Annotated in this window: 53 protein-coding genes, 2 tRNA genes and 1 pseudogene (2 of these 56 cut by a window edge); 15 read left to right on the forward strand and 41 right to left on the reverse strand. The window is 62.1% G+C overall.

Features of this window, described 5'->3' with window-relative positions:
• From IB256_RS11545 to IB256_RS11560, 4 genes are all read right to left on the reverse strand, one after another.
• Positions 1-21 carry the start of an ABC transporter permease subunit gene (locus IB256_RS11545; protein ID WP_081515564.1) on the reverse strand. Its footprint begins 894 nt before the window's first position, so only the first 21 of its 915 coding nucleotides appear in the window; its start codon is at positions 19-21; its stop codon lies beyond the left edge, outside the window.
• A gap of 220 nt (positions 22-241) precedes the next feature.
• A complete protein-coding gene (locus IB256_RS11550; protein ID WP_081515563.1) occupies positions 242-1375 on the reverse strand; it encodes a branched-chain amino acid ABC transporter substrate-binding protein in 1134 nt (377 codons plus the stop codon).
• A gap of 419 nt (positions 1376-1794) precedes the next feature.
• Positions 1795-3078: an NAD(P)/FAD-dependent oxidoreductase gene (locus IB256_RS11555; RefSeq protein WP_192402618.1), complete on the reverse strand. Its 1284-nt coding sequence runs from the start codon at positions 3076-3078 to the stop codon at positions 1795-1797.
• A 113-nt stretch (positions 3079-3191) separates the two neighbouring features.
• A complete protein-coding gene (locus IB256_RS11560) occupies positions 3192-4682 on the reverse strand; it encodes an aldehyde dehydrogenase family protein (protein WP_285887129.1) in 1491 nt (496 codons plus the stop codon).
• A 120-nt stretch (positions 4683-4802) separates the two neighbouring features.
• Between IB256_RS11560 and IB256_RS11565 the strand changes: the two genes are divergently transcribed.
• Entirely contained in the window at positions 4803-5696 is an 894-nt protein-coding gene (locus IB256_RS11565; protein ID WP_081515560.1) for a LysR family transcriptional regulator, read from the forward strand.
• Positions 5697-5851: 155 nt separating this feature from the next.
• Here the strand turns inward: IB256_RS11565 and IB256_RS11570 are convergent, their stop codons facing one another.
• Positions 5852-6544 carry an NUDIX hydrolase gene (locus tag IB256_RS11570; RefSeq protein ID WP_192292926.1) on the reverse strand — a complete coding sequence of 231 codons (693 nt, stop codon included), beginning with the start codon at positions 6542-6544 and terminating at the stop codon, positions 5852-5854.
• 169 nt (positions 6545-6713) lie between these two features.
• Between IB256_RS11570 and IB256_RS11575 the strand changes: the two genes are divergently transcribed.
• From IB256_RS11575 to nadE, 3 genes are read left to right on the forward strand one after another with little or no spacing between them, the layout of a single operon-like run.
• On the forward strand, positions 6714-7361 hold the full coding sequence (locus IB256_RS11575; protein ID WP_192402620.1) for a nicotinamidase: 648 nt from the start codon (positions 6714-6716) through the stop codon (positions 7359-7361).
• A gap of 2 nt (positions 7362-7363) precedes the next feature.
• Positions 7364-8563, forward strand: a complete 1200-nt coding sequence (gene pncB / locus IB256_RS11580; protein ID WP_192402622.1) for a nicotinate phosphoribosyltransferase — start codon at positions 7364-7366, stop codon at positions 8561-8563.
• Positions 8564-8595: 32 nt separating this feature from the next.
• Positions 8596-9423, forward strand: a complete 828-nt coding sequence (gene nadE / locus IB256_RS11585; RefSeq protein ID WP_192292941.1) for an ammonia-dependent NAD(+) synthetase — start codon at positions 8596-8598, stop codon at positions 9421-9423.
• 53 nt (positions 9424-9476) lie between these two features.
• On the opposite strand, the gene trhA is transcribed toward nadE, so the two are convergent.
• Entirely contained in the window at positions 9477-10103 is a 627-nt protein-coding gene (trhA, locus tag IB256_RS11590; RefSeq protein WP_192292943.1) for a PAQR family membrane homeostasis protein TrhA, read from the reverse strand.
• 113 nt (positions 10104-10216) lie between these two features.
• Entirely contained in the window at positions 10217-10663 is a 447-nt protein-coding gene (azu, locus tag IB256_RS11595; RefSeq protein ID WP_081515554.1) for an azurin, read from the reverse strand.
• 381 nt (positions 10664-11044) lie between these two features.
• On the opposite strand from azu, the gene IB256_RS11600 reads away from it, so the two are divergent.
• The gene (locus tag IB256_RS11600; RefSeq protein ID WP_192292945.1) at positions 11045-11632 is read left to right on the forward strand and encodes a TIGR00730 family Rossman fold protein; all 588 of its coding nucleotides are present in this window, start codon (positions 11045-11047) and stop codon (positions 11630-11632) included.
• A 7-nt stretch (positions 11633-11639) separates the two neighbouring features.
• On the opposite strand, the gene IB256_RS30780 is transcribed toward IB256_RS11600, so the two are convergent.
• From IB256_RS30780 to IB256_RS11640, 8 genes are all read right to left on the reverse strand, one after another.
• Positions 11640-12041, reverse strand: a complete 402-nt coding sequence (locus tag IB256_RS30780) for a type IV pilin protein (protein ID WP_192402624.1) — start codon at positions 12039-12041, stop codon at positions 11640-11642.
• 1 nt (position 12042) lies between these two features.
• The gene (locus IB256_RS11610) at positions 12043-15246 is read right to left on the reverse strand and encodes a pilus assembly protein (protein ID WP_192402626.1); all 3204 of its coding nucleotides are present in this window, start codon (positions 15244-15246) and stop codon (positions 12043-12045) included.
• Positions 15247-15293: 47 nt separating this feature from the next.
• Positions 15294-15749 carry a PilX N-terminal domain-containing pilus assembly protein gene (locus IB256_RS11615; RefSeq protein WP_192292951.1) on the reverse strand — a complete coding sequence of 152 codons (456 nt, stop codon included), beginning with the start codon at positions 15747-15749 and terminating at the stop codon, positions 15294-15296.
• Between the two features lie 14 nt (positions 15750-15763).
• Entirely contained in the window at positions 15764-16702 is a 939-nt protein-coding gene (locus tag IB256_RS11620; protein ID WP_192402628.1) for a PilW family protein, read from the reverse strand.
• A gap of 1 nt (position 16703) precedes the next feature.
• Positions 16704-17177, reverse strand: coding sequence for a type IV pilus modification protein PilV (gene pilV / locus IB256_RS11625; RefSeq protein WP_192292955.1), 474 nt, complete (start codon positions 17175-17177; stop codon positions 16704-16706).
• A gap of 250 nt (positions 17178-17427) precedes the next feature.
• Positions 17428-18279, reverse strand: a complete 852-nt coding sequence (locus tag IB256_RS11630) for a mechanosensitive ion channel family protein (RefSeq protein ID WP_192225235.1) — start codon at positions 18277-18279, stop codon at positions 17428-17430.
• Between the two features lie 110 nt (positions 18280-18389).
• Complete coding sequence (locus IB256_RS11635; RefSeq protein ID WP_405307255.1) at positions 18390-19514, reverse strand: SO2930 family diheme c-type cytochrome; 1125 nt, start codon at positions 19512-19514, stop codon at positions 18390-18392.
• Positions 19511-20758: a parallel beta-helix domain-containing protein gene (locus IB256_RS11640; protein WP_192292957.1), complete on the reverse strand. Its 1248-nt coding sequence runs from the start codon at positions 20756-20758 to the stop codon at positions 19511-19513. The genes IB256_RS11635 and IB256_RS11640 overlap by 4 nt, the downstream gene beginning before the upstream one ends.
• Before the next feature lie 177 nt (positions 20759-20935).
• Between IB256_RS11640 and IB256_RS11645 the strand changes: the two genes are divergently transcribed.
• Positions 20936-21346: a bacteriohemerythrin gene (locus IB256_RS11645; protein WP_192292959.1), complete on the forward strand. Its 411-nt coding sequence runs from the start codon at positions 20936-20938 to the stop codon at positions 21344-21346.
• Positions 21347-21382: 36 nt separating this feature from the next.
• On the opposite strand, the gene IB256_RS11650 is transcribed toward IB256_RS11645, so the two are convergent.
• Complete coding sequence (locus IB256_RS11650) at positions 21383-23632, reverse strand: YgiQ family radical SAM protein (RefSeq protein ID WP_192292961.1); 2250 nt, start codon at positions 23630-23632, stop codon at positions 21383-21385.
• 241 nt (positions 23633-23873) lie between these two features.
• Between IB256_RS11650 and IB256_RS11655 the strand changes: the two genes are divergently transcribed.
• A complete protein-coding gene (locus IB256_RS11655; RefSeq protein WP_192402630.1) occupies positions 23874-25265 on the forward strand; it encodes a site-specific integrase in 1392 nt (463 codons plus the stop codon).
• Positions 25266-26364: 1099 nt separating this feature from the next.
• On the opposite strand, the gene IB256_RS11660 is transcribed toward IB256_RS11655, so the two are convergent.
• From IB256_RS11660 to IB256_RS11670, 3 genes are read right to left on the reverse strand one after another with little or no spacing between them, the layout of a single operon-like run.
• Complete coding sequence (locus IB256_RS11660; RefSeq protein ID WP_192402632.1) at positions 26365-26868, reverse strand: hypothetical protein; 504 nt, start codon at positions 26866-26868, stop codon at positions 26365-26367.
• Positions 26865-27137 carry a hypothetical protein gene (locus tag IB256_RS11665; RefSeq protein ID WP_192402634.1) on the reverse strand — a complete coding sequence of 91 codons (273 nt, stop codon included), beginning with the start codon at positions 27135-27137 and terminating at the stop codon, positions 26865-26867. The genes IB256_RS11660 and IB256_RS11665 overlap by 4 nt, the downstream gene beginning before the upstream one ends.
• Complete coding sequence (locus IB256_RS11670) at positions 27137-27379, reverse strand: hypothetical protein (RefSeq protein WP_192402636.1); 243 nt, start codon at positions 27377-27379, stop codon at positions 27137-27139. The genes IB256_RS11665 and IB256_RS11670 overlap by 1 nt, the downstream gene beginning before the upstream one ends.
• Before the next feature lie 105 nt (positions 27380-27484).
• Here IB256_RS11670 and IB256_RS11675 point away from each other — a divergent pair, with 105 nt between their 5' ends.
• Positions 27485-27745, forward strand: coding sequence for a helix-turn-helix transcriptional regulator (locus IB256_RS11675; RefSeq protein ID WP_318653563.1), 261 nt, complete (start codon positions 27485-27487; stop codon positions 27743-27745).
• Between the two features lie 35 nt (positions 27746-27780).
• Here the strand turns inward: IB256_RS11675 and IB256_RS11680 are convergent, their stop codons facing one another.
• Positions 27781-29562 carry a DUF262 domain-containing protein gene (locus IB256_RS11680; protein ID WP_225601722.1) on the reverse strand — a complete coding sequence of 594 codons (1782 nt, stop codon included), beginning with the start codon at positions 29560-29562 and terminating at the stop codon, positions 27781-27783.
• 447 nt (positions 29563-30009) lie between these two features.
• On the opposite strand from IB256_RS11680, the gene IB256_RS11685 reads away from it, so the two are divergent.
• The 4 genes from IB256_RS11685 (at position 30010) to IB256_RS11700 (ending at position 34339) form a co-directional block, all read left to right on the forward strand.
• On the forward strand, positions 30010-30567 hold the full coding sequence (locus IB256_RS11685) for a recombinase family protein (protein WP_192402642.1): 558 nt from the start codon (positions 30010-30012) through the stop codon (positions 30565-30567).
• Between the two features lie 414 nt (positions 30568-30981).
• The gene (locus tag IB256_RS11690; protein WP_318653564.1) at positions 30982-32499 is read left to right on the forward strand and encodes a recombinase family protein; all 1518 of its coding nucleotides are present in this window, start codon (positions 30982-30984) and stop codon (positions 32497-32499) included.
• On the forward strand, positions 32496-33398 hold the full coding sequence (locus IB256_RS11695) for a plasmid partitioning protein RepB C-terminal domain-containing protein (RefSeq protein WP_192402646.1): 903 nt from the start codon (positions 32496-32498) through the stop codon (positions 33396-33398). The genes IB256_RS11690 and IB256_RS11695 overlap by 4 nt, the downstream gene beginning before the upstream one ends.
• The gene (locus tag IB256_RS11700) at positions 33395-34339 is read left to right on the forward strand and encodes a plasmid partitioning protein RepB C-terminal domain-containing protein (protein ID WP_192402648.1); all 945 of its coding nucleotides are present in this window, start codon (positions 33395-33397) and stop codon (positions 34337-34339) included. Before IB256_RS11695 ends, IB256_RS11700 begins: the two co-directional genes overlap by 4 nt.
• Before the next feature lie 14 nt (positions 34340-34353).
• On the opposite strand, the gene IB256_RS11705 is transcribed toward IB256_RS11700, so the two are convergent.
• The 3 genes from IB256_RS11705 to IB256_RS11715 are packed head-to-tail and all read right to left on the reverse strand — an operon-like array spanning position 34354 to position 36625.
• Positions 34354-35004, reverse strand: coding sequence for an Eco29kI family restriction endonuclease (locus IB256_RS11705; protein ID WP_192402650.1), 651 nt, complete (start codon positions 35002-35004; stop codon positions 34354-34356).
• A complete protein-coding gene (locus IB256_RS11710) occupies positions 35001-36212 on the reverse strand; it encodes a DNA cytosine methyltransferase (protein ID WP_192402652.1) in 1212 nt (403 codons plus the stop codon). The genes IB256_RS11705 and IB256_RS11710 overlap by 4 nt, the downstream gene beginning before the upstream one ends.
• Complete coding sequence (locus IB256_RS11715) at positions 36209-36625, reverse strand: very short patch repair endonuclease (protein ID WP_192402654.1); 417 nt, start codon at positions 36623-36625, stop codon at positions 36209-36211. The genes IB256_RS11710 and IB256_RS11715 overlap by 4 nt, the downstream gene beginning before the upstream one ends.
• Before the next feature lie 418 nt (positions 36626-37043).
• On the opposite strand from IB256_RS11715, the gene IB256_RS11720 reads away from it, so the two are divergent.
• A complete protein-coding gene (locus tag IB256_RS11720; RefSeq protein ID WP_192402661.1) occupies positions 37044-38921 on the forward strand; it encodes a diguanylate cyclase domain-containing protein in 1878 nt (625 codons plus the stop codon).
• On the opposite strand, the gene alr is transcribed toward IB256_RS11720, so the two are convergent.
• The 8 genes from alr to rnr all read right to left on the reverse strand — a co-directional run bounded on the left by alr (position 38922) and on the right by rnr (position 47318).
• The gene (alr, locus tag IB256_RS11725; RefSeq protein WP_192292973.1) at positions 38922-39998 is read right to left on the reverse strand and encodes an alanine racemase; all 1077 of its coding nucleotides are present in this window, start codon (positions 39996-39998) and stop codon (positions 38922-38924) included.
• 68 nt (positions 39999-40066) lie between these two features.
• On the reverse strand, positions 40067-41461 hold the full coding sequence (dnaB, locus tag IB256_RS11730) for a replicative DNA helicase (RefSeq protein WP_081515541.1): 1395 nt from the start codon (positions 41459-41461) through the stop codon (positions 40067-40069).
• Between the two features lie 126 nt (positions 41462-41587).
• The gene (gene rplI, locus IB256_RS11735; protein ID WP_015479134.1) at positions 41588-42034 is read right to left on the reverse strand and encodes a 50S ribosomal protein L9; all 447 of its coding nucleotides are present in this window, start codon (positions 42032-42034) and stop codon (positions 41588-41590) included.
• A 21-nt stretch (positions 42035-42055) separates the two neighbouring features.
• Positions 42056-42925: a hypothetical protein gene (locus IB256_RS11740; RefSeq protein ID WP_151188491.1), complete on the reverse strand. Its 870-nt coding sequence runs from the start codon at positions 42923-42925 to the stop codon at positions 42056-42058.
• 34 nt (positions 42926-42959) lie between these two features.
• Complete coding sequence (rpsR, locus tag IB256_RS11745; RefSeq protein WP_003095634.1) at positions 42960-43190, reverse strand: 30S ribosomal protein S18; 231 nt, start codon at positions 43188-43190, stop codon at positions 42960-42962.
• A gap of 29 nt (positions 43191-43219) precedes the next feature.
• Positions 43220-43636: a 30S ribosomal protein S6 gene (gene rpsF / locus IB256_RS11750; protein WP_015479136.1), complete on the reverse strand. Its 417-nt coding sequence runs from the start codon at positions 43634-43636 to the stop codon at positions 43220-43222.
• 203 nt (positions 43637-43839) lie between these two features.
• Complete coding sequence (gene rlmB, locus IB256_RS11755) at positions 43840-44592, reverse strand: 23S rRNA (guanosine(2251)-2'-O)-methyltransferase RlmB (protein WP_081515539.1); 753 nt, start codon at positions 44590-44592, stop codon at positions 43840-43842.
• Positions 44589-47318: a ribonuclease R gene (gene rnr, locus IB256_RS11760; RefSeq protein WP_192292979.1), complete on the reverse strand. Its 2730-nt coding sequence runs from the start codon at positions 47316-47318 to the stop codon at positions 44589-44591. Before rnr ends, rlmB begins: the two co-directional genes overlap by 4 nt.
• 205 nt (positions 47319-47523) lie before the next feature.
• Between rnr and IB256_RS11765 the strand changes: the two genes are divergently transcribed.
• Together IB256_RS11765 and IB256_RS11770 are read left to right on the forward strand one after the other, a co-directional pair.
• Positions 47524-47610 (forward strand) — tRNA-Leu (locus IB256_RS11765).
• A gap of 146 nt (positions 47611-47756) precedes the next feature.
• Positions 47757-47843: transfer RNA gene (locus tag IB256_RS11770), tRNA-Leu, on the forward strand.
• Positions 47844-47941: 98 nt separating this feature from the next.
• On the opposite strand, the gene IB256_RS30965 is transcribed toward IB256_RS11770, so the two are convergent.
• The 10 genes and pseudogenes from IB256_RS30965 to miaA all read right to left on the reverse strand — a co-directional run.
• Entirely contained in the window at positions 47942-48826 is an 885-nt protein-coding gene (locus tag IB256_RS30965) for a methyl-accepting chemotaxis protein (RefSeq protein ID WP_412547962.1), read from the reverse strand.
• Positions 48800-49876: pseudogene (locus IB256_RS30970) on the reverse strand (HAMP domain-containing protein); the annotation flags it as partial. The pseudogene IB256_RS30970 and the gene IB256_RS30965, both read right to left, overlap by 27 nt.
• A gap of 145 nt (positions 49877-50021) precedes the next feature.
• Positions 50022-51317, reverse strand: a complete 1296-nt coding sequence (locus IB256_RS11780; RefSeq protein ID WP_138214042.1) for an adenylosuccinate synthase — start codon at positions 51315-51317, stop codon at positions 50022-50024.
• Positions 51318-51380: 63 nt separating this feature from the next.
• Positions 51381-52559, reverse strand: coding sequence for an ATP phosphoribosyltransferase regulatory subunit (locus tag IB256_RS11785; RefSeq protein ID WP_138214041.1), 1179 nt, complete (start codon positions 52557-52559; stop codon positions 51381-51383).
• Between the two features lie 33 nt (positions 52560-52592).
• The gene (locus tag IB256_RS11790; protein ID WP_037012084.1) at positions 52593-52778 is read right to left on the reverse strand and encodes a DUF2065 domain-containing protein; all 186 of its coding nucleotides are present in this window, start codon (positions 52776-52778) and stop codon (positions 52593-52595) included.
• Positions 52779-52885: 107 nt separating this feature from the next.
• On the reverse strand, positions 52886-53755 hold the full coding sequence (hflC, locus tag IB256_RS11795; RefSeq protein WP_081515534.1) for a protease modulator HflC: 870 nt from the start codon (positions 53753-53755) through the stop codon (positions 52886-52888).
• Positions 53755-54927, reverse strand: coding sequence for an FtsH protease activity modulator HflK (hflK, locus tag IB256_RS11800; RefSeq protein WP_192292983.1), 1173 nt, complete (start codon positions 54925-54927; stop codon positions 53755-53757). The genes hflC and hflK overlap by 1 nt, the downstream gene beginning before the upstream one ends.
• Before the next feature lie 95 nt (positions 54928-55022).
• Positions 55023-56324, reverse strand: coding sequence for a ribosome rescue GTPase HflX (gene hflX, locus IB256_RS11805; RefSeq protein WP_081515532.1), 1302 nt, complete (start codon positions 56322-56324; stop codon positions 55023-55025).
• A gap of 12 nt (positions 56325-56336) precedes the next feature.
• A complete protein-coding gene (hfq, locus tag IB256_RS11810; protein WP_017520393.1) occupies positions 56337-56585 on the reverse strand; it encodes an RNA chaperone Hfq in 249 nt (82 codons plus the stop codon).
• A 106-nt stretch (positions 56586-56691) separates the two neighbouring features.
• On the reverse strand, positions 56692-56738 hold the end of the coding sequence (gene miaA, locus IB256_RS11815; protein ID WP_192402665.1) for a tRNA (adenosine(37)-N6)-dimethylallyltransferase MiaA. Its footprint extends 916 nt past the window's final position; the window shows 47 of its 963 coding nt (coding positions 917-963); its start codon lies off the right edge, out of view; its stop codon occupies positions 56692-56694.

A 56738-nucleotide genomic window follows, 5' to 3' on the forward strand; every position in this document is an offset into this window, starting at 1 on the left:
CTGGAGGAAAATACCGTCCACGATTGGGTACTCACACAGACAGGGCAGGGAAGGCTGGCGGCAAGCGGGCTGAACGGCTCGTGACCGTCGCCGGGCAAGCGCCGACCTGCGGGGATACCGGCACCGCTCGTGGCGGCGCCGGCAGATCGCACGGGGTGCGCAATCGCTGCGCGGGGCACCGCTTCACCGGCCAGGCGGGCCTGGCCGGTGAAGCTCGGGAGCCTCGACAGGAGCCGGCCCCTTACTTCTGTTTCTCCAACTGGTGGTACTTGCCCTTGTCGTCCCACTGGTAGACGACATAGTCGGAGACCTTCAGGTCGCCCTTCTCATCCCACTCCTTCTTGCCCATGACGGTGTCGACCGGGTGGGTGTGCAGCCATTTGCTGGCCGCCTGGGGATCGTTCTTGCCAGCGCCGTTGAAGGCGGCGGCCAGTGCCTGAACCGAGGCGTAGGCGTACAGGGTGTAGCCTTCGGGCTCGAAGCCGCTGGCGCGGAACTTGTCCACCACGGCCTTGCCTTCGGGAATCAGGCGCGGGTCGGCGCCGAAGGTCATCAGCACACCCTTGGTGTACTGCGGGCCGCCGGCGGTGGTGACCAGTTCGTCGGTGACGATGCCGTCGTCGGAGAAGAACACGGTGGTCAGGCCCTGCTCGCGCATCTGCCGGACCAGCGGACCGGCCTCCGGGTGCAGGCCGCCGAAGAACACCACTTCCGCGCCCGAGGAACGGATCTTGGTGACCAGGGCATTGAAGTCCTTCTCACCGCGGGTCAGACCCTCGTAGAGCACTTCGGTGACGCCCAGCTTGTTCAGCTGCGCTTTGGTCGCGTCCGCAAGGCCCTGGCCATAGGTGTCCTTGTCGTGGATAACCGCGACTTTCTTGGCCTTCAGCACGTTGACGATGTAGTTGCCGGCGACCACGCCCTGCTGATCGTCGCGTCCGCACATGCGGAACATGCCGGCAAGGCCACGCTCGGTGACTTTCGGGTTGGTCGAGCCGGGGGTGATGGTGATGAGGCCGGCCTCGTCATAGACCTCGGAGGCGGGAATGGTGTTGGAGGAACAGAAGTGGCCGACGACACCCACGGCCTTGTCCTGGTCAACCAGACGGTTGGCAACGGCCACGGCCTGCTTCGGCTCACAGGCGTCGTCGGCCTTCACCAGCTTGATCTTTTCCCCATTGACGCCACCGGCGGCGTTGATTGCGTCGGCGGCCATATTGGCGCCGCGCCAGTACTGTTCACCGAACGAGGCGTTCGCCCCGGTATGCGGACCCGCGACCCCGATAACGACATCGGCCTGTACTACGGAAGACACGCCCAGTGCGGTGGTTACCGCCAGAGCCAGAAAGCCTTTTCTGAAAATCTTCTGCGACATGGAGTTTTGCTCCTGAGGGTTTTTGTAATGGCGCGTTGTATTTCTTGTTGGCGATTTCTCGTGTAGCGATTCAGCGACTTAGCGATCAATCAACAGCAAGCGGCGTGCCATTCGTTTTTGTTATTAACCAAGTCCTACAGCGAAAACAGCCCGAGCTGGCAGACATCAAGTGCTAGACACGTGCAACCCATTGAAAGCATAAGGTGCAACCCGGCAGGCAAAAGGGTGCAACCCGACTTCCCGTGAGCTGGCTTTTTCCAGCCACCACAGGCGCAACCCCAACCGTAACCATCGCTGTCACCGAACTGCACATCCGCGGTGCAGACCCGTCGGGGTAACGCACCATAAGAGGCTAGACCAAAGTGCAGCGAGCGTTGGCGGGTCAAACCGGGGCGGCCCTCGCCCCGCCTTGAGCAGCGTCAGATCACCACCCGCAGGCATTGCCCGGCGTGGTAGAGGGAGAAGCCGGCTTCGTACAGACAGCTGCGCAGGCCCACCGCGGAGATTTCCTCCATGGGCCTGAGCGGCATCGGCAAGGCGCTGGCGTCACCGTCCAGCAGGAAGTCGGCGAAGGCCTTGCCCACCACCGTGCCGGTGGTGACGCCACGGCCGTTGTAGCCGCTCATGGCGACCAGCCCCGGCGCCGGCTCGAACAGGCGCATGAGGTGGTCGGGGGTGAAGTCGATGCAGCCGGTCCAGGTGAACTCCCAGTCCACCTTGCCCAGCCTGGGGAAGTAGTGCTGCTGGATGCGGTCGGCCCAACTCTTGAGGAACCACGCCGGCTTGCCGGTGCCCTTGCCGAGGCTGCCGAGCAGCAGGCGCCCGTCTGCATCGCGGCGGATGCTGCTGAGCACCTGGCGGGTATCCCAGGAGCCCTGCCCGCCCGGCAAGATGCGCGCGGCTTCTGCGCCCTCCAGCGGGCGCGAGGCAACCTGGTAGTAGTAACCGGGGAAGAACGTGCGGCGCAGCTGCGTCCACTCGCCTTCGGTGTAGGCGCTGGAGGCGATCACCACCTTGTCGGCGGTGACCACGCCGCCAGCAGTGATCACGTTCCACGCGCTGCCCACACGCACCAGGCCGACCACCGGGGAATGGTGGTACAACTCGCCCCCCAGGCCGACCACCGCGCGGGCCAAGCCGCTGACGTAGCCCATGGGATTGAGCGTGCCGGCGCGGCGGTCCAGCAGTGCGCCAGCAATCCTGTCGGTGCCGCAAGCCTGTTCGCAGTCGGCGCCGGTGAGCAGTTCCACCGGCGCCCCGCGGCGGCCCCATTGTTCGCAGCGGCTGCGCAGGTCCGCCAGGCCACGGGCGTTGTGCGCCATGTGCAGCGTGCCTTCGCGGCGCGCCTGGCAATCGATGGCGTACTTGTCGATCAGCGAGAACACCAGCGAGGGCGCGTTGCCGAGCATGCGGTTGACCCGCTGCCCGATCTCCGCGCCCATGCCGGCTTCGATCTCGTCCGGGGGAATCCACAGGCCGGCGTTGACCAGCCCGACGTTGCGCCCCGAGCCACCATGCCCGGTGGTGTGGGCTTCCAGCACGCAGACCTTCTGGCCGCGTTCCAGCAGATGCAGCGCGGCGGACAGGCCGGTGAAGCCCGCGCCGATGACACACACGTCGACCTTGCGATCCCCTCGCAGCTCCGGGGCTTCCGGGCGGTCGGGAGTCAGGTGCTCCCACAGACACTCTTGGCGAAGCGACATCCAGCGATCCTTCTACGCGAACCTTTGTGAATGACTCTGTACTGCGTGTTTCTCGTAGGGCGGATAACCGCAAGCGGTTATTCGCCCTACGTTGAGCGAGCGGAAACTCGGCCTCAGTCGAAGACTATGCCCTGGGCCAGCGGCAGTTCCCGCGAGTAGTTCACGGTGTTGGTCTGCCGGCGCATGTAGCCCTTCCAGGCGTCGGAGCCGGACTCGCGGCCGCCGCCGGTTTCCTTCTCGCCACCGAAGGCGCCGCCGATCTCCGCGCCGCTGGGGCCGATGTTGACGTTGGCGATGCCGCAGTCGCTGCCCACCGCCGAGATGAAGGCTTCCGCCTCGCGCAGGTCCGTGGTGAAGATGCAAGACGACAGGCCCTGGGGCACGCCGTTGTTCAGCGCCACCGCATCGTTGAAGTCCTGGTAGGGCACCACGTAGAGGATCGGCGCGAAAGTCTCGCTGCGCACCACATCGCTCTGCTCGGGCATCTCGACGATGGCCGGCGACACGTAGTAGGCCCCGGGGAATTTGTCGGCCAGCTGACGCTCGCCGCCGAACACCACGCCGCCCTCACCACGCGCCTGCTCCAGCGCGCCCTGCATGGCGAGGAAGCTGCGCTCGTCGATCAGCGGGCCGACCAGGTTGCCTTCCAGCGGATGGCCGATGCGCACCTTGGCGTAGGCAGTCTTCAGGCGGCTGACGAACTCGTCCTTCACCGACTCGTGGGCAATCAGCCGGCGCAGCGTGGTGCAGCGCTGCCCGGCGGTGCCGACAGCGCTGAACAGCACGGCGCGCACGGCCATATCGAGGTCGGCGCTGGGCGCCAGGATCATCGCGTTGTTGCCACCCAGCTCGAGGATGCTGCGGCCGAAACGGGCCGCCACGCGCGGGCCGACTTCGCGGCCCATACGGGTGCTGCCCGTGGCGCTGACCAGGGCGACGCGCACGTCGTCCACCAGCGCTTCGCCGGCGCTGCGATCACCGATCACCACCTGACTCAGGTGCGCCGGGGCGTCACCGAACTTGCTCAGTGCGCGCTCGAACAGCGCCTGGCAGGCCAGCGCGGTGAGCGGGGTCTTCTCCGATGGCTTCCACACAACCGAGTTACCACAGACCAGCGCCAGCGCGGTGTTCCACGACCACACGGCGACCGGGAAGTTGAAGGCGCTGATCACCCCGACCACGCCCAGTGGATGCCAGGTCTCGCGCATGTGGTGGCCGGGGCGCTCGGAGGCGATGGTCAGGCCGTAGAGCTGGCGCGACAGGCCGACGGCGAAGTCGCAGATATCGATCATCTCCTGCACTTCGCCCAGGCCTTCCTGGGTGATCTTGCCGGCCTCCCAGGACACCAGTTCGCCCAGCGCCGCCTTGCTCGCCCGCAGTTCCTCGCCGAACAGGCGCACCAGTTCGCCACGGCGCGGCGCCGGCACCTTGCGCCAGGCGTCGAAGGCATGGGCGGCGCGGCCGATCTTCTGCTCCACCTCGGCGGCGCTTTCCAGGCGCACCGCGCCCAGGCGGCGGCCGTCGATGGGAGAGTGGATGACCTGATCGCCACCGGTGACCAGGCGGGCGTCGACGCCGAGGGATTCGAGCAGTGCGGAAATCATGCGGACTCCAGTTCTTTTCAGATGACCTGACGGAATGCCAGCAGTAATAAACGGCTTGCCGAGGCACAACAAACGACGTTTCCTATGCACATCATTCCGTAAATTCATGAACTGCCCGCCATGCTGAGCAAACGCCACCTGCCGTCCATGACCGCCCTGCAATGCTTCGAAGCGGTGGCGCGGCACCTGAGTTTCACCCGTGCCTCCGAGGAGCTGAACCTGACCCAGAGCGCGGTCAGCAAGCAGGTGGCGCAGCTGGAGGAAATGCTCCAGCACCTGCTGTTCCGCCGCGTACGCCGCCGGCTGCAACTGACCCCGGCGGGCGACCTGTACCTGGTGGAGGTGCGCAAGATCCTCACGCAGGTGGAGATGTCCACCCACTACCTGCTGTCCTACGGCGGCGAGACCGAAGTGCTGCGCGTGGCGACGCCGCCGACCTTCGGCGCACGCTGGCTGATCCCGCGGCTGAACGGCTGGCGCCATCGCCACCCGAACATCCACCTGGACCTGCGCCAGGAACTGGAGCCCGGCGACCTCCTGCAATCGCGCTGCGATATCGCGTTCTTCTTCGGCGCCGCCACTCTGCCCGGCGCCGAGTGCGTGGCGCTGTTCGGCGAGGAGATGGTGCCGGTGTGCTCACCGGCGATCCTGCCGGCGCAACCGCTGAGCGACCCGACCCAGTTGGCGGACCTGGTCCTGCTGCAGAACGCCACGCGCCAGGAAGCCTGGCACGAGTGGTTCCTCAGCCTCGGCCAGCACAGCGAGCACAGCTACCACGGACCGCGCTTCGACACCTTCTACATGTGCATCCGCGCAGCGCAAGCCGGCTGCGGCGTGGCGCTGCTGCCGAGGTTCCTGGTGGAAGAGGAGCTGAGCGAAGGCAAGCTGGTGATCGCTTGGCAGCACGGCCTGCAGAGCCGCAGCGGCTACTACCTGGCGTACCCCGAGCATGCGGCGGCGGTGCCCAAGGTCAGGGCGTTCGTGGAGTGGATCGGGGAGCGGATGGAAGGGTAAGTATCTGCGCTCGTAAGAGCCCCTCACCCCAGCCCTCTCCCATGGGGAGAGGGAGCCGCCCGTGCCGGCGGATGACGTGGAGTGATCCTGCTCCGATCAGTCCCCTCTCCCTCCGGGAGAGGGTTAGGGTGAGGGGAGGCCCCCGCGCCGGAATTTCAGACCAACAAACTCCGATCAAACACAAACGCCCCATCCCCCTGGGGCGTGAAGCGCAGGACATGCTGCGGCCGCCCCATCGGCGGCTGGTGGCGTTCGCCGGTGTCTTCCACCCAGCCCGCCGCCTTCATCCGCTCCAGTCGGCCGCGCAGGCTGGAATGCTGGACTTCCTCGCCAATGGACCATTCGAAGGCCTTCAGCGCCTCCGCCACGGTGAAGCGCTCCGGCAACAGGTGCAGCGGCAGCGCGCTGTACACCGATTTGCCCGCCAGCCGCTCGCAGGCCTGCTGCACCAGTTGGGTGTGGTCGAAGGGCAAGGCGAAGCGCTCGCCGCGCACGGCATCCAGCGGCACGAAATCCAGGTCGTCGGCGGCCAGTCCAGTATCTGGCGCCACCAGCACGAGGTAGAACACGCTCAGGGACCAGCCGCGCGGGTCACGCACCGCATTGCCCACGGTCGCCACCTGCTCCATGTACGCCGGCTTCACCCGCGCCTTCTCGCGCAGCGCACGCAAGGCGGCATCATCCAGGCCATGGTCGGCGCAGCGGCCATTGATCAGCACGCCGGGCAGCGCCCACTGCCCCTCGAACGGCGCCTGGGCGCGACGGATCAGCAGCAGCTCCAGCCCGCGCTCAGCGTTCAGGCGCAGCGCCACGATATCCACGGTGGCCAGCACTTCAGCGGTACTCATCGATGCTCCTCGAATGCTTCCTCGCCGGAAGAAGCCCTGTGACTTATTTCACCATGTACAGAAAGCATCTTCCACCTCTCATGATTTTCAATCTTTCTGCTTGACGACTTATTTCATGTCGTGAATTATGTAGCCACGACAGACCACCAACGGTCAAGCGGAGGCTTCCATGAACCTGATCGCCAGCTTCGATGTAGACGCCCAGAAGAGCTTCACCCCGCTCTGCCCTAATGAACTGCCGGTGCCCGGCGGTGACGCCATCGGCAGCGCCCTCAACCTGATGGCCGAACGCGCCAGCCTGCGCCTGGGCAGCAAGGACGCCCACAGCCCGCAAGCGCCCTGGGTGGTGAGCGAGCCGGCACAGATGCTGCAGCCGCTCGCCCTGCCCAATGCCGACCTCACCTGGGTCAGCCACTGCGTGCCGGGCACGCCGGGCTTCGAGCTGCTGGACGAGCTGCCCAGGCCGATGGACTACGACTTCTTCATCTGGAAGGGCGTGGAGCCGGACCTGCACCCCTACGGTGCGTGCTACCACGACCTGGCGGAACGGCGCAGCACCGGGGTGATCGAATACCTGCGGCAGAACGCGGTCAGCCACGTGCTGGTGGGCGGCCTGGCGCTGGACTACTGCGTGAAGACCACCGCACTGCAACTGCGCCGCGCCGGCTTCCAGGTGCTGCTGTACCTGCCGGCCTGCCGCGCCATCGCGGAGGACACCGCGAAGGCCGCCTGCGAAGAAATGCGCAGCGCCGGGGTGATCCTCTCCGCGAACGAGAACGAACTGGACGACGCCCTGTGGGGCATCAGGGAGAACTGATCATGGCCGAGAGCGTGTTTGCCGAGAGCATCGTGCAGAACCTGCTGGACACCGACTTCTACAAGCTGACGATGATGCAGGCGGTGCTGCATAACTACCCCAACGCCGAGGTGGAGTGGGAGTTCCGCTGCCGCAACGCCGAAGACCTGCGCCCGTACCTGGCGGAAATCCGCTACCAGATCGAGCGCCTGGCCGAGCTGGAAACCACGCCGGACCAGCTCGCCTTCCTCGAACGCATCCCGTTCATCAAGCCGGACTTCATCCGCTTCCTCAGCCTGTTCCGCTTCAACCTGCGCTATGTGCACACCAGCATCGAGGACGGCCAGTTGGCCATCCGCCTGCGCGGGCCGTGGCTTCACGTGATCCTCTTCGAGGTGCCGCTGCTGGCCATTGTCAGCGAAGTGCGCAACCGCTATCGCTACCGCGAAGTCGTGCTGGAACAGGTCGGCGAGCAGCTCTACCGCAAGCTCGACTGGCTCGCCGGCAACGCCAGCGCGGAGGAACTGAAGGAATTCCAGGTGGCCGACTTCGGTACCCGCCGGCGCTTCTCCTACCGCACCCAGGAAGAAGTCGTGCACATCCTCAAGCGCGACTTCCCCGGCCGCTTCGTCGGCACCAGCAACGTGCACCTGGCCCGCGAATTCGACGTCAAGCCCATCGGCACCATGGCCCACGAATGGCTGATGGCGCACCAGCAGTTGGGCCCGCGGCTGATCGACAGCCAGATCGCCGCGCTGGACTGCTGGGTGCGTGAATACCGCGGCCAGCTGGGCATCGCGCTGACCGACTGCATTACCATGGACGCCTTCCTGGGCGACTTCGACCTGTACTTCGCCAAGCTCTTCGATGGCCTGCGCCACGACTCGGGCGACCCGCTGGTCTGGGCCGAGAAGGCCATTGCCCACTACCGCCGGCTGGGAATCGACCCGATGACCAAGACCCTGGTGTTCTCCGACGGCCTCGACATGCCCAAGGCGTTGCAGCTCTTCCGTGCATTGCGTGGCAAGATTAACGTCAGTTTCGGCATCGGTACCAACCTGACCTGCGACATCCCCGGGGTGGAACCGATGAACATCGTGATCAAGATGACGGCCTGCAATGGCCACCCCGTGGCGAAGATTTCCGACACCCCGGGCAAGACCCAATGCCGCGACGAGAACTTCGTCGCCTACCTGCGCCACGTGTTCAAGGTGCCGGTGTAACCCATTTTCCGCTTTCCACAGGAGCCCTCCAGATGAAAGACAGACAGGCCGCCATCGCCAGAGAACTCAACGTGCAGCCGCCCTTCCAGTCCGACGCCGAGCTGCAGGCCGAGATCCAGCGGCGCGTGCGCTTCATCCAGGACTGCCTGCAGGGTTCGGGGATGAAGACCCTGGTGCTGGGCATCAGCGGCGGCGTCGACTCGCTCACTGCCGGCATGCTCTGCCAGCGCGCCGTGGAGGGCCTGCGCGCCGAGACCGGCAACCAGGACTACCGCTTCCTCGCCGTGCGCCTGCCATACAACGTGCAGGGCGACGAGCAGGATGCCCAGGATTCGGTGGACGTCATCTCCCCCGACGAGCGCCATACCGTGAACATCGGCCCGTCCGTGCAGGCGCTGGCCGCCGAGACCCAGGCACTGGAAGGCCTGGCACCGGCCACCCGCGACTTCGCCCTGGGCAACACCAAGGCACGCATCCGCATGGTCGCCCAGTACACCATCGCCAACGCCCGCGCTGGCCTGGTGGTCGGCACCGACCACGCCGCCGAGGCGGTGATGGGCTTCTTCACCAAGTTCGGTGACGGCGCCTGCGACCTCGCCCCGCTCACCGGTCTGGTGAAGAACCAGGTGCGCAGCATCGCCCGCAGCCTCGGCGCGCCGGAACATCTGGTGGAGAAGGTGCCGACCGCCGATCTCGAAGACCTCGCTCCCGGCAAGCCGGACGAGCACGCCCACGGCGTGACCTACAAGGAGATCGATGCCTTCCTGCACGGCCTGGATGTCGGCCAGGAGGCCTTCGACATCATCGTCCGCACCTTCGAGAAGACCCGTCACAAGCGCGCACTGCCCACCGCGCCGTAAGCGAACGGCCGCTGTTGGCGCGGGAGAAGTCCCGCGCCAACCAGTTCAAGGGTTCAGTGCTGGGGAATGACGTAGCGCCAAATGGCGATGAAGTGCAGCAGGCTGCCGGCGATCACGAACAGGTGCCAGATGCCATGCCAGTGGCGGAAGCGGCTGTCGTAGGCGAAGAAGATGATGCCGATGGTGTAGAAGGCCCCGCCGCCGACCAGCCAGGCAAAACCCGCGCCACCCAATGCGCGGTACAGCGGACCGACCGCGATCAGCACGATCCAGCCCATCACTGCGTAGATGATGATCGACAGCACCCGCGCCTCAGAGCGTGGCTTGATCTCCTGCAGCATGCCGATCACTGCCATCGACCAGACAATGCCGAACAGCGTCCAGCCCCAGGGCCCCTTCAAGGTCACCAGGCAGAACGGCGTGTAGCTCCCGGCGATCAGCAGGTAGATCGACAGGTGATCGAGCTTGCGCAGGATGACCTTCGCCCGCCCCCGCACGCTGTGGTAGAGCGTCGAGATGCTGTAGAGCAGGGTCAGCGTCGTGCCGTACACCGCCACGCTGACGATGCGCAGCGGCTCGCCCACCAGGCTGGTGGCCACCAGCAGCCAGATGCCGCCCACCAGCGCCAACACCGCGCCAATCAAGTGAGTCCAGGCGTTGAAGCGTTCACCGTGGTACATGAGTCCCTCGTTGCGATTTCAACCACGCCCACACCCTACCCTGCTTGTGTGAAATAAAAAGCCCGACCATGGGTCGGGCTTTCCGGATCACACGCTTTCGAGCGAAAGCGGGATCACTTCACCGCCAGGGTGCCCTTCATCATGGCCGAGTGGCCCGGGAAAGAGCAGAAGAAGGCGTATTCATCGCCAGCCTTCAGCTTGGAGACGTCGAAGGTCACCGAGTCCTTCTCACCGGAGCCGATAATCTTGGTGTGGGCGATCACGCGGGTGTCGCCGTCCTTGACGTAGTTCTTGTCCAGACCGGCGGCCATGCCGTCGGTCACTACGCCCTGCATGTCGGCGGCGGTGGTCAGGACCCAGTTATGGCCCATCACGTTCTTCGGCAGGCTGCCCGGGTGGGACAGGTTCACGGTGAAGGTCTTGCAGCTCTTGTCGACGCTGATGGCGTTGGTGCTGAACTGCATCTGGTCGTTGCCCTGGATGTCCACGGAGCATTCGGCGGCCAGCAGCGGGGCACTGAACAGGCCAAGCAGGGATACAGCGGCGAGTTTACGGAACATGACATGCCTCCTAGGCAGGTTGGGCGGAGAATCCTGAAGGGGAAGACTGCCCGAACGCTATCGGGGTTCCCCTGATCTGCATCAATGGCCATCGGCCACGAGCCAAGCTTCGAACTGTCTATCAGGTCGATCAGCAGGATCAACGAGGCAGATCAGCGCACCCCGCCTAGCATAGACGCCATCCCCCGGCACCACAGGAGTTCGCGCCATGCACCGTCTCGCGTTGTTACAAAGCCCGCTGCTACAGCAGCTGCTCGCCTGCTACGCACTCGGCGCATCCGCCGGCGGCTGCCAGGACAACTGAATTCGGCTTGGTCGCTTTCCTCGCAGTCGGTAACCTGACGGCCTGCAAGACCAGGCCAGCAAAACGAGGACAGCTCCATGACCTTGCGTTCCATCTGCGTATTCTGCGGCGCCAGCCCCGGCGCCACCCCGATCTACCAGGAAGCCGCCGAAACCCTCGGCCGACACCTCGCTGAAAACGGTATCCAGTTGGTCTATGGCGGCGGCGCCGTGGGCCTGATGGGCATGGTCGCCAATGCCGCGCTGGCCGCGGGCGGCGAAGTCATCGGCATCATCCCGCAGAGCCTGAAGGACGCCGAAGTCGGACACAGCGGCCTGACCCGTCTGGAAGTGGTAGACGGCATGCACGCACGCAAGGCCCGCATGGCCGAGCTGAGCGACGCCTTCATCGCCCTGCCGGGCGGCCTGGGTACCCTGGAAGAGCTGTTCGAGGTCTGGACCTGGGGCCAGTTGGGCTATCACGCCAAGCCGCTGGGCCTGCTGGAAGTGAACGGCTTCTTCGACCCGCTGCTGACCTTCCTCGACCATCTGGTGCAGGAGCGCTTCGTGCGCCAGCCGCACCGCGACATGCTGCAACGCGCCGCCTCGCCTGCCGAACTGGTCAGCGCCCTGGCCGCCTGGAAGCCCCTGGCCGCGCCCAAGTGGGTCGACCGTACGCCGACCTGACACACGCCTACCAGCAGCGCTCCGTGGCCGCGCCACGGAGCCCGCTGCTGGCCAGCGTCAGTACCCCGCAGGCATCCCTCGCCATCGCCCCGACCGGCTCGGCCTGCAGGACATAGCCCGACTCGTCCGGGCCACTGGCGAACCCGAGGCGGTAGAAGGCCTTCCCTGCATCACGTGGCGACTGGTCGAATGGCAGCGTTGCGCCAACGTAGGTGCCATGGCTGGTATAAAAGCGCTCCAGCGATTGCGCCAACTCCACCAGCGATTTCTGCGCGTCCACCCGACGCACCCGCTGGATGTACTCCTGGTACGCCGGCAGGGCGATACCCAACAGGATGCCGATCAGTGTCAGGCAGACCAGTAACTCTACCAGCGTGAAACCGCCGGCACGTTCGTTCGGCGATGTCATTTCAACGCGACTCCCACCAGGCCTTGCGCCCGGAATCGCGAGGCAGATCGACCGCCTGCTCCTGCGGACGGCCATCGCGATCCACCCCCAGGATGCGCAGAGCACCGGCCGGGTCGGATTGCAGCAGCGCGCCGCTGGACTGCTGCACTGCGTCGCTGCCTGCCATCACAGCGCTCGGCAGACCTCCCGCCAGCCGCTCGCCGCTGCCGGTATCCAGCACGACCCAAGCGTGAGCCAGCGGATCGCTGCAGGGGTCCTCTCCCGGTGCGATCAGGTTGAACAACACCAGCCTGCCGTCACGAACCTGCGGCTGCTCCACCACGCGCCAGCCATCGGCCGACAGGTCGAGATACCAGCCACGACCACCGTCCCCTCCGGGTACCGGCAGAAGTTCTGACCGCCCAACCAAGGCCCGCCCGTCGTCGAGCACGCCATAGAGGCTTTCAGTCCTCGCCGTGGGCTCGTCGTCACCCACACGGTAGAAGCGCCCGGTGCCGAACAACACTCGCACCTGCCCACTGCGGTCCAGGGCTGCCGCCACCGGCGCAGTGATTGCCTGCGAATTCCCGTCCGGCGCCCGCGTCCGGAACAACGGTTTGCCGGCCAGCGACGGTGGAATCGCCGAGTCGCCACCCGCATCGCCCGCCAGATCCACACGCCAGAGATTCCCGAGGCTGTCGCCCACATAGAGGCGATTGGCGGTTACATCGCCCATGCTGCTGATCGCCGTGACCGGCCCCAGGTCGCCGGCCTCGGGCAAATGGATGCGCTTGAGTACACGACCATCCTCCGCATCGAGTAGCCAGATGTCCCCGCCACGGTTTTCCGGGTCCCTGGCGCCGGAGGAAACCGCCACGACGAACCTTCCCGCCCCGAGGGCCATGAGGGCTGGCCGCCCCAGCGTGTAGCCGAGGTCGGGGTGGCTGAACTCCCAGAGCACGCTGCTCGACTGGACGTGTTCTGGGTCGGTCACGTCCAGCGCGAACAGGCTGTTGCCCCCCGCTCCGGTGCTGCCCACCAACAGGGTTCGCCACTCTCCGCCGACCCAGGCATTCCCCACCACGGGCGACCCATCGACGTAAAAGCGATGGACATAGCCGGGGTCGGCCAACTCACGAAGCTGGCCCAGCACCGCCGCCGGCACATAGGCGAACAACTCGCGCCCATCGCGCGCATCGAACCCATGCAGCATGCCGTCATTGGCGCCCACCGCTACCAGCGGCGCACGCTGCTGGTATTGCTCGCTGGCAAGGAACTCCCGGTAGCCAGTACCCGCCGGCCTGGGCAGCTCGCCGTACGGCTGCGGGTCGTGCCAGGAATAGACCGGGCGCGAGCCAACGATATCGCCCAGCCGGCTGTCACGCAGGCGGAACGGCAACGCACTGCCGGGCTCACGCCGCTCCTGCAGGCGCGATCCGCGCAGGTAGTCAACCAGCGACTCACCCTGCTCGGGTCCCAACCTGCGGCGCTGTTCGTCATCCAGGGCACTCCAGGCGAAGGGCGTGCCTGTGCGCGCGATCAGCGATCCGTCTGCCTCAGCCCCGGCGGGCCGTACAGTGAGAATGTTCCGTCCGGCCACTTGCGCTTCGCTCTGCTCGTCCAGCTTCCGGGCGGCCGACCACTGCGGCAGCCACTCGCCTTCGCGCCATAGCTGCAGGTCGCCGCTCCAGCGCCGCCCGGCCAGCAGCGTACTGAACCACTCGCCGGGGTTCGGGCCGGCGCTGAAATTGCCGGTGCTCCTCGGCTCATCGTCGGCTGCCTGGGCGAACGCCTGTTTCAGTTCATCGCGCAGCGGGTCAGGGTCGGCGAGTTTCAGCAGGTTGAGCGGCCAGCCATCCATGCCCTGCCACGCGCTTGCCGGCAGCGGTGATGCGCGCACAAAGGAATAGCCGCGCGGGATGGCAAAGCCGCCGTACTGGGTCGCCAACCACAGGGCGTTGCCCGGCCCGTCCACCTCACGGGAAGACGCCAGCCAGTAGGTGGCGGCGCTCTGCCGGCCGGGCAGGTCCGGGCGCAAATCGCGCACATGGGCGTCATAGGCCAGGCCTGCCAGTGCAAGCGAAGCGGCGGAGTCTGCGCCGCCCTGTATGGCCGTCACCTGCTGCGTCGCCTGAACGGCCGCTGGATCACCAAGACGCAGCAAACTCACGCCGGCCTCGCCCTCACCCGCGCCGCCAATCCCGAGCAGGACGTTGCGCTGGCAGGCGTAGGTAAGCGGGTCCGCATGATCTCGCTGATGGCGCAGGTAGCCGGTGGCGGCATGGAGCAGCTCGCCCAGGTCATCGAATGGCAGGAACGACGAGGACTCGTCGAAACGGTTGAGAGCGGCGATCACTCCAGCCGGCCGGTCGATGAAGACTCCGGACTGCGCCGACCACTCTTTCAGCGGGTTATCCCGTCCATCATCCAGCCACGGCCCGACGAATTTCTGCGGCGCGCGCAGCACCACTCCCGTTTCGCGATCAGACCGGCCGAAGAGGCTGAAGCGCAGGCGACCGGCATATTCCTGCAGTACGCCCTCGGGCTTGGAGTGTTCGCCATAACGCTGGCAATTACGCTCCAACTGGCCGGCAACGCAGACCTGTACGCGCACCGCGATCCGGTAGGTCGTCGCAGGCAATAGCGGCTCTGCGGGCGGCAGCTCCTGCGGCTCGCCGGGAAAGTCCGGGCTACGACTCAGCAAAAGGTCGCGCTCCTCTCCCGCAACACGCAAGTACAGCGTTACGCCAGAGAATGGCGTGGCACCCGCCACGGTGCCGAAAGGCAGCAGGCGATCCGGGAAGGCGCTGCCCCGTTGCAGATTCCGCCCCTTCTGCAGCACCGTCAGTGCGGCACCGTCGATAAAACGGTCGCCGCCGGTCAGCACGGCGCGATACACATCGATGGCCTGTGCCGTAGCCCAGTTGAGGAAGTTGCCGCTCCAGGCCTGCCGGCAGACATGGGCCAGCGCCGGGCCGACGGGCTGGAAATAGCGCTCCGTCTCGGCTTCGTCAGCACGGTAGGCGTAGCACTTGTCCGGGTCGAAGTAACCGAAGTACTGCTCGCCGGTGACGTAGACCGGGCTCGGATTGGCTGCCGCCGCCGTCGCCCCGTGGGCCGAAGATGGCAACAACAGGATATTGCCCGGTGCACCGCTGGCAACCTGCAGCGGCACCTGGCTGACCGGAGCGGCCGACAGCGCGCCCGCCAGCATGACGCCCAGCATCAGGGAACAGAGTCTTCCGAGCCTCACTAGCACCTCCTTGCTGCGCGCTAACGGATGAAAAAGATGCTGTTCAGCCGGACGCTGGAAACCGGCGCCCCCGAAGGCTGGCGACGCGCACCAAAGCCTTCGGCGCACACCTCGATGGCTACACCACTGGCCGCGCCGCCCTTGCCGACTTCCAGCCCCTCGCTGGCCAGCCAGCGCAGGAAGCGCAGCCGATAAACCGGCTGCACCGCACTGCCGGAAAAACCGCCAGCCACTCCTTCGGCAGCATCGACAGAGGCTATGGGGCCGTCGTGCCGATAACGCTCCAGTGCAGCCGCTTCGCCTGCGCGCAGCGCCGCTTCTGCTGCCTGGAAGGCCATCTGCCGGTCACGCAGGTTGCCGGCCATGCGTTCTTCCAGCTGCACCATGCGCATGCTCGCCAGGCCGATAAGGGTGAGCAGCAACAACATGACCAGCGAGACCAGCAGCACCGCCCCGCGCTCGAACTCATGGCGCATCGACGAGCCCCCTTTCATGGCGAGGGATTGCGTAGCGCGATGGTGCTGCTCATCACCAGCCGCAGCCTTCGCTCCGCGTTCGGCGGGAGGGTGCGGCCGTCGAACTGCAGCGCCGTCGGCGCCTGGTCGACCTCGCGAGTCTGGCTCTGCAGCAACAGGCTGACGCGCACCGTGCGCACCCGACGCCAGTCACTGGCGGTCATGTCCCGCGCTGCCTTGTAGGCCGCCACCGCCTCACTGCCCGCCCCTGCTATGCCATAGCGCAGGCTTATGCCAGCAACGCCATTCACCAGCTCTTCGGTGTTCGGCTTGAAGGAGGTCTGGCTGTTGTCCGTCACGAAAAGCCCCGGCGTTCCGTCGACACCACGACCGATCCAGTAAATCGCGTAGCGGTACGGGTAAACCCGCGTCGCGGCAGCCAGGAAGTACTCCAGCGAACGCCCCGTCAGCAGGCTCACCGCGCTCCCGGCATTGCGCAGCAGCAGGCAGGACTGCTGATCACTGAGCAGATAGAAGGCCCCGGCAACCGCACTCGATGAGGTGAGCAGCACTCGGTTTGCGCTGATCGAACGTGCCTCGAGAGCGGGGTCGGACGCAAAGCGCAGCAGCACGGCGTCGGTGTTCGCCAGACGCCCGGAAGGCACCCAGGCGGACGCCGACATGCCCGAGCCATACCCTTCGATGGGCGAGCGCTCCAGGGCGTACTGCGCGTCATTGATGCCACTGGCATTGACCATTCCACGGGTACAGGCGCCTGTGAACCCGGCGTTTCGCAGGTCCCGAGCCATGGCCTCCAGCGCGAAGCGACCGCTCTCCTGCAACTCGGCCAGCGCGACGCTGTTCTGATAGCTGCGTTTGCTGCCGAGAACGACCTGAATGACACCCGTCAGCAGGAGCAAGCCGAGAGCCATGGCCACCAGCAACTCGACCAGCGAAAGACCGCGCTGGTGCATATCAGAGGCCCGCCCGGTAGGTGAAGGTTTCCCAGGCATTGCCGACCTCCCCCAGGCGCTCGCGAGCCCGTCGATCACTCCAGCGCACGACAATCAGCGCGCTGTACTGGCCGCCACTGTGGGCCACCTGCACCAAGCCGCTCCCCGTTCCACCGAGCGTCTCGCAGACATCAGCCTGCCACTGGCCGAGATCGAGTTGCGCCCGCGTCGAGCCAGCGCTTTTCGGGCATCCGGCGGCCACGTCGAGGAAGTTCGTGTCGTAGGCGCCAGCGCGGGCCGCATCGGGATTCGCGCGCAGCAGGTCAGCCATCTCGCTGGCCAGCCAGGACGCCTGGGAGCGCTGCAGCGCGCTGTAGCCGGCGCTGATACCGACGTTCTGCAGTCCGGCCAACCCCAGCAGGCCAACGCCGAGGATCAGCACCGAGACCAGTACTTCCACCAGGGTGAATCCTTCGCTGAGCTTGCCACCAGCCATGTTGATCGCCTTGCCGCTGAAGAATGAGCTTCAAGGGTGCAAGGCGCAGCGCGGGGCGGTCAGCCAGACATTTGCTGGGAGATCGAAGGGAAAAGTCCGCCAGCCGGAGAGGATCAGGCGTGCAGCTAGGAAGGCGTCCGAAGTACCGCGCCACTCATCCGCGCCGGGGCACCATCGGTCCCGGCGAGGCTGTTCGCGCTCGGAAAAAGAAAAGGCCACCTTGCGGTGGCCCTTGCTGGAGCGGGAGCCGTCAGCTGTTCGCCGACTGCTGGACGATCACCGTCTGTGCCGGCATCGGTGCCGGGAAGTCGGTGCCCAGGGCCTCCTTGATGGTGCGATTGGTGTCGAAGTAGACCTGCCAGTAGTTGTCGTTGTGGCAGTACGGACGCACTGCCAGCACCGGGCCGACGAGGTTGAACTCGAGGATTTCCACATCCACCGGCGGGTCGGTCAGCACATTGGGGATCGCCGCGATGCGCTGTTTGAGCACCGCGACAGCAGCTGCATAGTCGGCGGCGCCGGAGAGCTGCGTCTTGAGTTCCACGCGGCGGAAGGTGTTATGGCTGAAGTTCTGGATGGTGTCGCTGAAGATCTTGTTGTTGCCCACCAGGGTCAGGACGTTGTCCGGGGTGTTGATGGCGGTGGCGAACAGGCCGATCTCCTTCACGGTGCCGGTCACGCCGCCGGCGGAGACGAAGTCGCCGACCTTGAACGGCCGCAGCACAATGATGAAGCCACCGGCCGCGAGGTTCGCCAGCAGGCCCGACCAGGCCATGCCGATGGCCAGGCCGATCGCGGCGATCAGTGCGGCGAGGCTGGTGGTCTGCACGCCGAAGTAGCCAAGGATGCCGACGACCAGGAGGATGTTCAGGGTGACGGTGATGAAGGAGCCGACGTAGCGCAGCACCGTCGGATCGACGCTCTGCCTGGCCAGGGCCTTCTCCACCAACCCGACGGCGAAGCCGATCAGCCAGCGGCCGAGTACCCAGAAGAGGATGGCGACGATGATCTTCACACCGAATGCGAGCGCGTACTGCGAAACCGTCGCCCACAGTGCGTTGATCTTCTCCGTACCCACATTGATGATGTTCGTATCTTCCATGGAAGCGCACCTGCGAGAGAAAGGGACCAGATGAACGCTAGCACGGCCCCAGCCGTTTGCTCGTCGCAGCGCGCAGCCCAGAGCCCTGGCGGGCTCCGGGCGCTATTGCACTAGCAGTCGCCAGGCAGCGAGGCGATCCAGCGATTGAGCATTTCCAGCCCCTCGCGGTGCACCAGGGTACGACCCAGCTCGGGCATCATGTCGCCCGGCTTGTCGCTGCCGACCCGGTAGCTGAGCACGGACTTCTCCGGGCTGCCGGGGTGGATGTCCTCCAGCCTCCCGCCGGTGCCGCCGCCCGCTGCCACCGGCGGTTTGCAGATGCCGTAGGCGATGGAGACCGGCGTGTGTGGGTCGAGATAGAGGCCCGACGTGCGCGCCGCGCCCTTGGGGTTATGGCAGTGCGAGCAGTTGGCGTCGAGGTAGCTGCGGGCCTGTTTCTCTAGGTCTTCGCCGGGACGCGGATGCCCCCACAGCGCGTTCTGCGGCACCTGTGCCAGCGCCGGCAGTCCCTTGAGGAAGCCGCGCGCCTGCCAGTGCTGCAACTGGTTGTCGCTACCTTCGGCGTAGCCGAAGTCCTTGTTCAGGTGCCGCGCCTTGGGCCCCAGCGGCGCGATGCCGCCGCCCTTCTGCTCGGCGTGGCATTCGGAGCACTGGTTGGCGTCCGGCACCATGTAGGTGAAGGCGGTCTTCTTGCCGTCCTCGCCGGTCAGCTCCAGCGCCGGGCTGTCACCAGCAACCTCCAGGGTCGCTTCGCTCTGGTCGGCATTCCACACATAGGGCAGCGCCGCCCAGCCGTCCTTCTGCCGCACCAGCACGCGGGTTTCCACCAGATGAACCCTGGCCATGTCGAGTCCGGCCTTCGGATCACGGTCATCCTGGCTGTTCTGCAGCAGGTTGCCCTGTGCGTCCTTCGGGTAATAGAAGGTCTTGGTCAGGACCGTGCCGACGGGGTAGTCGAAGCGGTCCTCGGCGTACTGCGCCGACTCTCCTTCAGGCATCCATACGGTGCGCAGTTTGTGTGCGTAGTCGGTGAACAGCGAGGTGTTCAGGTCATAGGGCAGCACCTCGGCGGCCGGCGCCAGGTGGCCGTCCGCCAGGTGCAGCATGCCCCAGCCACTGAGCTTTTCCGGATAGTCGTCACCCTCTGGCTGATAACGCGGCTTGCTCTCCTGCCCGCACCCGGCCACCAAGGTGACCAGGGCGAGCGACAACAGGAACGAAGCGGGTTTCATCATGCCTTGTTGCCCTTTTCACCCAGACCGGCCTGCTCGATCTTCGGCAGCGGCTTGAGCTTGCACTGGTGCGAGCTGATGTCGGTGCTGATGTTCTTGTAGCCATTGGGGCCGTCGACGTTGACGATGCCGGCGCTGCCGTTGTCGATGCAGATGGCCAGGGCTTCAGGCAGCTTGCCGTCGACCAGTTTCTTCTCGTTGAAGTAGCCGTCCCAGAGGATGTCCGGCAGGCGCCCGGTGAGGCCGAACTTGGCGACCTTGAGTGCTTTCAGCTCCAGGTGGTCGGGGCTGTCGCCACCGGGGCCGAAGGTGTTGCCGTGGATGAAGATGCCTTCGGGATAGGGGTCGAAGTTGGGCTGCGTGGCCTTCTCCGAATAGTTGGTGCTGAAGTAGCTGCTGATGATGACGTTGGCGGTTTTGTGGTTGCCGATCTTGTTGTTGAAGATCTCCACATCGTCGTTGGAGTTCACCACCACGCCCGAGCCCGCCGGCACGCTGGCCACCGGCGTGCCCTTGTGGCCGAAGTTCTCGTGGTTGTTGCCCTGCACGTCGTTGTCGAAGACGCGGGTGCCGCGCCCCGGTTGCTGCAGGTTGGGCATGTTGAAGACGAGGATGCCGCCGGTGTTGTCGGTGGCGACGTTGTTGTAGACGTCGGCGCCGATGGTGTTCTCGATCTCGATGCCGGCGACGTTGCGCTCGGCGCGGTTGTTGCGCACCACCACGTTGCGCGACTGGCCGACGTAGATGCCCGAGTCAGAGGCGCCGATGGCGACGTTGCCTTCGAGCAGAGTGTTCTCGGTCTGCACCGGGTAGATGCCGTAGCCGCCGTTCTCGGTGGAGGCGCCGTTGGTCCACTCGGTGCGGATGTTGCGGATGACGATGTTCTTGCCGCCGATGACCTTCAGGCCGTCGCCCTTGGTGTCCTCGATGGCGAGGTTCTCCAGGGTGAAGTCGGAGGCGTCGACGAACAGCCCTTCGGCGCCGGCCTTCTGGTTCTTGAAGTTGAGGATAGTCTTGTCCATCCCGGCGCCGCGGATGGTCACGCCGTCCACCTTGAGGCTGAGGCTGCGGTCCAGGTGGTAGGTGCCGGCGGGAATGTCGATGACATCGCCGGCCTTGGCCTTGATCAGGCGGGCCTGCAGGTCCTTCTGGAAGTCGCTGCTGACGGCGGCGGTGGGCTTGTCGCCTTCGCCGCAGGCGGCCAGGGCAATGGAAAATGCGAGAAGGGAAAGGGTGGCGAGACGCATGGCGGGCTCCGGTCTTGTTCTTATGATATGGAACTATCGTACCAACTAAAGCCGAGAATACTCCTACATCCCGCGCCACGCCAGCCCTTCGGACACATCGCACTTTGATTGATTGGCGTCACTGCTTCGCGATGGCGGATCGGGATGATCTGCGCGTCCACCCCAAGGAGTACACGGATGAGCTTCATGCCCTGGAACGAAGAGTTCGTGATCGGAATCGAGCGGATCGATGAACAGCACCGTTGGCTGGTCGACCTCACCAACGCGCTGTACGACAGCCTCAATGGCCCGGATGGCGAGGGCCAGCCCATCGGCGACCTGCTGGAGCAACTGGTGGAGTACACGATGAATCACTTCATCGTCGAGGAGGTGTTGTTCCAGCGCCTGGGCTACCCCGAGGAGGAAGCGCACCGCGCCGAGCACGACCGCTTCAACCGGCAGATCATCGACCTGCTGTACCGCCATGAGGATGGCGAGGTGGTCTCGGTCGAGGCGCTGGAGCTGCTCAAGGCCTGGCTGATCCACCATATCCTGAAGGTGGACAAGGCTTACGTGAGCTTCTTCATGCAAAAAGGCGTGACCGCATAGCGGGCACGCCTTTTTTTCACAGCACGGGCAGACGGATCAGCGCGGGATATTCGGCTGCCGCTTGGTGGTGCGTTTCTTGCCCTTGGCGTAGCCGGTGGCCTTGCCTTCCTCGGCCTTGTTCCACGGCTTGGAGCCATTGCTGGCGCGCGGCGGCAGGCCGGTGTGCTGGGTCAGCAGCGGCTGGCCGGCCTTCTTGCTGCCGGCCGGGGTGGAGTTCTTGCGGCGCGCACTCTGGTACTCGTCGGTCTGCGGCTGGTAGGTCGGGATCAGGTGGTGCTTGCCGTTACCGATCAGGTCCGCGCGGCCCATGCGCTCCAGCGCTTCGCGCAGCATCGGCCAGCCCTTCGGGTCGTGGTAGCGCAGGAAGGCCTTGTGCAGGCGGCGCTGCTGGTCGCTCTTGACGATGGTCACGCTGTCGCTCTTGTAGGTGACCTTGCGCAGCGGGTTCTTACCCGAGTGGTACATTGCGGTCGCGCTGGCCATGGGTGAGGGATAGAACGCCTGCACCTGGTCCGCGCGGAAGCCGTTGCGCTTGAGCCACAGGGCGAGGTTCATCATGTCCTCGTCGGTGGTGCCCGGATGCGCCGCGATGAAGTAAGGGATCAGGTACTGCTCCTTGCCCGCCTCCTTGGAGAACTTCTCGAACATGCGCTTGAAGGTGTCGTAGGTGCCGATGCCCGGCTTCATCATCTTCGACAGCGGGCCTTCCTCGGTGTGCTCCGGGGCGATCTTCAGGTAGCCGCCGACGTGGTGCGTCACCAGTTCCTTGACGTACTCGGGCGACTGCACGGCGAGGTCGTAGCGCAGGCCGGAGGCGATCAGGATCTTCTTCACGCCCGGCAGGGCGCGGGCCTTGCGGTACAGCTCGATGAGCGAGGAGTGGTCGGTGTTGAGGTTCTCGCAGATGCCCGGCCACACGCAGGACGGCTTGCGGCAGTGACGCTCGATCTCCGGGTCCTTGCAGGCGATGCGGTACATGTTGGCGGTCGGGCCGCCGAGGTCGGAGACCACACCGGTGAAGCCCGGCACCTTACGCATCTCCTCGATCTCGGCGAGGATCGACTCGTGGGAACGGTTCTGGATGATCCGCCCCTCGTGCTCGGTGATCGAGCAGAAGGTGCAGCCACCGAAGCAGCCACGCATGATGTTCACCGAGAAACGGATCATCTCGTAGGCAGGGATCTTCTCCTTGCCGTACAGCGGGTGCGGCACGCGCGCGTAGGGCATGCCGAACACGTAGTCCATTTCCTCGGTGCTCATCGGAATGGGCGGCGGGTTGAACCACACGTCCACCTCGCCATGCTTCTGCACCAGGGCGCGGGCGTTGCCCGGGTTGGTCTCCAGGTGCAGCACGCGGTTGGCGTGGGCGTAGAGCACCGCGTCGCTGCGCACCTTCTCGAACGACGGCAGGCGGATCACCGTGCGATCGCGCTCCAGGCGCGGGTGTGCTAGCAACTGCACGACCTTGGCTTCGTTCGGGTCTTCCTGCTCGCCCTTTTCCTGCTCGATGGCGCAGGCGGCGGTGTCCTGGGTGTTCACGTACGGGTTGATGATCTTGTCGACCTTGCCCGGACGATCGATGCGGGTGGAGTCCACCTCGAACCAGCCTTCGGGAGTGTCGCGACGCACGAAGGCGGTGCCGCGCACGTCGGTGATCTGCTCGACCAGTTGGCCGGCAGCCAGGCGCTGGGCGATCTCCACCACGGCGCGTTCGGCGTTGCCGTACAGCAGGATGTCGGCGGTAGCGTCCATCAGGATGGAGCGGCGTACCTTGTCCTGCCAGTAGTCGTAGTGGGCGATGCGGCGCAGCGAAGCCTCGATGCCGCCGAGGATCACCGGGGTCTGGCTGTAAGCTTCCTTGCAGCGCTGGCTGTAGACCAGGCTGGCGCGATCCGGGCGCTTGCCGGCCAGGCCGCCCGGCGTATAGGCGTCATCGCTGCGGATCTTCTTGTCCGCGGTGTAGCGGTTGATCATCGAGTCCATGTTGCCCGCCGCCACGCCGAAGAACAGGTTCGGCTGGCCGAGCTTCATGAAGTCGTCTTTCGAGCGCCAGTCCGGCTGGGCAATGATGCCCACGCGGAAGCCCTGGGCTTCCAGCAGGCGGCCGATGATGGCCATGCCGAACGACGGATGGTCAACGTAGGCATCCCCGGTGACGATGATGATGTCGCAGGAATCCCAACCCAGCTGATCCATCTCTTCCTTGCTCATGGGCAGGAACGGCGCCGGGCCGAAACACTCGGCCCAGAACTTGGGATAGTCGAACAGCGGCTTGGCGGCTTGCATCACGGGCACCGGGGTATCTCGAAGTAGGTATCGCGGAAAAGCGGGGCGCGGAATATAGCACAAAAAGTGTACAAATCCGACTGGGATGCTGGGAATACTGGGTTTTCGGGAGTCCCGACCATTCCAATGCGGACCAGAAGGGCTTGAGCTGTTGTGGTCACGCCACCCCACGTTTCACACGAAACCTACCGACAAACGGACCTCGTTCCCTACCAACTGATACAGAAGGTAGGTCAAGAACGTGTCTCTCATCGCCCAACCCTGGAGGCATCCCGTCAGTGGGGTGTACTACATTCGCCGGTTCGTACCCTTCGCACTGCGCCCGATCATCGGAAAGGTGGAAATCCGCCGGTCACTTAGGACCAGCGATTTCCGGCAAGCCAAAGCGCTCTTTGCCGAAGCCTATGCAGCGACTGAACGGCTGTTTGCCGAAGCTCGCGGCAGCGGCTCGGTCAATACGCCCAGCGTCAAAAACCTTGCAGTTGAAGCCCTACAGGAACTGTATAGAAGGCCAATGGCATCCGAAGCGGTGCTCACCTACCCTCTGCCCCAAAACACGCAGCAAACGCTTTCCCAGGCCCTTCAAGGGTATGCGGCATCGCTGACGCTGGTAGCAAAACCCGATCACGTCAAAGCCAACCACGAAGCCCAGCTACGCAAGGTCGTGGAGCGCTTCATTGAAACGTTCGGTGACCTATTGGTTAGCAACATCACCTCGGCCATGATTCAGACGTTCGCAGTAGAGTTGGCGGCGGTCCCAGTCATCGGCGGCAGAAAGGCCAAAAGCGCCACGATCCAAGAACTGAAAAAGCTGGCAAAGCCGGACACCCCTACCCTATCGACGGCAACCATCAGGCTGTCCATTGCACGCCTGTCATCACTGCTGTCCTTCGTCGTCGAGTCAGGGGCAATTCCCTTCAATCCAGTTATCAGATCACGTGTGCTTCGGCGGTTAGATGCGGCAAAACCCAAGAAAAGGTTGGACGACGACAGGGGCTACACATGGGACGAAATGATCTGGATGTTCAGCCGGCCCGAATTTGCTGCAATCCGCAATGCCGAGGGACGCCCCGGAAATGCATTGTTCTGGTTACCGATCTTGGCAGCCTACACAGGGGCGAGGCGCGAGGAACTGGCTCAACTCTACGTCGGCGATATCCGCCAAGGTTCAGGGGATCAGTGGCTCATACGTATACACGACAACCGGCCAGACCAATCGGTGAAGACCAACGGTAGTCGTCGAGACATACCAATCCTCGACGACCTCATCGAACTGGGGTTACTGACATTGGTTGCCGGGAGATCACCAGATGCGTTGATCTTCCCGCAGTTGACCAAGGTATCCGGAAGATACTCAGGAATCGTGGCCAAGCATTGGCTGGTATTGGTACGCAGTTGGGGAACATATCGACCGGGGCGTCATCCCCTTCATGCCTTCCGACATACCTTCAAAACCCTCGCCAGGGAGCACGGCATCCCCAAGGAAGTCAGCGATTGGATCACCGGACACGCATCCGGCAGCGTCGGTGATAGCTATGGGATCAATCCGCTTTCCCGGATGGCCGCTGAAATGAAGAAATTGCCCAGCATTGCGAGGGCTGCGGGATTACTTCCACAAGTCGAAAGACGATAAATATTTTGAAGAACTGTTTAAAACAGCGTGCTAGCAACCGTATAATAGAAATTAATTAATTTAAATTTTCTCTTATTTTTCAAATCCCTTGCAGCCTGCTAACACCTAGGCGTCGCGAGGGATTTTAATTTCCTATATTTCACAAAATCTCTCATCGACGTGATGGTATTTTTTTCTGATCATGCAGGACAGCTATTAATTAAATTAATAGCCACGCAGACTTCCATCAATAAATTTCATACATAAAATCCTGAAAAATCTCTGAAATCCAAAACTTCCGATCATAAATACAATTAGGGCAGATGCATTCTTCCCTTTCAACTGCCAGCTACCTAGGCGGGCACACTACGAAGAGCTGATTGATACTTCGCATGTGTATTCTTATCAATTAACCGGAATCGAAACCGGTTACAATCCCTCGACAGATTCCAAGAAGCGACCATAATGCGCTGGGTGTGGAAGATCGGACAATAATGCTGCCCCAAACTGGGCTCATCGGTAAGTTGAAGACGATGCGCATCAGCAGCCTCTATTGTGGGAGCCCTTAGTAAATTCGAATTCTTCGACAGGATGTGGTTCTGTGAAAAAGATACAACCACAGCACAACCGAAATTCGCCACAATGAACTCGGTTATTGCTCCGTAGCTATACCAGATGACTGACTATAATCGCCGATCGGGTTACCCCGGCGAACGTTACCGTAGAAACATTGGTACGTTGTCAATTGTGGGCTCGATCCGGGACGGTCTTCAAACTACCCTTCGAGTTTATCCGGGAAGGATAAACTCGTCCAAACATTCTTCAACAGATTAAATAATTAAAAATAAAATAATTAAAAATATTAAATTATTCAAAAATGCAGCCTCCCAAACAAGAAAAAATAACTATCGCCGTCAGAGTCCACGAAGTGGACGACAAGGCGAGCCCGAAGGGCAAAGCAAAACATTTAAAATATCAAAGAACTTCAAGATTTAAAATGCAATCAATCTCACTTCCAACAATAATTTATTGCACATCGGCTGGAATGTACATTTTTCTAGCATGCAGATTTTTTGGAATCATATGAAAAACCCCGTATTCACGGGGTTTTATAATTCCACTATTTTTCAACTGGCATCGCCAAACAATCTGTCAGCAGCACCGGCAACGCCTGTTTGCAATGCATAATAAATTTCTGACCAGCATCGAACTGAGCGGCGAACTCCATCGTTGTTACCCCACCTGTAGGGGCCGTTATTCCATCCTTGTTTCGCACCCAAGGACCCAATTGGTATGGGAACAATATTGCCGTGATCTCCTTGCCACCCCCGACATCAAACACCAGGTCAGCGTCAGAGTCGTTCCGTAAAGCAACTCGTTTCAACTTTCCCGAGTAATAGTGTGGCTTATCGTATTTGACCTTCGCGCGGGCTTGGTTGGCCTGCCATTCACCTGGAATCATCTTGATATCGATGGTTTCATCCGAGGTTTCAGAGCTGCGGGCTTCATCGACACGCGCCTTCAGGTCTCCCATTTCGCCTGGACCGATGGCAAACACCCCGGTTGCCATCGCGGCCAAAACAGCACCACACATCCAGCTATGCAGTTTCGGCCCCCAGATCATTTGAACAGCCCCGCCACGCTGAAGCTCGCGATCACAACGACAGCGGCGATTGCTGACCACTTCAACGCAAGCATGAAATCCGAGCCGCTGGCATCACCAATTCGGAAGCCCCAAAACCAAAGACGCCAGCGATTTCCAGCGTATGCGAGCGCGATCAGCGAAGCCATCACAGCAATCATCAATGCTGTGTCATAGCTGCTGTTCTGCTGCTTGGTTGCAGCAAACGCGGTGGGTACGCCCCCACAAACCACGGGCAGGATGCGTTTCATCATCGATCTTTACCCCATGCATCACCGTTCGGCGCCGGTTCCAGGGTCTCAGCCTTCGATACCAGTCCGGTCATAAATACAAATAGCCCTAGACCTAACAGGCTGGCAGTCGTCTTGACGGCGATCTGGATTGCTCCGGGCCAGCCGGTGCCCAGCACGTACTGAAACGCCAAAGCCCCAGTGATAAAACCTACAGGCAGCGACGACGCTGCTAAGAACAGGCCCGCAAACAATTTCTTCATGATCATTTCCTTGTGGTGACTGATGGAACGCCATCGTGCAGCCAGTATGGTGCCCGGCCTTTCCAAAATTCACAATATACTGTGAAGACCTGCGCGCGTAGCTTCGTGACAGTTCCCCTGTGGCCTAGGGGAAAAAATTTGAATACCGGTGAAGCGTTCGGAAAGGTCCTGCGGAAAAGGCGGAAGGAATTGGGGTTAACCCAAGAGCAACTCGCTCATGAAGCAGATATCCAGCGAAATTATGTAAGTCTGATTGAGCGCGGAATAAATCAGCCGACAATTACCATGCTATTTAAGTTAGCCGCAGCTTTGAATTGTTCAGCAGCGACATTGGTCAAAAGCGTCGAGATTGAACTTGAAAAGTAGCGGATGGCAAGGGCCATCCGCTGCCGAGCCATGTATCAGTTTCCAGAAATAAAGCGCTTGAAAAGTTCGCCGTACCCCGATGCCGGGATTTCCGTTAGTTTATTTCCATGCCGCACAAAGAATGCGCCATTGAAGTTGGACGGTTCATCTTGTGCTTGGGCCTCGAAGACAAATATCGTTTTATCGTAATAGCGAACTGACTTCGCGTTTCGTGCCACATAGTCCTTGAGGGGTTCAGACATGGCCGATGATTTGATTCGTGTCATCAACTCCATGAACATGTCATCTAGAGATTTGCCAAGCGCTGCAGCTTCATGTTCTACGCCAGTAATTTGGAACCGTTCAAAGGCGTGCGGCGTAATTCCATATAGTTCATGAATCCTGGCTGCATCTGCCGGGGTGTCTACAACACCAACCAGAACATATCCGCGCACACCCTTTCGAATGTTGGCGATGCCAACCAATGTTTTCAGTATTTTATCAAAGCTATCTTCATCAAATTTATGATTTCCATCTAGCCTGATAAATCCTTGCTTGAAGTCGTAAGCAGCCTGCTCGGTAAACGACTGTGTAAGTATATTCTCCATCTGCGTTATCCAGCGAACTCGGGCTGGGTCGTATGTCTGTGCAGGTCCGAATGCATCGCTATACACTCCCGCAGCCGCGTTTATCAGTCCAGCTCTATCCGCAGAGCCCCAGCGCCCCCCTTCCGGAACTTGAAGATTTTTGCCACTATTTTCAATTAAAGTGATGAGCTTCTTTTGATCAACAACCTCCATATTCTGCTCGACAATCAGTTTGTGAAGCGCCAGGAAGACAACCTGAAAGTAACGCGGAGCTCTTGGCGGCTGCTCGCCGAATAGAAGTTGGCCTAAGGTCCTGCCAGATAACTCCAATGTATACTTTAGTTGGTCTAGAACTCTTTGAAAGTCTGCAGCTACGACTTCAGCAGTGACTTTTTGTGTAGCCAATTCAATTTGCTCATAACGAGCCTGCTGTGCCTCTCCATCACTGTAGCCGAAGAAATCATCTAGAAACTCACTGCGGGAGGATGGCTTGGGATCAAGCAATATATATGCAAGGACATCTGCAATTACCTCTTCATCTCGCGATTCTCGGACTTGTTCCTTCGTTAAAACACCCTGCCTGATCCAAAATAGCTCATCTACATTTATACCGTAGTCTAGGTCACGACTGGTGATTGAGATTTTTTTCATTTCATTCAGGGGCAGTTCATCAGATGCCGACACATCACCTCTGACCTTGGCGGAAATATGACGTACTGCTTGGGCGAAGTGTCCAGTAGAACCTGCGATTCTAAGCTCCTGCCTGGACAGTTTTCGTCCGCCTGAATTGATTCGTCGAAATACCTCATCCACTTCGCCATCACCAGAGAACTCATAAATTGACAGCGGCACAGTGTACGATGCGATTTGAACACAGGCTTCGCGCGGCAGTAACGGTTCACGCTGTTGAAGCTCTTTCGAATCAAGCAGAGCTTTCGATTCGGCCATGGTATTTAAATCAAAATAATGCCCATTGACCGCATATTCATTTTCGATGAATCCGAGAACGGCATTCAATCGTTGCATTCCATCGATTATTTCAAAATTTCCTGCGCCGATACCGTTTCTTCGTTCGGCAAGCAAAACTATTGGAACTGGATAGCCGTTAATTATTGAATCGATAAAGCGACATTTCTCATCAAGCGTCCATACAAGCTTTCGCTGGTATCGGCGGTTAACCATATAGCGCCAAGACCTGTAGTTTCCGTAGATTCTTTCAATCGACTCACCCTTCACAGTGAGGTCTTGCATAACCTTCTGTGGTTCCGCCATATCCGTCACGCCTCCAATACCCAGACTATCGCTTACTATATCCGTTGGGATCTATTACTTGAAATTTCAGTTACTGGCCTCATGAAAACTGGTTCAGCGCCGAGTTATAGTCACGCCAAAATTTTACGCTGAACCCCAAGGCACAGCGAAATTGACTTGGATACCGATAGGGTGTCAGGCACGTCAGTGCCTGCTCCACAGACTTACGTGCCCCCCTACGACAATGCAATCCTACCGGAAGCTGCTCAACATAGATGCCCATTCGGATTTGCTCTCAACATCGAAGACATTCGGTCGAAAAGCCAAAAACGTCCGTTTTTGACCCCAACGCAAGAACTGGGTCGGAACGGTGTCAAAAATATGGGGTTGCATTTTTGAACCCGTCACACATAATGACACTACCTTTCTGAGCCAGGGTTTTCAGCCATGAGCCGCGTTTTCCTTTATGCCCGCGTATCGACAGCAGATCAGACCACCGCAAACCAGTTGCATGAGGTGAAGGGAGCAGGGTTCGATATCAAACCTGCCAGGGTTGTCGAGGAACAGATCAGTGGCAGCGTACCGACCTCCGACAGGAAAGGGTTTCAAAGTCTGTTGGCAAAAATGGAAGACGATGACGTATTGGTCGTCACCAAGCTTGACCGTCTAGGCAGAAACGCAATGGATGTACGTGCCACGGTCGAGATGCTGCATTCCAGGGGCATCAAGGTTCATTGCCTTGCATTGGGGGGCGTCGACCTGACATCAGCAGCGGGGAAAATGACGATGCAGGTTCTGGGGGCGGTGGCAGAATTCGAACGCGACCTGCTGATCGAACGGACCCAGGCCGGACTGCAACGGGCCAAAGCCACCGGCACAAAGCTCGGTCGCCCCAAGGCGGCATCATCGGAAGCAGTACAGAAATTGAAGGCGGAGGGGAATTCCCAGTCAGCAGTAGCGGGCCAACTGGGTGTCAGCCTTTCCACCGTGAAAAGACTGTGGTGATGCAACCTGTGTAATGACGAAGCGGCCAGGCTCTAACAAGGGCAGCATAAAACGATTGACGATATAGCCACCGAGACATATCGCGACGGGAAGCTAGTGCGGAACTACGTCCAAACCCATCGCATTGCCATTTCGACAGTACATAGAACCATGGAAGGCCCCTACCTAGGGGGATAGACGATTTGGGATGGTACCGAATCGGCAACTAGTAGGAAGGAAACCTCGGCGAGAATTCTTTCAATCAGCCCCCTCACCGGCCTTTCCCTTGAGATAACCTTCCGTCTGGCTGCAACAAGATCATCCGAATGCCCCTGTAATCTGCGTTGACTTGCCGCAACGTTCAGATCGGCGGGGGAGTTCAAATTGACCTCTAACCCCTCCCAGAAGTGTTCGCGTCTCGCCCCCGACGGTTTGGTGCCGGCTGCGGAGTACGTCCGCATGTCCACAGACCACCAGCGTTATTCCACCGAAAACCAATCTGCCGCAATCAGTGCCTATGCAATGAGCCATGGTATGGCCATCGTCCAAACCTATCGAGACGAAGGCAAGAGCGGCTTGGACATCGGTGGACGTGATGCACTCAGACGCTTGATCGATGATGTGCAAGCAGGCTGTGCAACCTTTCAAATCATCTTGGTATACGACGTAAGCCGGTGGGGCCGTTTTCAGAATACGGACGAAAGCGCGTACTACGAATACCTTTGCACTCGGGCCGGAATTCAGGTTGTGTACTGTGCCGAACCCTTCGATAACGACGGTTCCCCCCTGGCGACGATATACAAAGGGATAAAGCGCTCGATGGCTGGCGAGTACAGCCGTGAGTTATCGACCAAGGTTTTCGCAGGGCAATGCAGACTCGTTCAACTCGGCTATCACCAAGGGGGATCAGCTGGGTATGGGCTGCGCAGGGCCCTTCTAGATGATCGCCACGGCTTCAAGAGCGAACTGTCACGCGGTCAGCACAAGAGTATTCAGACCGACCGCGTGATCCTCGTACCTGGGCCGCAAGCTGAGATCGAAGTAGTCCAACGCATCTACCACCAGTTCGTCTACGACCGGTTACCTGAACGAGCCATCGCCGACAGCCTGAACGCTGATGGATTGTTAACTGATTTGGATCGCCTGTGGACTCGCGGCACCGTTCACCAGGTACTAACCAACGAAAAATACATCGGCAACAACGTCTACAACCGAACGTCCTCCAAATTACGACAACGGACCGTACGCAATGCCCCGGATTTATGGGTCCGCTGCGATGGGGCATTCCAGGGAATCGTCTCCGCCGAGCTGTTCACCAGAGTCCGGGAAATCATTCTGGAGCGGAGCCATCGCCTTGACGATGCGCAGATGCTCGCGATGCTTCGTTCGCTACTCGACCGTGCAGGATCACTTTCAGGTCTTCTCATAGATGAAGAAGAAGGCATGCCGTCCAGCACCACCTACATCTGTAGATTCGGCGGATTGCTGCGGGCGTATTCACTGATCGGATACACCCCTGACAGGGACTATCGGTATCTGGAAATCAATCGCGCCCTACGTCGATGGCGCCCCCAAATCTTGGATGAAGTCGCCTCGCATCTACTGCAAGTCGGTGCAGAAGTGGAGCGGAATCCCGAAAGCGACATCTTGACCATCAACGAAGAGTGGACAGCCTCCATCGTCATCGCGCGTTGCCAGCCAACACCGGCAGGGACACTGCGCTGGCGGCTTCGTTTCGACATCAACCTGTCCCCGGACATCACGGTGGCAGTCCGGATGGATCAAGCCAATCAGCATGCCATGGACTACTACCTGATACCACGCCTCGATATGGGGGCGTGGCCACAACGGTTGGTCGAAGAGAACAGCGCTTTGATTGATAGCTATCGGTTCGAAACACTGACAGTTCTCGACGAGTTGGCCGCACGCAGCCCTCTGAAGGAGGTTTCATGACAGCTCCCGTCGGTTCACGCGAACAAGTCGAACTCATCCCCATTGCACAAATCCATGTGCTCAACCCCCGGACCAGGAATAAACGAATTCACCGCGAACTGATCGACAACATCCGGAACGTGGGCCTGAAACGACCAATTACAGTCAGTCGAAGAACCGAAGACCGTGGCCCACACAAGTACGACCTTGTATGTGGGCAAGGCCGGTTGGAAGCCTTCCTAGCACTGAAGCAGACCACTATCCCCGCGTTTGTAATCGATGCCAACGAAGAAGACTGCCTTGTCATGAGCCTGGTGGAAAACGTAGCTAGACGGCAACATCGGCCGATTGACTTGATGAACGAAGTCGGACGTTTGCGCGAGCGTGGTTACAGTGATGCAGAAATCGCCGAACGAATTGGGGTGACGTCTTCATGGGTCAATATGATCGGCGGACTGCTGGAACGCGGGGAGGAAAAGCTATTGGCCGCCGTAGAAACCGGCCTGATTCCATTGAGCATGGCCACGGATATCGCCAGGAGCAGTGAAGCTGAAATTCAAAACCTTCTTGCAGAAGCGTACGAGTATGGCTTCCGAGGCAAAAAGTTAACAACGCTTCGACATCTACTGGAGTTGCGAGCAAAGAAGGACAAACTGGTCCGAGCCAACCCAATGGGTGGCGGTCAACCCAAGAAGAAGCGGATGACAACCGCCGACCTCCGACGGCTATTCGAACGAGAAGCCGAACGACAGCGACTGATGGTCAAGAAAGCAGCCTACACCCATGACCGCCTGATTTTCTCGATCCAAGCACTGAAGGAGTTGCTGAACACCGGCGAGTTTATCGCGCTGCTAAGGGCCGAAAGGCTAGGGTCTGTGCCGAAGCTGGTCCAAGCCCGTATACAGCAGATGGGGAAATGAAAATGACACAATCCCCAGACAACCTACCGTCCCCCTCACCGAAAAGCGGTTTTCTTCGTGAATGCGTAAGAGTAGCAATCGCCAATATTTTGCCCTTGAAGGTCCTACGGCCAGCAGTCAAAAACAGCCTTAAATACCAGCAGATTCTAGCGTCGGTACAGGACGTGGGATTGGTTGAACCACCTGCCGTCATGCCCAACCCCAAGCTTCAGGGACATTATTTCTTGCTGGATGGCCACCTCCGCGTTGAAGCTCTCAAGGACCTTGGACAGCTGGAAGTGGACTGTCTAGTGGCTCTGGACGACGATACCTACTCGTACAACAAACGGATAAATCGGCTCTCTGCGGTCCAAGACCACAAAATGATTGTCCGAGCCATGGAGCGAGGTGTGTCAGCTGAGCGCTTGGGTAAGGCGCTTGGGCTGTCACCACTGACCATCAAGCACCGCTTTCGACTTCTCAATGGCATCTGTGAAGATGCTGCCGCCATGCTGGCGGACACAAACTGTCCAGCGAAGGTGTTTGACATTCTTCGGCAAATGAAGCCATTGCGGCAGATCGAAGCAGCCGAGCTGATGGTTGGGAACAGGAACTTCTCCGCCATGTTCGCCAATGCCCTGCTAGCAGCCACCCCAGCCAATCTGCTGGCCTTCGAGCGCAAGACAGAGCCCGATACGCAAGTATCAGCAGAGTCCATCGCTCGCATGGAACGCGAGCTCGCAGCCTTGCAGATGCAAATCAAGATCGTTGAAGACGATTACGGCCCAGATGTTCTGCATCTCACCGTCATCAGGGGTTATCTATCCAAGCTACTGGCCAATGCCGCAATCGTGCGATGGCTGGCAAAGCAGCAACCTGAGTATCTGAAGGAGTTTCAACGCATCACGGAAATGACTGACCTGCCCAGGGACCTTGGGGGTACAGCCCCCGAGGCAGGATAATCACCCTTTAGCAGTTACGGTCCATCAGCCTTTATGAAATGCGTTGAAAGATCAGGAAATCGCTCCCGCAGGTAGGATGCTGCGTCATTCGCAATTTCCTGCGCGCTTTCTTGCCTTTCCGCCAAGCTCAACGCCCACGCTCGACCAGGGTGCAACACGTCCCACCGTGGTCGCATCCCGGCATGTCGCCCCTTCCCCGGATTGTGATTGCCGAAACCATCAATTAATGAGTTCCACACAGGCGTGAATCGTGCAATCAACAGAGACTCGCCAAGGGGAATCCATATGTCATCGACAACCAAAAACCGACAGTGAAAATCATCGATATTCAGATTCGAGGCGGCACGAATGCTATCGGCGTGTTCCTTTAAGCGTTTATGAAGAACCCTGCCAGGATTCGAATCCAGCCCACCCCCCATTCGAGCGCCAGCCGGAACAGCTTTGCCCACATAGATCGGCAGCTTGAACTGACCATCTTTGTTGATGGACGCCAGTCGAGAATAGGGTGCGAAATCTCCGGTGTAGTAAATTGCGTAGACACCCGCACCGTCGAACGTCGGCAGTTCGCCCAAGGGTTGAACCGCATTGGTCAACAATGCTTCTGCTACGCTGGCGCCGAGGTTCTTCTTGTCGAGGGGGTTAAACGGAATGACATTCCCAGTCATGCAGCGTTGACTCCCTTCTTAGCGCTTTTCTGAATTTTCAGAATTTCCGCCATCGCCAACTTTTCCGCGACACTCGATGCGACTTGCTGTGCAAGCAATACCGGCACAGCATTACCCAACTGGCGCATGGTTTCCGTCCAGCTCCCATGGAATCGGAATCCGTCTGGGAAGGTCTGGATTCGGGCGCTCTCACGAATGGTGAAGTAGCGAACCTCGCCGTTATCCTTTACCAGCATGTTCTCGCCGCCAGGAACACCATGATCACCGGCTTTCAAGGTTTTGGCCGGCAAATCCCAAGGGCTTCCGGTATGCCCCGGATAGACCCGCGCGCCGGCCTGGAACACATGGTTGGGCACGTTCCGTGCTGCCTTCAACTCAGGGGCAGGCAAATCGGAAATTGCGTCGCGAACGGTCCGCCACGGAAGCTTGTCCATCGGCAGCAGGTCGCCTGTCAGCCTTCTTACGCGAGCCTGTAGCTTGGATGGCACCTCGGGCATTTTGAGACCATGACGATCCCAGTATTCACCGGTCACCCATTGGGAATGCAGCAAGGCGTCATAGCTATGAGTTGCTTCCGGGAAGGACCACTCGATACCCAGGTCATCGCGGAAGCCAACAATGAACACACGCTCGCGCTTTTGCGGAACGCCATAGTCAGCGGCATTCACAAGAGTCGGAACGACGTTGTAGGCAAGCCCTTTGCCCTTCCGCTTGCCGGAAGTCCGCTCAGCTTGGAGGCGCATCAAATGATCGTGCCACCCTTCATTTTTCCGAGGGGGAAGCTCGGGGAATTCGAGCTGAAGCAGGATGTACTGGTAGTAATTGGCGAAGGTCGCCCGCGTCAGCCCCTTTACGTTTTCAACGATGAAAGCCTTCGGCTTCAGAGTCCGAATGATTTCAACGGTCGCCGGAAACATGTCGCGTCGATCATCGTAAGCTTGGTGCTTACCGCCAATCGAAAATGGCTGGCAGGGAGGTCCGCCGGCCAGCAATTCGATTCCCTCTGGAAGACTGCTCCAGTCGAAGCCGCGTACATCACCTTCATGTAGGTTCCAGCCGGACACCAAGGGATATCCGCGATTCTGATTCTCGCGAACGGTATCGCAGGCCCATTTGTCCCATTCGACCACCGCCAACGGGGAAAACCCGGCCAACTCACAACCCATCGCTAGGCCACCGGCCCCCGCGAAAAGCTCAACGGACTTCATTCCTGCCCCCACCCCAAAAAGGTCTTCAACCTTTTTTCTAATAATCCTATGTCCTTCAGCTCGCATTCCCAGATGACGAGTGAGGTCCAACCAAGCTGGTTGAGCTGTTCCAGCTTCCGCGCATCCCGCAGCCGGTTGCCTTCGAGCTTCGGTAACCAAAAGTCCAAACGGGACTTCGGCAACCGTGCCAGCCCACATCCTTCATGACGATGCCAAAAGCATCCATGAACAAAAATCACCTTCCGAAGCCCCTTGAAAACCAGATCGGGATGTCCGGGCAGCTTGCGATCATGCAGCCGATAACGGTAGCCCATCGCATGCACCAAACGCCGAACCTGCATCTCCGGTTTGGTGTCCTTGGACCGAACACGCGCCATTCGCCTGCTGCGTTCAAGGGGAGAAAGCGTATCCATGAATCTTACCAGTGCGGCCCATTGGGGTCATACGACACTGCTCAAGGACCTGCGAAGGCAATTGCCGCAGACCGCAGACTAAGACTGAAGATTGATACAGAATACTGACTCCCAAGGGAATGGGGTCTGCTTTCGGCGGGGCTTCGGGCCCGTGCGAACCGCCCTAGATCGACTTGGGATAGTCGAACAACGGCTTGGCGGCTTGCATCACGGGCACCGGGGTATCTCTAAGTAGGTATCGCGGAAAAACGCGGGCGCGGAATATAGCACAAAAAGTGTACAACACCCGACCAGTGAGCTCAGATTTAACTGGGATTTAGCCGGCGCACGGTAGATTGCAAGTGCCATCATCTGGCTATACTCCAGCCACTATCCGCAGTCAGCCTGGCCACCCCTCCCAGGCCAGGGAGTACCTGTCGTGCGTCGTGCCTTCGTGCTGTTGCTTACCCTGCTGTTCTGCCACACGGCGCTAGCCTTCGAACTGGACGACAAGGCCAGCGGCGCCTGGCTCAACGATCATCTCGAACTGCTGCAGGAGCGTGAAGGCCCGCTGTCGCTGGAAGCCGTGCAGGCCAGCCGCGACTTCGTGCCTGCCAACGGACGCACCAGCGTCGGCCAGAGCCCCGACGGCTGGTGGCTGCGCCTGGACCTCGACCGCCGCACCACCCCGCAGGGTGGCTGGTGGCTGGAAGTGGACGCGGTCAACCTCAGGGATTTTCGTCTCTACGTACCCGACGAACGGGGTGCCTACCGGGAAACGCTGTCCGGCGAGGCCGTGCCCTTCGCCCAGGGCCGCGACCGCGACTATCGCCGCCCGGTCTTCCACCTGCCCGAAGGCAGCGGTCCGGTGCGCATCTATGCCCGCGTCTACGATCCGGCCGGCAACTCTTTCCCGCTGCGCATCTGGTCGCTGGACGACCTGCAGGACCACCGCGCCGATACCAGCCTGTTCCTCGGCTTCATCTACGGCCTGATCGCCGCGCTGCTGCTGTACAACCTGTTCATCCTGCTGACCCTGCGCGACCCGGCGTACTTCTGGTACGTGCTGACCACCGCCAGCGCGCTGCTGTTCAGCCTGGGGATGAGCGGCCACGGCTTCGAATACTTCTGGCCCGATCACCCGGTGCCCTGGTGGCTGGACCGCATCACCCTGCCCTCGCTCTGGGGCCTGTGCGTGCACCGTTTCACCATCACCCTGCTGCAGACCCGCCGCCACGTGCGCTGGTCGCACTGGCTGCTGAACCTGAACTGCGCGCTGTATGTGCTGACCATCGTCCTCGGCGCGCTGCACCTGCGTGGCGTGGCGGGCTGGATGCTGGTGGCGATCACCCTGATCGGCGTGCCGGCGGCGCTCGGCGGCGCTCTGGTGCGCTGGCGCCAGGGTTCGTTCCCAGCCTTTCTCTACCTGCTGGGCTTCGGCCTGGTGCTGACCAGCGTGAGCATTTCGGTGATGCGCGCCACCGGCGTGGTGCAGCCCTCGCCGCTGACCTCGTACATCTTCCCCATTGCCGTGGCCATGGAGTCGGTGCTGTTCTCCTTCGCCCTCACCTCGCGCATCCAGGGTCTCAAGCGCGAGCGCGCCCAGGCCCTGGAACAGGCCGACCGCGAGAAAAGCGCGCGCTTGACGCTGATGCAGAGCGCCCAGCAGGACCTGGCCACCGCCGTAGCCGAGCGCACCGCCGAACTCACCCAGAGCAACCAGTTACTGCGCGAGCGTGAAGTGCAGCTGCAGCACGCCGCGCACTACGACCCGCTGACCGGCCTGCCGAACCGCCGCTACCTGGTGGAACACGCCGAGCACGCTCTGGCCAATGCGCAACAGAACGGCGAGACGCTGGCGCTGATGCTGATCGACCTCGACCACTTCAAGCCGATCAACGACAGTCACGGCCACGACGCCGGCGACTTCATGCTGCAGAACGTCGGCAATCGCCTTCGTCAATGTGTGCGCGGCAGCGACTGCGTGGCGCGCCTGGGCGGTGACGAGTTCGCAGCGCTGATCTCCGGCCCGGATGCCGAGGGCCACGCCAAGGAGATCGCCTGCCGCATCCTCAACGAACTGTCACGCCCGGTGAGGTTCGAAACGCTGGAATTGCGCGTCACGCCGAGCATCGGCGTGGCCATCTACCCCAGCCATGCGATGCAATTCAGCAAGCTCTACAAGGCCGCCGACCAGGCACTCTACGAAGTGAAGGGCAATGGCCGGGCAGCCTACGCCATGGCCTGCGAAGCCGCCGGCGAGACCAACGAGCTCTGGCCGGAAAAAGAATGGCTGGAGAGCGAAGACCGCGCCTGATCAGTTGCGGTAGCGGCGCGGCACGCGAGCAGTGACCTTGGTCAGCAGCTCGTAACCGATGGTCCCGGCATGGGCCGCCACTTCATCCACAGGCAGGTTGGCGCCCCACAGCTCGACGCGATCGCCCACGGCGGCATTGGGCAGGTCGGTCAGGTCCACCGCCAGCATGTCCATGGACACGCGCCCAGCCAGTACCGTGCGCTGGCCATCCACCAGCACCGGCGTGCCACTCGGCGCGTGGCGCGGATAACCATCGGCATACCCGCAGCTCACGGTGCCGATGCGCGAAGGCCGCTCGGCCACCCAGGTCGCTCCGTAACCAACACTCTCACCGACCGCTACCTCGCGCACCGCAATCAGCTGCGCTTCGAGACTCATGGCCGGGCGCAGGCCCAGCTCGGCAGCGCCGATATCGGCAAAGGGCGTGGCACCGTAGAGCATGATGCCGGGGCGAATCCAATCCATGTGCGCGGCGGGAATGGTCAGCACCGCGGCGGAGTTGGCCAGCGAGCGCAGGTCGAAATCCAGGTCCAGCACACTGAGGAAGCAGGCCACCTGGTCTTCGGTCAGCTCGTCGCCGCGCAGGTCGGCGTTGGCGAAGTGGCTCATCAGGTTCAGCTCGGCCACCTGCGGCGCCTGGCGCAGGCGCGGCTGCCAGTCACGCAGCGCTTCGGGCGAGAAGCCCAGGCGGTGCATGCCGGTATCCAGCTTCATCCACACATTCAGCGCGCTGGGCAACTGCGCAGCGAGCAGCGCCTGGGCCTGCTCGGGGCCTTGCACCGCGACGTCCAGGCGTAGCTGGGCGGCGATCAGGTATTCCGACGGCTCGAAGCAGCCCTCCAGCAACAGGATGCGGGCGCCGGCGTGCAGCGCGCGCACCTCTGCAGCCTCCTCCAGGCAGGCCACCGCAAAACCGTCAGCCTCGTCGTGCAGCACGCTCACCACCTCCCGTGCGCCATGCCCGTATGCGTTCGCCTTGACCACCGCGAAGGCTTCACGCCCAGGCGCGCAGCGCTTGGCGACGGCGTAGTTGTGGCGAATGGCGGCTAGATCGACGTGGGCGACGAGCGGGCGCATGGCTGTCTCTGCAATGAAAACGGGCGCCTATCTTAAGGCGCCCGTCGGTCACGCGGAATGCGGCATCGTTACTCGTCTTCGAAGTTGTACATGCCGGGGGCGAGGTTCTCGAAGCGGCTATAGCGGCCGAGGAAGGCCACCCGCACGGTGCCGATGGGGCCGTTACGCTGCTTGCCGAGGATGATCTCGGCGACGCCCTTGAACTCGGTCTCGGGGTGATACACCTCGTCGCGGTAGACGAACATGATCACGTCGGCGTCCTGCTCGATCGCTCCGGATTCACGCAGGTCGGAGTTCACCGGACGTTTGTTGGGGCGCTGTTCCAGCGAGCGGTTGAGCTGGGAAAGTGCCACCACGGGGCAGTTGAATTCCTTCGCCAGTGCCTTGAGCGAGCGGGAAATCTCGGAGATCTCGTTGGTCCGGTTGTCGCCGGCGGAACCGGGGATCTGCATCAACTGCAGGTAGTCGACCATGATCATGCCGATCTCGCCGTGCTCGCGGGAGAGGCGGCGGGTACGCGCACGCATTTCCGAGGGCGAGATGCCGGCGGTGTCATCGATGAACAGCTTGCGGTCGCTGAGCAGGTTCACCGCCGAGGTCAGGCGCGGCCAATCCTCGTCGTCCAGCTTGCCGGTACGCACCTTGGTCTGGTCGATGCGGCCGAGCGAGGCGAGCATACGCATCACGATGGAATCGGAGGGCATCTCCAGGGAGTACACCAGGATCGCCTTGTCGCTGCGCATCAGGGCGTTCTCCACCAGGTTCATGGCGAAGGTGGTCTTGCCCATCGACGGACGGCCGGCAACGATGATCAGGTCGGACGGCTGCAGGCCGCTGGTCTTCTCGTCGAGGTCGGTGAAGCCGGTGGTAATGCCGGTCAGCGCATCCGAGGTGTTGAACAGGTGATCGATGCGGTCGATGGTCTTGACCAGGATGTCGCCAATACCCACCGGGCCGCCGGTCTTGGGGCGCGCTTCGGCGATCTCGAAGATCCGCCGCTCGGCTTCGTCGAGCACTTCGTTGGCGCTGCGCCCTTCGGGATTGAAGGCGCTATCGGCGATGTCGCTGCTGATGCCGATCAGCTGCCGCAATGTGGCGCGCTCGCGGATGATGTTCGCGTAGGCCTTGATGTTCGCTACCGAGGGCGTGTTCTTCGCAAGCTCCGCGAGGTACGCGAGGCCGCCCACCTGGGACAGCTGCCCTTCGCGCTCGAGCATCTCGGACAGGGTCACCACGTCGATCGGCTGGTTGGCTTCGGCGAGCTTGTAGACGGCGCGGAAGATCAGGCGATGGTCATGGCGGTAGAAGTCGCCATCGGACACGGCGTCGGAGACGCGCTCCCATGCATTGTTGTCGAGCATCAGGCCACCCAGCACCGCCTGTTCGGCTTCGATCGAGTGCGGCGGCACCTTGAGGGAAGCGGTCTGCAGGTCGTATTGCTCGGGGATGGTGATGTCGTTCATGGGCTCTTCGTGTTGTGTGAAACGGCGGAAAAACAAAGGGCACGGACCGAGGATCGGTACCGTGCCCATTGTTATTGGACTGATTCACCCAGGCAAGCCGTGTGAATCGTCCTAGCGACGGATCGCTTACTCGGCGACTACAACCACGTGCAGGGTTGCATCAACATCCATGTGCAGTTGCACTTCGATGTTGTATTCGCCTACAGCGCGCAGGGCGCCGTCGGGCAGGCGAACTTCGCTCTTTTCCAGCGGGTAGCCGGCAGCCGAAACGGCGTCGGCGATGTCGCGGGTGCCGATCGAACCGAACAGCTTGCCTTCGTCGCCAGCGTGGGCGCCGATGGTCACGATCAGTTCGGCCAGTTGGGCAGCACGAGCTTCAGCAGCGGCTTTTTTCTCAGCAGCGGCTTTTTCCAGCTCTGCACGGCGCTCTTCGAAAGCAGCGACGTTGGCAGCGGTGGCAGCGGTGGCTTTGCCCTGCGGCAGCAGGTAGTTACGAGCGTAACCGCCCTTTACGTTCAGCTTGTCGCCCAGGTTGCCCAGTTTGGCGATCTTTTCCAGCAGGATGACTTCCATTTGAGTCTTACCTCTTAACTTTTAACCTTCACCGTTCGCAGCTTTCTGGCGCTTGGCCAGGCGACCGCGAAAATCAAACAGACTGTCGACTACGGCGACAAGACAGATCACATTGCCCAGTACGAATACCAGCAGGTACAGCGGTGCCAGCCAGAAGCCCGGAAGCTTCTTCAGCGCGGCCAGGCCGTGCCCCAGTGCGATCCCGGCGAACAGCAGCGGGATCATGCACAGCGGCGCCAGCATGGTGGCCGCGGGACCTGCGAAGGGCAGAGCCACAACGCCGACCAGCAGCGCCAAAGCCGTGCCCGGCGACAAGCGCAGTGCGCGGAACTCGCGGCCAAACCCTTCCGGGTTGAACAGTACTGCTTGCCAATAACGCGCCAGCATCAGGCACAACAGGCTGATCGTCTGCAGCGAGGCTGCCATCAGGCCGGTGATGGTCGGGACCATCTCCGCCTGCAGGGCGGCCATCTGTTCCGGCGAAAGCTTGGCTTCGGCCAGAACCTGCGGCAGGGCCTTGCCGAATGCATCGGCCAGACCTGCGACCAACCCGGCCGACACCGTGCTGAGCAGCAGCACGAACACCGCACCGAGCACAACGCTCGCCAGCATCACCTGATTCCAGGACACCTTGCTGCGCAGAACCTGCGCCAGCACGGCACTACCCACCAGAACCAGACTCACGCTGGGGTCACCCAGGTACCACCAGGCCAGTGCCGGAAGCAGCGCCCAGGCCAGGATGCCAAAGGCATCGCTGGGACCACGGCGCAACAGCACCAGACTGCCTGCTGCGGCACCGAGCCAGAACAAAGGCTGCAGTACCGCGGCTGCGACGACCACCAGGGTCGCCTGCATGCGGCCTCGCATGACAAATTCAGCCAATGCGCGCATGCGATCTATCCATCAATTCCAGTCGACTGCCCGATCAACGGCCGTGGCTGTCGGTGTAGGGAAGCAGGGCCAGGTAGCGGGCGCGCTTGATAGCGGTCGCCAGCTGACGCTGGTACTTGGCCTTGGTGCCGGTGATACGGCTCGGAACGATCTTGCCGGTTTCGGAAACGTAGGCCTTCAGGGTGTTGAGATCCTTGTAATCGATCTCTTTCACGCCTTCAGCGGTGAAACGGCAGAACTTACGACGACGGAAGAAACGTGCCATGTGTGTGGCTCCTCAATACTGGTCCGGGATTACTCGTCAGCGCTGTCGCGGCTATCTTCGCCGTCAGCGGACTCGCCCTCGTTCGATTCGGGACGCTCACGGCGCTCGCGGCGCTCGTTACGGCTCTCTTCGGCCTTCAGCATTTCGGACTGGCCGGTAACGGCTTCGTCGCGACGGATGACCATGTTACGGATCACGGCGTCGTTGTAACGGAAGTTGTCTTCCATTTCTGCCAGGGCCTTGGCGGTGCACTCGACGTTCATCAGAACGTAGTGAGCCTTGTGCACGTTGTTGATGGCGTAAGCCAGCTGACGACGGCCCCAGTCTTCCAGACGGTGGACTTTGCCGCCGTCTTCTTCGATGGCTTTGGTGTAACGCTCGACCATGCCACCGACTTGTTCGCTCTGGTCCGGGTGAACCAGGAACACGATTTCGTAATGACGCATAAATGCTCCTTACGGATTGCAGCCTGCCGACAAAGCGGTCAGACAAGGAGTGAATGATTTTTTCCTTGTCGCTCGGAAGCACGCGCGAACGCCTGCCCGGACGACAAGGGCCGACATTCTAGAGAAGCGCGCCGGGGGGCGCAAGGAAAACTGGTGAAACTTTGAACAGCGCGAGGCGGCAGGGGCCGCCTCGCGTGGGGACGTCAGGCGCCTGTCTTGAGCTGGCGCTGGCGGACGATCTCGAACAGGCACACACCGGTAGCCACCGAGACGTTCAGGCTGCTGACGCTGCCCTGCATCGGCAGCTTGGCCAGGTAGTCACAGTGATCGCGGGTCAGACGGCGCATGCCCTTGCCCTCGGCGCCCATCACCAGCACGGTCGGCCCGGTGAGGTCGAGTTCATAGAGCATCTGGGTCGCCTCGCCGGCAGTGCCGACGATCCACAGGCCACGCTGCTGGAGCTTCTCCAGGGTGCGCGCGAGGTTGGTCACGGCCACCAGCGGGATGACTTCGGCGGCGCCGCAGGCCACTTTACGCACGGTGGCGTTGAGGGTGGCGGACTTGTCCTTCGGCACGATCACCGCCAGCGCACCCGCCGCATCGGCGGTGCGCAGGCAGGCGCCAAGGTTGTGCGGATCGGTCACGCCATCCAGCACCAGTAGCAGCGCCGGGCCGGCGGAGCGCTCCAGCAGCTCCTCCAGCATGTTCTCGCCCCACACCTGGCTCGGGCTGACCTCGGCGACCACGCCCTGGTGCACGCCCTCAGCCCACTCATCCAGCTCCTTGCGGTCGCGCGTGCCCACCGGCACGCGCGCCTGCCCGGCCAGCTCGACCAGCGCCTGGACGCGTGGGTCCTGACGGCCTTCGGCCAGCCACAGCTGCTTGACCCGTTTCGGATGATGGCGCAGCAGCGCTTCTACGGCATGGACTCCGTAGACCTGTTCCCATTGACTCATTTCTTCGCCTTACGCTTGCTGGCCGGCGCGCCGCCAGTGGCTCCCGCCTTGGGCGCAGCAGAGCCCTTGCGGTGCTTGGAGGACTTGGCGGACCGGGCTTTCTGTTTCGAAGGATTGCGCGGCTTGCCCGCAGCGGGGGCACCCTTGCCTTTACCGGCCGCCGGCTTGTTGCCGCCAACCTTGGCCTCTTCGAGCAGCGCCTTCTTCACTTCGCGACTCTTGCGCACATCGGTATTGCCGAGCATTTCGTCGGCCTTGGCGAGCATTTCAGGGGCTACCGACGGCAGCGCCTGGACCACGCCGACCTTGCGCTTGCGCGGCTGCACGGCAACATCCGGCGCGAGGTACGGATCGTCCGCCACCGCACGCGGAGCCCGCGCCGGTTTGTCTTTCGCCGCCACAGCCTTGGGCGCCCGGCCCTTGGCCGCTTTACCCTTGGCGGCCGGTTCGGCCTTCTCGTCACGCTTCTTGCGGCCGATGGGTGCGCTGAGCACGTTGTCGGAGAGTTCGAAGTCGATCTTGCGCTCGTCCAGGTCGACGCGCGCTACGACTACCTCGACGGTATCGCCAAGACGGAAGCTGCGGCCGGTGCGCTCGCCACTCAGGCGATGATGCACGGCATCGAAGTGGTAGTAGTCGCCGGGCAGTGCAGTGACATGCACCAGGCCTTCCACATAGATGTCGCTCAGCTCGACGAAGATGCCGAAGCCAGTCACCGCAGTGATCACGCCGGGGAAGGTCTCGCCCACGCGCTCGCGCATGAACTCGCACTTCAGCCAGTTGGTGACGTCACGGGTCGCCTCGTCGGCGCGGCGCTCGGTCAACGAACACTGCTCGCCCAACTGGGCCAGACGGGCTTCGTCGTACGGATAGATGCGCGCTTTCGGCATGCTGGCAGCGCCAACGCGCTGCACGTGCTCGGATGCCGCCTTGGAGCGGATCAGGCCACGGATGGCGCGGTGGGTCAGCAGGTCCGGGTAACGGCGGATCGGCGAGGTGAAGTGGGTGTAGGCCTCGTAGTTCAGGCCGAAGTGGCCGGCGTTCTCGGGGCTGTACACCGCCTGGCTCAGGGAGCGCAGCATCACGGTCTGGATCAGTTGCAGGTCCGGGCGGCCCTGGATGGACTCCAGCAGCTTCTGGTAGTCCGCCGGGGTCGGGTCGCCCTTGCCGCGATAGAGCGTCAGGCCCAGTTCGCCGAGGAACTGGCGCAGGTTGTTCAGCTTTTCCTGCGGCGGGCCGTCGTGAACGCGGTACAGCGCCGGGATGGCGTGCTTCTCGAGGAACTTGGCGGTGGCGACGTTGGCCGCCAGCATGCATTCCTCGATCAGCTTGTGCGCATCGTTGCGCTGGGTCGGGCGGATTTCCGAGATCTTGCGGTCCGCGCCGAAGACGATGCGGGTTTCCTGGGTCTCGAAATCGATCGCGCCACGCACGTGGCGCGCGCCGACGAGGACCTTGTACAGGTCATAAAGGGTATTGAGGTGTGGCACCACCGCCGGCAGCTGTTCCTTCAGGCGCTGGCCTTCGGGGCTGTCGGGAGTTTCCAGGTACTGGCTGACCTTGGTGTAGGTCAGGCGCGCATGGGAATGGATGACCGCCTCGTAGAACTGGTAATCGGTCATCTTGCCGGCCTTGGAGAGGTTCATCTCGCAGACCATGGCCAGGCGATCGACCAGCGGATTCAGGGAGCACAGGCCGTTGGAAAGAATCTCCGGCAGCATCGGGATCACGCGCTCGGGGAAGTACACCGAGTTGCCGCGCTTGGCCGCCTCTTCATCCAGGGCCGAACCGACCTTCACATAATGAGAGACGTCGGCGATGGCGACGAACAGCTTCCAGCCGCCACCCTTGCGCTTCTCGGCGTAGACCGCGTCGTCGAAGTCGCGGGCGTCCTCGCCGTCGATGGTGACGAAAGGCAGGGCGCGCAGGTCGACGCGCTTTTCCTTGTCCTTCTCCAGCACTTCGGGCTTGAGCTTGGCGGCTTCCTTCTCCACGGCCTCGGGCCAGGTATGGGGAATGTCGTAGCTGCGCAGGGCGACTTCGATTTCCATGCCCGGCGCCATGTAGTCGCCGAGCACTTCCACCACTTCACCCTGGGCCTGGCGATGCACGCTCGGCCACACGTCGATGCGCACCTGGACGAACTGGTTGTGCTTGGCCTTGCCAGCCTTGCCCGGCGGGATCAGCACTTCCTGCTGGATCTTCGGGTTGTCCGCCACGACCGTGCCGATGCCGCTCTCGTCGAAGTAGCGACCAACGATGGTCTCGTGGGCGCGCTCGACCACTTCTACTATCGCGCCTTCGCGGCGACCACGGCGGTCGAAGCCCGACACGCGCGCCAGGGCGCGGTCGCCGTCGAACACCAGGCGCATCTGCGTCGGGCTGAGGAACAGGTCGTCGCTGCCGTCATCGGGGATCAGGAAGCCGAAGCCGTCGCGGTGGCCGGCGATGCGGCCAAGGATCAGGTCGAGCTTGTCCACCGGGGCATAGGCGCCACGGCGGGTATAGATAAGCTGGCCGTCGCGCTCCATGGCGCGCAACCGGCGGCGCAGTGCTTCTTCGGGCTCTTCGCCGGAGAGGCCGAGCTCGTCCATCAACTGGGACCGCGTCGCGGGGGCGCCGCGCTCGGCGAGGTGCGCCAGGATGAGTTCACGGCTGGGGATGGGGTTGTCGTATTTTTCCGCCTCGCGGGCGGCCTCGGGATCGAGGTTTTGCCAATCGGCCATTAAAGTGCGGTCACCTTATATATAGGGATATGGATCGCCATGTGCTTATTGAAGCGCGAAACCCGCCCGTCGGTCAGCTTCGGGCAAGAATAAATTTTTTATCGCATCAGGGGTTTACAAGCGAAAACGCTCTCCGTATAGTTCGCGCCCACAGCGTCAGACAGATGTTGTAACACGGAAACGATGAGTAATCATCGACTCCAGTGCCCAGGTGGCGGAATTGGTAGACGCACTAGGTTCAGGTCCTAGCGGTGGCAACACCGTGGAAGTTCGAGTCTTCTCCTGGGCACCACTTATTCAAGGATAAAGTCAGTCTCTGACAGGCTTTATCAGGCGGGTTCGGAACCCTGATAACCGAACAATAGACCGCCAGATGCAACCAAGGGTTGCATCACCGCAAGACGATGAGCGATCATCGCACCCCATGCTGAAAAGCATGCCCAGGTGGCGGAATTGGTAGACGCACTAGGTTCAGGTCCTAGCGGTGGCAACACCGTGGAAGTTCGAGTCTTCTCCTGGGCACCATCTTCAAACAAAAAAGCCGAGCATAGCTCGGCTTTTTTGTTTTCGGCTTTCCGTCTTTTACCTCGCCAGGCGCGAACGCCCGGCGAGGTCTACCGACCTCAAGCCTTGAACTGCCCCAGACTGGCACGCAACTGACCCGCCAGCCCATCGAGCACTCGCCCACTGCTGGCCGTCGCACTCACCGCTTCCGCCGCGCGACTCGCTTCAGCATGGATCACCTCGACCCGCCCACGCACCGCCGCGGCGCCGGCCGCCTGCTGTTGCGCCGAATGGGTCGCGGCCTCGATGGCGCCGTGCACCTCCTCCACCGCGCTCTGCACTTCGCGCTGCAGGCGTTCGCTATCCTGCAGCGCGGCCAAACCCTGCACCGCCTGCTCGCGGGCCTGCCCGATAGCGGACACCGCCTCGCGCGCACCCTCCTGCAACGCTCCAATGTGCGACTGGATATCACCCGTGGATTGCTGGGTCTTGCTCGCCAGCGCACGCACCTCGTCCGCCACCACGGCGAACCCGCGACCACTCTCACCCGCGCGCGCCGCCTCGATGGCCGCGTTCAGCGCCAAAAGATTCGTCTGCTCGGCGATGCCATGGATTACCGAGAGCACTACTTCGATCTGCTCGCTCTGCCGCGCCAGGCGCTCGATTACGCCGGCGCCATTCTGCACGCGGGATTCCAGGGTCTCGATCAGCCCCCCCACTTTACAGGCGATGGCCGCATTGTCCTGCGCCGCCTTGCGGATCTCGCCGATCCGCGCCAACGCCGCCTGCATGGAGCGGCTCTCCATTTCCGCCTCCGCCGCCATGCCCGAGAGCGCCTCCAGGCTACCGGCCACCTCATTGCGCTGCCGGTCCGCCGCCGCCTCGGCACTGGCGCTGCGACTGGCCAGCGCGGCGATTTCACTGCCGGTCTGCTGCGCAACCTGCCCCGCCTCACGCACGATGGGCTGGAGCTTATCGACGAAGCGGTTCACCGCCGTCGCCATCTCACCCAGCTCGTCACGACTATCCAGGCGCACGCGCCGAGTCAGGTCACCCTCCCCGGCCGCCAGGTCATTCAGCGCATCGATCAGCAAGCGCAGGCGATTCACCACACGCCGACCGAGCACGACAGCCAGGCAGAGCAATACACCAATCCCTACCAGCAGCAGCCCCATGCCGATGCGCCAGCGCAGCGTTCCCGCCGCCTCTTCGATGGAAGCCTTCGCACCCTGACTCATGCCATCCGCCGCCTGCTTCGCCGATTGCAGGCGTGCGGTAAGTGCCCTGGCGCTGTCCGCCGCAGCACCTGCAAGGCTGTCGCCCACGAGCTGATCGCCACTGGCGACCAGGGCGGAGAAGCGCTGGTCCAGTGCGGCGATCTGCTTCTCGATGGCATCAGTGGAAACGCCCAGACGCACCGTACCGATAATTACGCCATTGGGACTGATCGGCGCCTCGACGAGAAACACCGAGCTGTCATGACTCGCCGCCTCCAGCACCTTGTCCAGGGCGCGCTCGCCCTTGCCCTTCTCCAGCAGCGCCTGCACCCGCGCATCCTCTCGATTGAGGTAGCGGGTCAGGTGCTGGCCCTGCGGATCGTCGTAGACCACAAAGAGCACATTGGGGTTGGCCTGGGCGCGCCGAGCATAGTCGGAGAGCACCGGCACGTCTTTGTCCCACATGGCCTTGGGCGCCACGGCGGCGAGCAGCTGCGCCAATTCCGTGGCGGACTGGCGCAGGTTCTGCTCCAGCCCCTCACGCAACTGGCCCTGTTCTTCCTCCAGCCGCGCCGAGAGCGCAGAGCCCAGACGCTCGCGAGTGCGCACGGAAAGATCGTTCAGCCCGGAAGTCACTTCCTTGCCGGCCTGCTCCAGCTCGCCGGCCAGGCGTTGCGATTCGTTACCCAGGTGCGCCCCCAGGCCGCTGACCAGACCATCGACGGTGCTACGGGTAAGCCAGAGGGCAATCGCCAGCTGCACCAGCAGCGCGACTCCCAGGGCGATGAAAGCGGGGCGCAGCAGGCGGCTGCGCAATAAAGACAGGACGGCGGACACGGCGGACTTCCTCCGGACGTAACGGATGTCTGGCGCGAAAGGCGCCAATCCGTTTCACCAGCAAAGCGCGTGCCGCTGCGAAAAACCAAACCCCGGAAACGACAACGGGCCGCATGAGCGACCCGTTGCAGTGTGCAGCTGGGGATCAGCCGAACGGATGGCGCAGGACGATAGTCTCGGCGCGGTCCGGGCCGGTGGAGATGATGTCGATGGGCGCACCGACCAGCTCCTCGATGCGCTTGATGTAAGCACGCGCATTGGCCGGCAGGCCTTCCAGGGTCTGAACACCCACGGTGGATTCGCTCCAGCCCGGCAGGTCTTCGTAGATCGGCTGCAGGCCGATGTAGCTGTCGGCGTCGGTCGGCGCGTCGGTCAGCAGCTCGCCGGCGGCGTTCTTGTAGCCGGTGCAGATGCGCACTGTTTCCAGGCCGTCGAGGACGTCCAGCTTGGTCAGGCACAGGCCGGACAGGCTGTTGATCTCGATGGCGCGACGCAGGATGACGGCATCGAACCAGCCGCAACGACGGGCACGGCCGGTGGTGGCACCGAACTCGTGACCGACCTTGGCCAGGCGCGCGCCAATGTCATCGAACAGCTCGGTCGGGAATGGGCCGGAACCCACGCGGGTGGTGTAGGCCTTGGTGATACCCAGGATGTAGTCGAGGTACAGCGGACCGAAGCCCGAACCGGTGGCGGTGCCACCAGCGGTGGTGTTGGAACTGGTGACGAAGGGGTAGGTGCCGTGGTCGATGTCCAGCAGCGAGCCCTGGGCGCCTTCGAACATGATGTTCTCGTTGGCGCGGCGCAGGTCGTGCAGGGTCGAGGTCACGTCGGCCATCAGCGGCTTCAGCTCTTCGGCGTAGGCCATGCACTCGTCCAGAGTCTTCTGGAAGTCGACGGCCGGTTCCTTGTAATAGTGCTGCAGGACGAAGTTGTGGTAGTCCAGAACCTCACCCAGCTTGGCAGCGAAACGCTCGCGGTGGAACAGGTCGCCCACGCGCAGGCCGCGACGGGCCACTTTGTCTTCGTAAGCCGGGCCGATGCCGCGACCGGTGGTGCCGATCTTCGCGTCGCCACGGGCCTTCTCGCGAGCCTGGTCCAGGGCCACGTGGAAGGACAGGATCAGCGGGCAGGACGGGCTGATGCGCAGGCGCTCGCGCACCGGTACGCCCTTTTCTTCCAGCTTGGCGATCTCGCGCATCAGCGCGTCGGGTGCCAGCACCACGCCATTGCCGATCAGGCACTGCACGCCTTCGCGCAGGATGCCCGACGGAATCAGGTGCAGTACGGTCTTCTCGCCAGCGACCACCAGGGTATGACCAGCGTTGTGGCCGCCCTGGTAACGCACCACGGCAGCAGCCTGGTCGGTCAGCAGGTCGACGATCTTGCCTTTGCCCTCATCACCCCACTGGGTGCCCAGGACTACGACATTCTTACCCATAACTCTTGTCCCCTTGGAAGTTCGGTGCCGGCCGCGGCCGGCGGAAACTCGAAGTGGCGCGCCTCAGAGCGCGGCCACCTGCCAATTGCCATCGCGAACCAGCAGTTGCTGGTCGCAGCCCGCTTCGGAAGCCGAAGCCGCATCCTGCCCGGGCAGCGCCTGTACCACGCGCACGCCCTGACGGCGCAACTGCTGCACCGCCTGCCACAAGCCAGCCCCATCGGCCGGCGCCCAGACTCCGGTGCGCGGCTCGTCGAGCTGGGCGCGGCCGAGAGTGACCAGGGTCTTGAGGTCGGTAGAGAAACCGGTGGCCGGACGCGCACGGCCGAAATCGGCACCAATGTCGTCGTAACGGCCGCCCTGGGCGATGGACTCGCCAACCCCAGGCACGAACGCGGCAAACACCACGCCCGTGTGATAGTGATAGCCACGCAGCTCGCCGAGGTCGAAGTACAACGGCAGTTGCGGGAAACGCGCCGCCAGCGAGTCGGCGATGGCGGTGAGATCAGCCAGCGCCGCCTGGACGTTGGCCGGAGCACCAGCGAGCACTTCACGCGCCTGCTCCAGCACCTCACGACTGCCGCACAGCTCGGCGAGCGCACGGAGCATGCCGGCGAGTTCGCTCGGCAGGCCTTCGGTCAGCGCCGCGACTTCGTCCACGGCCTTGCGCTGCAGGGCGTCGAACAGCAGCTGCTCGACTTCGCCAGACAACCCGGCAGCCTGGGCCAGGCCGCGGTAGATGCCGACATGACCGAGATCCATGTGCACGTCCGGCACCTGGGCCATCTCGAGCATGTCGAGCAGCAGGCTGATGACTTCGACGTCACCGGCCGAGCCGGTGTTGCCGTAAAGCTCGGCGCCCAGCTGGATCGGGCTGCGCGAAGTGGCCAGCGCACGCGGACGGGCATGCAGCACGCTGCCGGCGTAGCACAGTCGGTTCGGGCCTTCGCGACGTAGACTATGGGCGTCCATGCGCGCCACTTGCGGCGTGATGTCCGCACGGAAGCCCATCAGGCGGCCGGAAGCCGGATCGGTAACCTTGAAGGTACGCAGGTCCAGATCCTGGCCGGCACCGGTCAGCAGGGATTCCAGGTATTCGATATGCGGAGTGACGACGAACTCGTAACCCCAGCGCTGGAACAGGTCCAGCACCTGACGGCGGGCTGCTTCAACGCGGGCCGCCTCCGGTGGCAGCACTTCTTCGATTCCATCTGGCAGCAGCCAGCGGTCTACCGTTGCCATGTCGCCTCTCTCCTTTTTAGGCCGGGCGGCACTTCAATGAATGCAGTAAAGAAGGACGGTGCCGAGCAGCATGCTGCCCAGCCCGATGAGTCTCAGACTGCGGTCGCCAAGGCGCCCGAGCCCGCTCACGGCGTCGCGCCAACCACGCGGATACAGGAATGGAAGGATGCCTTCCAGCACCAGCAACAGACAGAACGCCTTGCCGAATTCCTGCCACATGGCTCTCGTACATCATTCTCGCGGACGCAAAAAAGCCGGGATTTCCCGGCTGACCCATGATAACACGATTTCTCCGGCGGGCGCTGCCGCCCGCCGGAGACTTTGACTTACGGTTTAGCTTTTTCCAGATAGCGGAAGAACTCGTTGCTCGGATCGAGCACCAGCACGTCCTTCTTGTCGGCAAAGCTCTCGCGGTAAGCCTTGAGGCTGCGAGTGAAGGCGTAGAACTCCGGATCGGCAGTGTAGGCCTTGGCATAGATCGCCGCTGCCTTCGCATCGCCGTCGCCGCGGGTCTCTTCCGACTCGCGATAAGCCTCGGCCAGCAGCACACGACGCTGACGGTCGGCATCCGCACGGATACCTTCGGCCAGCTCGCGACCCTTGGCGCGGTGCTCACGGGCTTCGCGCTCACGCTCGGTGCTCATGCGCTCGAACACGCTGCGGTTCACTTCCTTGGGCAGGTCGATGGCCTTGACGCGAACATCGACCACCTCGATGCCCAGCTCCTTCTGCGCCATGCGGTTCAGCGAGGCCGTGATATCGCCCATCAGCGCATCACGCTCACCCGATACCACTTCGTGCAGGGTGCGCTTGCCGAACTGGTCACGCAGACCGGCTTCCAGACGACGGGACAGACGCTCGTCGGCGATCTGCTTCATACCCGAAGTCGCGGTGTAGAAGCGCTCGGCATCGGAGACTCGCCACTTGGCGTAGGCGTCGACCATCACCGCTTTCTTCTCCAGCGTCAGGAAGCGCTGGGTCGGCGAATCCAGGGTCAGCAGGCGGCCGTCGAACTTGCGCACCGTGTTGACGTACGGAATCTTGAAGTGCAGGCCGGGCTTCACGTCCGGCTCGACCACGCGACCGAAACGCAGCATGACGGCGCGCTCGGTCTGCTGCACCACGTAGACGCTGCTCCAGACGGCAACAGCAACCACCACACCCGCGATGAGGGCGATCAGGGACTTGTTACTCATCAGCGGCTCTCCCGGGTACGCGTGTCACGCTGCTGCAGATCGTTGGCGACCCGCGAACCGATATCCGGCGTGCTGCTGCTCGTGCTCGGCGTGGAGCTCGGAGCTGCCGAACCACGGCCATCCATCATCTTGTCCAGCGGCAGGTAGATCAGGTTGTTCTGACCCTGCTGGCCGGTCACCAGCACCTTGCTGGTCTGACTCAGGACGTCCTGCATGGTGTCCAGATACAGGCGCTGACGGGTGACGTCCGGAGCCTTGTGATACTCGCCGGCCAGCTTGGCGAAGCGATCCGCCTCACCCTGGGCGCGGGAGACCACTTCATCGCGGTAGCCGTTGGCTTCCTCGATGATGCGCTGGGCCTGGCCACGGGCCTCAGGCACCACGCCGTTGGCGTAGGCTTCGGCCTGATTCTTCTCACGCTGCTCGTCCTCGCGGGCACGGATCACGTCGTCGAACGCTTCCTGTACTTCACGCGGCGCGGCGGCGCTCTGAATGTTCACCTGGGTCACCGTGATACCGGTCTTGTAGGTATCGAGGAAACGCTGCAGGCGATCACGCACCTCGGTGGCCATCTGTTCACGGCCCTCGGTGAGGATCTTGTCCATGGTCGTGGAGCCGGCCACGTGGCGCAGGGCGCTTTCGGTGGCGTGCTGCAGGCTCACTTCCGGCTGGTCGACGTTGAGCACGAAGTCCTTCAGGTTGCTGACCTTGTACTGCACGGTCAGCGGAACCTCGACGATGTTCTCGTCCTCGGTGAGCATCTGACCCTGCTTGCTGTAGGCACGCTCGCGGGTGACGTTCTCCTGGAACTTCTTGTCGATCGGCGGGAAGTAGATATTCAGGCCGGGGCCCACGGTCTCGTGGTACTGACCGAAGCGCAGGATCACCGCCTGCTCCTGCTCATCCACGACGTAGATGGCGTTGTACAGCCACAGCACCGCAAGGATCGCCAGGCCGATACCGAACAGACCGAGGCTACCGCCCCGGCCACTGCCGCCACCGCCCGAACCACTGCCGCGCTTGGGTTTGCCGAAAATTCCGTTCAGGCTGTCTTGCAGCTTGCGGAAGGCCTCATCCAGATCAGGCGGGCCCTGGCGACCACCACCACGGCGTCCACCCCAGGGGTCCTGGTCGTTCTTGTTCGAGTTGTCACCCGGCTCATTCCAAGCCATAGCGCTCTCCATCTGATAACGCGAAAACGCGCCTACGGCGCGCCCACCTATGCTACCGAATGCCCCTTACGCTGCCAAAAACAGTGTGCCGGGCTTTATTGCAAAGTGTGTTGCGCAATGAACTCCGCCGGCTGCCAGCCTTCGCGGCTCACCATGCGGTTCAACTCGACACGCGGCAGGCGGACCTGCAAAACGGCGCGTCCTTGTTCGTCGTGATTCTCCGACTGTACCGCACCCAGCTCGAAGAACTGAGCCCGAAGTCGTCCCAGCCGCTGTGGCAGGCAGAGCGTTCCAACGAACATGTCCTCCCCCAGCAGCTCGGAGATCGCCTGTTCCAGCAACTCCAGCCCGCGCGATTCCCGCGCCGACAGCCAGACGCGGACCGGCTTGCCCAGCTCGTCGCGCTGGATCATCGGCTGCAAGTCCGGCAGCAGGTCGATCTTGTTGTACACCTCGAGCATCGGCAACTCGTTCGCGCCGATTTCCTTCAGCACCGCCAGCACCTGTTCGATCTGTGCATCGCGATCCGGCTCGTGGGAGTCGATCACATGCAGCAGCAGATCGGAGTTGCTGGATTCTTCCAAGGTAGCCCGAAACGCCTCCACCAGCTTATGAGGCAGGTGGCGAATGAAGCCCACAGTGTCAGCCAGCACGATCGGACCGACGTCGTCCAGCTCCAGGCGGCGCAGGGTCGGGTCGAGGGTGGCGAACAACTGGTCGGCCGCATAGACCTCGGAAGTGGTCAGCGCATTGAACAGCGTGGACTTGCCGGCGTTGGTGTAGCCCACCAGGGATACCGCCGGAATCTCCGCGCGGCGACGGCCACGGCGAGCCTGCTCGCGCTGGCTGCGGACCTTCTCCAGGCGTGACTTGATCTGGCGGATGCGCCCACGCAGCAGGCGGCGGTCGGTTTCCAGCTGGGTTTCACCCGGGCCACGCAGGCCGATACCGCCTTTCTGGCGCTCAAGGTGAGTCCAGCCGCGTACCAGACGCGTGCTCATGTGTTCCAGCTGGGCAAGCTCCACCTGCAGCTTGCCCTCGTGGGTACGGGCGCGCTGGGCGAAGATATCGAGGATCAGACCCGTACGGTCGAGCACGCGGCATTCGAGCGCTCGCTCGAGGTTGCGCTCCTGGCTCGGCGTGAGGGTGTGATTGAAGATGATCAGCTCGACCTTCTCGGCATGGACGAGGTCGTGCAACTCTTCGACCTTGCCGCTGCCGATCAGGTACTTGGCTGAGGGCTGATGGCGCGAAATGCTGACGAAAGCAACCGCTTCCGCGCCTGCCGAACGGGCCAGCTCCTGGAATTCCTGCGGGTCTTCGCGCGCCTCGGGGTCCTGACCTTCCAGATGGACCAGAATGGCCCGTTCCCCACCACCCGGGCGCTCAAAGAACAAGGCGGACTCCCGTCAAACGTTGCCCGGCTCGGCCGGTTGATCACCGGTGGGCAGGCGCACGGGGCGGCTGGGGACCACGGTGGAAATAGCGTGCTTGTAGACCATCTGGCTGACAGTGTTCTTCAGCAGGATGACGAACTGGTCGAAGGATTCGATCTGACCCTGCAGCTTGATGCCGTTGACGAGGTAGATGGAAACCGGAACGCGTTCTTTGCGCAGGGTATTGAGGTAAGGGTCTTGTAGCGAATGCCCTTTTGACATATGCCGCACTCCTTGTAAGGGTAAAAAACTGATTTAGTAGTAGTCGAATTTGGCTTAACGCCGTCCTGAACCCCAAGGATAGACGGCCGGAATTAAGGTCTCGAACCTATATGGAGACCGCCTCAAAGTATTTCAAGGCACGCGGCAAATTGT

The sequence above is a fragment of the Pseudomonas sp. PDM17 genome (assembly GCF_014851985.1).
In the GTDB taxonomy this organism is placed as follows: domain Bacteria; phylum Pseudomonadota; class Gammaproteobacteria; order Pseudomonadales; family Pseudomonadaceae; genus Pseudomonas.

Excerpts from the sequence above, each read along its gene's own strand:
- IB256_RS11550 (WP_081515563.1), bottom strand. The coding sequence starts at position 1,375 with ATGTCGCAGAAGATTTTCAGAAAAGGCTTTCTGGCTCTGGCGGTAACC.
- IB256_RS11555 (WP_192402618.1), bottom strand. The coding sequence starts at position 3,078 with ATGTCGCTTCGCCAAGAGTGTCTGTGGGAGCACCTGACTCCCGACCGC.
- IB256_RS11560 (WP_285887129.1), bottom strand. The coding sequence starts at position 4,682 with ATGATTTCCGCACTGCTCGAATCCCTCGGCGTCGACGCCCGCCTGGTC.
- IB256_RS11565 (WP_081515560.1), top strand. The coding sequence starts at position 4,803 with ATGCTGAGCAAACGCCACCTGCCGTCCATGACCGCCCTGCAATGCTTC.
- IB256_RS11570 (WP_192292926.1), bottom strand. The coding sequence starts at position 6,544 with ATGAGTACCGCTGAAGTGCTGGCCACCGTGGATATCGTGGCGCTGCGC.
- IB256_RS11575 (WP_192402620.1), top strand. The coding sequence starts at position 6,714 with ATGAACCTGATCGCCAGCTTCGATGTAGACGCCCAGAAGAGCTTCACC.
- pncB (WP_192402622.1), top strand. The coding sequence starts at position 7,364 with ATGGCCGAGAGCGTGTTTGCCGAGAGCATCGTGCAGAACCTGCTGGAC.
- nadE (WP_192292941.1), top strand. The coding sequence starts at position 8,596 with ATGAAAGACAGACAGGCCGCCATCGCCAGAGAACTCAACGTGCAGCCG.
- trhA (WP_192292943.1), bottom strand. The coding sequence starts at position 10,103 with ATGTACCACGGTGAACGCTTCAACGCCTGGACTCACTTGATTGGCGCG.
- azu (WP_081515554.1), bottom strand. The coding sequence starts at position 10,663 with ATGTTCCGTAAACTCGCCGCTGTATCCCTGCTTGGCCTGTTCAGTGCC.
- IB256_RS11600 (WP_192292945.1), top strand. The coding sequence starts at position 11,045 with ATGACCTTGCGTTCCATCTGCGTATTCTGCGGCGCCAGCCCCGGCGCC.
- IB256_RS30780 (WP_192402624.1), bottom strand. The coding sequence starts at position 12,041 with ATGACATCGCCGAACGAACGTGCCGGCGGTTTCACGCTGGTAGAGTTA.
- IB256_RS11610 (WP_192402626.1), bottom strand. The coding sequence starts at position 15,246 with ATGCTGGGCGTCATGCTGGCGGGCGCGCTGTCGGCCGCTCCGGTCAGC.
- IB256_RS11615 (WP_192292951.1), bottom strand. The coding sequence starts at position 15,749 with ATGCGCCATGAGTTCGAGCGCGGGGCGGTGCTGCTGGTCTCGCTGGTC.
- IB256_RS11620 (WP_192402628.1), bottom strand. The coding sequence starts at position 16,702 with ATGCACCAGCGCGGTCTTTCGCTGGTCGAGTTGCTGGTGGCCATGGCT.
- pilV (WP_192292955.1), bottom strand. The coding sequence starts at position 17,177 with ATGGCTGGTGGCAAGCTCAGCGAAGGATTCACCCTGGTGGAAGTACTG.
- IB256_RS11630 (WP_192225235.1), bottom strand. The coding sequence starts at position 18,279 with ATGGAAGATACGAACATCATCAATGTGGGTACGGAGAAGATCAACGCA.
- IB256_RS11635 (WP_405307255.1), bottom strand. The coding sequence starts at position 19,514 with ATGATGAAACCCGCTTCGTTCCTGTTGTCGCTCGCCCTGGTCACCTTG.
- IB256_RS11640 (WP_192292957.1), bottom strand. The coding sequence starts at position 20,758 with ATGCGTCTCGCCACCCTTTCCCTTCTCGCATTTTCCATTGCCCTGGCC.
- IB256_RS11645 (WP_192292959.1), top strand. The coding sequence starts at position 20,936 with ATGAGCTTCATGCCCTGGAACGAAGAGTTCGTGATCGGAATCGAGCGG.
- IB256_RS11650 (WP_192292961.1), bottom strand. The coding sequence starts at position 23,632 with ATGCAAGCCGCCAAGCCGCTGTTCGACTATCCCAAGTTCTGGGCCGAG.
- IB256_RS11660 (WP_192402632.1), bottom strand. The coding sequence starts at position 26,868 with ATGATCTGGGGGCCGAAACTGCATAGCTGGATGTGTGGTGCTGTTTTG.
- IB256_RS11665 (WP_192402634.1), bottom strand. The coding sequence starts at position 27,137 with ATGAAACGCATCCTGCCCGTGGTTTGTGGGGGCGTACCCACCGCGTTT.
- IB256_RS11670 (WP_192402636.1), bottom strand. The coding sequence starts at position 27,379 with ATGAAGAAATTGTTTGCGGGCCTGTTCTTAGCAGCGTCGTCGCTGCCT.
- IB256_RS11680 (WP_225601722.1), bottom strand. The coding sequence starts at position 29,562 with ATGCAAGACCTCACTGTGAAGGGTGAGTCGATTGAAAGAATCTACGGA.
- IB256_RS11685 (WP_192402642.1), top strand. The coding sequence starts at position 30,010 with ATGAGCCGCGTTTTCCTTTATGCCCGCGTATCGACAGCAGATCAGACC.
- IB256_RS11695 (WP_192402646.1), top strand. The coding sequence starts at position 32,496 with ATGACAGCTCCCGTCGGTTCACGCGAACAAGTCGAACTCATCCCCATT.
- IB256_RS11700 (WP_192402648.1), top strand. The coding sequence starts at position 33,395 with ATGAAAATGACACAATCCCCAGACAACCTACCGTCCCCCTCACCGAAA.
- IB256_RS11705 (WP_192402650.1), bottom strand. The coding sequence starts at position 35,004 with ATGACTGGGAATGTCATTCCGTTTAACCCCCTCGACAAGAAGAACCTC.
- IB256_RS11710 (WP_192402652.1), bottom strand. The coding sequence starts at position 36,212 with ATGAAGTCCGTTGAGCTTTTCGCGGGGGCCGGTGGCCTAGCGATGGGT.
- IB256_RS11715 (WP_192402654.1), bottom strand. The coding sequence starts at position 36,625 with ATGGATACGCTTTCTCCCCTTGAACGCAGCAGGCGAATGGCGCGTGTT.
- alr (WP_192292973.1), bottom strand. The coding sequence starts at position 39,998 with ATGCGCCCGCTCGTCGCCCACGTCGATCTAGCCGCCATTCGCCACAAC.
- dnaB (WP_081515541.1), bottom strand. The coding sequence starts at position 41,461 with ATGAACGACATCACCATCCCCGAGCAATACGACCTGCAGACCGCTTCC.
- rplI (WP_015479134.1), bottom strand. The coding sequence starts at position 42,034 with ATGGAAGTCATCCTGCTGGAAAAGATCGCCAAACTGGGCAACCTGGGC.
- IB256_RS11740 (WP_151188491.1), bottom strand. The coding sequence starts at position 42,925 with ATGCGCGCATTGGCTGAATTTGTCATGCGAGGCCGCATGCAGGCGACC.
- rpsR (WP_003095634.1), bottom strand. The coding sequence starts at position 43,190 with ATGGCACGTTTCTTCCGTCGTCGTAAGTTCTGCCGTTTCACCGCTGAA.
- rpsF (WP_015479136.1), bottom strand. The coding sequence starts at position 43,636 with ATGCGTCATTACGAAATCGTGTTCCTGGTTCACCCGGACCAGAGCGAA.
- rlmB (WP_081515539.1), bottom strand. The coding sequence starts at position 44,592 with ATGAGTCAATGGGAACAGGTCTACGGAGTCCATGCCGTAGAAGCGCTG.
- rnr (WP_192292979.1), bottom strand. The coding sequence starts at position 47,318 with ATGGCCGATTGGCAAAACCTCGATCCCGAGGCCGCCCGCGAGGCGGAA.
- IB256_RS30965 (WP_412547962.1), bottom strand. The coding sequence starts at position 48,826 with ATGGCGACGGCGGTGAACCGCTTCGTCGATAAGCTCCAGCCCATCGTG.
- IB256_RS11780 (WP_138214042.1), bottom strand. The coding sequence starts at position 51,317 with ATGGGTAAGAATGTCGTAGTCCTGGGCACCCAGTGGGGTGATGAGGGC.
- IB256_RS11785 (WP_138214041.1), bottom strand. The coding sequence starts at position 52,559 with ATGGCAACGGTAGACCGCTGGCTGCTGCCAGATGGAATCGAAGAAGTG.
- IB256_RS11790 (WP_037012084.1), bottom strand. The coding sequence starts at position 52,778 with ATGTGGCAGGAATTCGGCAAGGCGTTCTGTCTGTTGCTGGTGCTGGAA.
- hflC (WP_081515534.1), bottom strand. The coding sequence starts at position 53,755 with ATGAGTAACAAGTCCCTGATCGCCCTCATCGCGGGTGTGGTGGTTGCT.
- hflK (WP_192292983.1), bottom strand. The coding sequence starts at position 54,927 with ATGGCTTGGAATGAGCCGGGTGACAACTCGAACAAGAACGACCAGGAC.
- hfq (WP_017520393.1), bottom strand. The coding sequence starts at position 56,585 with ATGTCAAAAGGGCATTCGCTACAAGACCCTTACCTCAATACCCTGCGC.